Genomic DNA, 55682 nt, shown 5'->3' with positions numbered 1-55682 from the left:
TAGTCCTTCTGCATTTACGCCTCCGTTTTCGGTATCTACCCACAGGCGTATCAGCTATCCCTGACAGGCCTCGTCATCAGAATTTGGGACAGTGAAGCTGTCGATTCACGGTCTGACAGGAGTTATACGTGCCGCACATCACACTTCCATCCGCTGACAATCAAGAGGTTCGCCTCCACTATCAGGACTATGGCCAAGGCAAACCGGTTGTGCTTATTCATGGCTGGCCGCTGAGTGGCCGTAGTTGGGAAGCGCAGATCCTGCCGCTGGTTGAGGCTGGATTCCGCGTCATTACGTATGACCGCAGAGGATTCGGAGAGTCCTCGCAGCCCTGGTCTGGCTATGACTACGACACTTTTGCCAAAGATCTTGAGGCTTTGCTCGACGCCCTGACGCTCCAAGATGTCACCTTGGTCGGCTTTTCTATGGGGGGTGGAGAAGTGGCCCGCTACCTGGGTTTATATGGCAGCAAGCGTATCGCCAAGGCCGTGTTCGCGGCGGCTGTCACCCCGTACCTGCTCAAGACAGACGACCACCCAGAAGGCCCGGTGACAGAAGAGGCCATTGCGGAGAAGGACGCAGCCATCCGCGCTGACCGCCTGGCTTTCTTGGAAAAATTTACCCATGATTTTTTCACCCCCAAAGGCGGAAAGCTGGCCGTCAGCGAAGCCCAACGTGCTTATGCGTATGCCATCGCTACGTTGGCATCACCTAAAGCCACGCTCGATTGCAGGCATGCATTCTCGCGCACTGATTTTCGGGGAGACCTGAGAAAGATCACCATCCCCACCTTGGTGTTGCACGGTGACAGTGATGCCATCGTACCGTTTGAAGTGAGCGGCCATCATACGCACCAACTGGTGAAAGGATGCGAGTTGCACCTCATCCAGGGAGGCCCGCATGGTTGCAATGTATCGCATGCAGCTGAGTTCAATCAGGCCCTGATCAGCTTTATGAAGCGAGGCTAATTAACGTCAATCGCTGGGATTGGCGGAGGTCAGAGGCGGATGGCGAGTTAATCTAAGGCCGTTAAATGGCTGCCAAAGAGGGATTGGCAAATGCCAGTCTCCAGCCAAAACCGTGATCTATTTGCCCGAACTGGCAGTGGCTTGGATGGGTTGAAGGCGCGGGCGTAAACCGTAGCTCGCGAATTGAAAAAATAGCACGCTCCGCCGAATAAAACTTTAAAAATCAAGCCCTTGCGTGCATCGCGCGAGGGCTTTTCTTGCGTTCCGTTCCGCAATTTTCGGGCGTGCTCCGCAATGCGTATGCAGTGAATAACTGGAGATGGGGCGCGTAAAAAAAAGCCACCGGCTGGGGTGGCTTGAATGCCCGCAGGGTTACGGGCGGGAGGGAGCTGTGCAAAGGGCTGGTAGGTCAACCAGCCCCATGACTTGAGATGATCCTATGCAAGCGATTGGCCGGGAGTTTGTCTCTGGTGTGAAGCGCAATGTAACTCTTTGAAACTCTGTGGATAGGTCTCACCTAGCCCGCAGCTGGCCTGTAGCCAGGCTGGGTGCCGTGTGCATGGTGGAAAAGCGATCTGTTTGGGCGCTTGGGCGCGGTCGCCGTGCAACGGATATTGGCCGTTATTCAAAAGCGACACCAGGCGGTGGATGGGCGTACCCTCCATGCCATAGCAGGCAGGGATCTGTCATGCCGGGGTTGCGGAGCCTTATTGCTGCGGCAGCATTCGAGGCTGCGGTTGGGATAGTGACATGCAGGCACCACCCTTTGGAGGCGAATGAGGCGCGAACGCAAAGATCGTCGCAAGGTCTCCCATGGCCCTTAGCCCGGCCCAGCCTTGGCTACTTGAGATCGTGCCGCCTCAGTGCATTCTGGGTGCGTCTGAAAAAAGGCAGGGCTCTGGGTGCCTGGTCCAGATCGGCCTGCGCAATGTTCGGCTGCTGGGCAGGCGCATAGCGCTCGCCTGGAAACAGGCTTTCCTCTATTTTTCTGAAGGTTCTGGGGCCCACGCTGGGCATTTGCAAAAGCTTTTCCGGGTAGCTCTGGGCTACCTGTTCAATGGTGGTAATGCCATTTCTTGCAAGCACTCGCCACAAATGAGGCGGTAGCAAGCCTTGCAAGGTCGTAGCCGCATGGAGCGATGGGTGTGCAGTGCTGGTATTCATCTCTAGCCATCCAACAATGTAGAACTGAAACGCCGCAGCCCGGGTGCGTTGGGAAGTGAAGGGCTGCGGAGTTTGAAGCATAGAGTGAGCGCGTAACAATTGGTATCACTGAAAATAGTGATTCTGTCAATGTCAACGCAAAAAGAAGGGGTGTGCCGAGGTCTGCACTGGAGGATATCTAGCGTCGTATCGCTCGCTACGACTCCGTGCCGGGTCCTGGGGTGCCGGCCAAGCAGGATTGCCAACTATAGGGCCTCGGCCCACCAATGGCCAAGCACCTCTGCCACACGTGCGGCACAGGCCAGAGCGCTTCCTAAGCAGGCCTGTGGTTCGCCTGCAGTTGACCATCCATGCTGCCAGACCTGGAGAGCTGATCGGTCAGGGCCAGCAGTGATGGGATTCTGTGCGCGCCCGCCATGCGCGAGACCCGGGCACTGGCTAATTGAGGGCTGACGCCTACGGCTGTCACAAACAGGGGGCGCTGCGATTGCCCGCGGCGCACCTGAACCACGTCCGGGCAAGACGCCACACCATGAAACGCGGTCTTTGCAACGCCGATGACTGGCGCAGCGCCATCCAGTGCCTCGTAGAGGTGGGCGCCCAGCCCCGCACGCTTTTCGTCGCCCAGCCACACATAGCCGTCGATGACGATGGCTTGGGGCAGTGCGGGTAGCGTTTGCAGAACACTCAGCAGACAAGGCAGCTCACGCTTGTAAAACGCCCCGGGTTCATAGTCTTGTATGGCTTCGATATGGGCCAGGTAGTGGTGCAGGGCGGCTGGTGATGACCAATCGCTCGCAGTGACGCAAGCGGCTTGCGCCTTTTGGCCCTGGTAGTGGACATCCAGAATCGCAATCATGGTGCGGATTCCCTGGCTGAGCCGCCACTTCTGCTGATGGCTTGCATGACTCGAGTCTTCGTGGGGGCTGCAGTGAGGAGCGAGCCCATCGCTTATTCCAATTCCAGATCCAGGCGCTGCTTAGCCGTGCTGAGCTTGCTTTCCAAGGCGGAGAGGCGCAGCGCGTACGCGTATTTTGTTTCTTCCGCTTGGGGATCGATGCCGTCCAGAAAGGTCATGAATGCCACCTGGTAGTCTTTCACGGCCTTCTTGGCGTCGCTCCCCTTGGCTTTGCCGAGCACTTTTTGGTAGACGTTCTTGGATGCCTGCAAGACTGCAGTTCGGCAGTCCAGGAAATCGCTGTAAGCCTGTTGTGGTGTTGTCTCACCCTGGTTCGCCTGGAGGCGACCTATCGTATATTCTTCCTTGCAGATCATGGCTTTGATCTTCAAGGTCTTCCAGGCAAAGGCTTTTTGTGAGGCGGGACTGGCGTGGGACAGACCTGCATATGTGAATAATACACATGAGAGTGACAAAGTAAGCCGGGACAACATGGTGGACACCTGGTGTTCTGAAGACGCAGGCAGTTTACGGCCATCCGGGCTGAGCGCTGCAGCGGAAATTCTCTTTGTCTTGGTGCGCAACTGGTGCGAAAGGCATCCGCAAGCTGCCCGCGGGCAAGAGACGGCCACGATGGACGTATATCAAGGACGATCACCGCTGCAGCTCGCCACCAAGTCCCAAAAAAAGGCCACCCGAAGGTGGCCCGAGGCGCTGAAAAAAGCCGTTCCTGATCGCTCAGGCATGTTCATGCAAATATAGAGAGGGAGGGAGGATGGTGCATGAATCCGGCAAAATCGTTAGATATATTCTATAGATTGATATAAAACGATTTTGCAAGGGTATTCCCTTGGTTCGCAAAAAAAGAGCCTGCGTTCAGCCGGCTCTCAAGCGATGACTAGCTCATACTTCGTTCTAGCACCTCCCTATATTCATAAAATCATAAGCTAGACCAATTGCAGGACGGTCTTGGTACCATCAACAACTGTCAGGGCATGCGTGTCAGCATGTGAGCTTGCGATGCAACATCATCGGGCTCACACCCCTTGGACGGAATTGCCCGGCCGGCCTGGCCATCCCAATGCCATCTCGCCCAGTGGGCCCACTGGATCGACTCGGCCCACTTGGCCCACCTGAACCACTTCACCCACTTGGCAAATCCATGCCAATGGTGGTCCTTCATGGGGCCTAGCAAGCCTGAAGGCTGGCACCGATCCCTCGGCAGCTCGTGCCTGCACCAAACGCTGCACTCGGCAAAAAATTTCAACCCAGCAACAAGCTTCCCGCATCCAGAGCAGGAGGTCGCAAAAGATCGTCATTGACCCCCATGGCCAGGCTTGCGCGCTCAATGGCCTGCCAGAGGTTCGAAGGCATCTGCAGAATTTCTTCGGGGGAATTGGACTGGTCAATCCAGGCGCTGATCTCGCCATGTTGGGCATGGGTGAGCAGCTCCAGGCTCAGCATTTCGTCGATGGTTTTCATAAAGCTCAAGCGGTGTGCACGGGCGAGATGACCGCAGTCATGCGCCATCGGCAATCAAAAGGAAATCGGGGCGGAGAGGGGACGGGCAAGTCTGCTGCGTGCGTCAAGGAGCGGCTGGTACTTGAAGCGCGTATCCATGTGCGTGCGTGTCCGGGCTGCAGTTGCGTTGCGCTTGGGTGGCCATGGAATCCTCCTGATGCTATGCCCCACTGTAACCGGTTCCGGAGCGCACGCAGGCGCATTGGTTGCCATGCAACACAATCCGAGGTTGCGTTGCGGCCGGGAGGGTGTAGGCAGCTGTCATACAGGTCATGCCGCAGGGCGGGGGAGTAGCCGCTGGGCGCGGGGACAAGGCATTTCGCCCGACAATAGCGGCTCTCGAAAGACAAGGAAAAGCTGTGGTCCCTTCCCAAGAATATGCTGCGTTGATGGCCAGTTACCAAAAGCTGGTGGCCGAGGTCAACCAGAAAACGGCCCTGGTGCGCATCGCATCGCTCAAAGGGCCTCAGGCCATGCGTGCTGCGATGGCGACTGCTGCAAAGGCTGAACGCCGGCGCGATGTGCTGGCCGCCAAGCTGGCGGCGCTCGGGGTGGTGGTGGGTGACTGACGCCAAACTGGAGCGTGCAGCCAAAAATCTGCCTGTATGGGCAATGAAGGCGGTGCTGCGGCAAAGCACATAGGTGCTTGCCTTAGCGCAGCGATGCTGCGGGGCGGCATGAGCCCGGCGCCGCCAACCGGTATAAGCGGCCAGCGCGCAATGCCCGCAGCGCTTAGGCTGGCGTGCAAAACGCCCGGTTGGGGTAGAGAATATCCGTAAGCACATGGTGGCCACGGGTCTGCAGCAGGTAGGTGCCTGGCCCGCCGTCAGCAATGGCCTGCTCCAGCAGTTCCAGGAATTGCTGGCGATGGTGGACGTCATCGGGCAGCCAGGCAGAGGCAGCCACGGCGTTGTCCGCGCCGCTGCCTTTGGAATTGATCAACCTAATCTCTTTCATGTTGAACAATTCTCCATACGTGATTGACATTGTGCAAGCAGTTTTTGCTTGAGTTAGCAATGGTTAAAGAATCACCCAATAAAAACATTCACATACCGTTAGGTTCGGGCAGCAACATAAGCCCATGTGCATCAAGCGTTTTTACCGTTTTTTGGGTGGTTGATCACGCGCTCTACGCGACCATGAGGGTGGCGACTTTTGATTGCGGATGTAACAAAAAAACCTGTGAACTGGATCCGCGTTGCCGATCTTGGCGGGATGCAGATGGGTTTGGGCTGGTCAGAATGCGCGCGCGGCAGGATTTTTCGCGCACAATGCTGCCTCTCGCAATGGCGTGCTTGTACTCTGGGCTTGGTGATAGCCGTTGGGCGGTTGGCCAGGGGAGGGTTGAGCACGCTGCAGATGCCGGGGAGGGCGCGGGTCCTTCTTATAGGTGCACTAAATGCATTTAAATGTAGAAGGACTCAACCAGCGCTTGCGGTGGCTTTAGCGGTATTTGCACACATTTGGTGCAAAGATGCCGATGGATGCCTCGCATAGGTGCAAAGGTCACTGTCTGCTAGCACATACGTGACATATTTGGCAATCCTTGGCATCCCTCTTGTGAGAGTTGGTTAGACCTATATGCTGTCTCCGCATCGCACTTGATAGTTGCTCTATTGGCAATGATTGCGATCCATAGCTTGATTAAAAAAAGGATTCCGATATGAAGGTACCGTTTCGCCTCAACTCGATGGTGGTTGCATTTGGTTTGGCCGGCAGCATGCTCGCTGGCGCCGCCCAGGCTCAAAATATCAAGATTGGTGTGGTCATTCCTGCGACGGGTCCGCTGACCCAGTACGGCGACATGGTCAAGGAGGGTGTGGATACGGCGCTCGAGCAGATCAATGCAGCCGGTGGTGTCAATGGCAACAAGCTCGAAGCGGTGATCGTTGACGATGCCTGCGAGCCCAAGCAAGGCCCAGTGGCCGCCAACCGCGTGGTCAACGCCAAGATCCATTACGTGGTCGGCCCCGTGTGCTCGGGCGCTGCCATTGCTGCGGCACCCATCTACAACAACGAAGGTGTGGTGGTGGTGACTCCGTCGGCCACGTCGCCAGCGCTCACCGAAGGCAAGAACTTCAGCTCGATCTTCCGCACCATTGGCCGTGACGACCAGCAAGGTCCTTTCGCTGCCAAGTTCATTGCCCAGAACGTCAAGCCCAAGAAGGTTGCCGTGCTGCACGACAAGCAATCCTACGGCCAGGGCATTGCCACGGCCGTGCGTGACACGCTCAAGGCCGACGGCGTGAACGTCGCGCTGTTCGAAGGTATCAACGCCGGTGACAGCGACTACTCTGCCGTGATCACCAAGCTGAAAAGCGCCGGTGTGGACTTTGTCTACTACGGCGGCTACCACCCAGAGATGGGCCTGCTGCTGCGCCAATCGGCTGAGCAAGGCCTGAAGGTCCGCATCATGGGCCCAGAAGGCGTGGGCAACCCTGAAATCAACGCCATCGCCGGCCCGGCTGTTGAAGGCATGCTGGTGACCTTGCCTGCGGACTTCGCTTCCAACCCCAAGAACGCCGCCATCGTCAAGGCATTCAAGGACAAGAAGCGCGATCCTTCCGGCTCGTTCCAGATGGGCTCGTACACCGCTGTGCAAGTCATTGCTGACTCGATCAAGGCCGTGGGCAATGATGGCGCCAAGGTGGCCAAGCACCTGCATACCGCAACTTTTGAAACCCCACTGGGCAAGCTCGCCTGGGATGCCAAGGGTGACCTGAAGTCCTACGACTTCCAGGTGTTCAGCTGGCACAAGGACGGCAGCAAGTCGCCTGCAACCAAGTAAGTGTTTGGCAAAAGCATGGCTCTAAAACATAGAGCCATGCTTTTTTATTTTGGCGGCCACAAGCGCCAATGGAATTGGGTTGGTACGGTATGAACGATTTTTTGCCCCAATTCATACAACAGTTGTTCAATGGTCTGTCACTGGGCGCGATCTACGCGCTGGTGGCCATTGGCTACACGATGGTGTATGGAATTATCGGAATGATTAATTTCGCCCATGGCGAGATTTATATGATTGCGGCCTATATCGGCCTGGTGACCTTGTCGGCCATCGGCACGCAAAGCGGGCTGCCGGTCTTTGTGGTGATCGGTGCCATGCTGCTCGTAGCGGTGGTGCTCACCGGTGTCTATGGCTATGTGGTCGAGCAGGTGGCTTATAAGCCCTTGCGCAGCAGCCCCCGTCTGGTGGCCCTGATCTCGGCCATTGGTATGTCAATCTTTTTGCAAAACTGGGTGGCCCTGGGCCAGGGCGCACGTGATATGGCGGTGCCTTCGCTGTTGCCTGGTGCCTTCAACTTTCACATGGGTGATTTCGAGGTCTTTGTGCCCTACACCCGCATCTTGATCATCGTAGTTGCCGTGGTGCTGATGGCCGCGCTGACCTTCTACATCCGCCACTCGCGCATGGGCCGCGCCTCGCGCGCCTGCTCGCAAGATATGCAGATGGCCAATCTGTTGGGCATTGACACCAACAAGGTGGTGTCGTTCACCTTCATTCTGGGCGCGGTGCTGGCTGCGGTGGGCGGCGTGCTGATTGCGCTGGCGATCGGCAAGCTCAACCCGTATATCGGTTTTGTTGCGGGCATCAAGGCCTTCACAGCGGCGGTGCTGGGCGGCATCGGCAGCATTCCGGGTGCGATGCTGGGCGGCGTGCTGCTGGGCGTGGCCGAGACCATGGCTGCCGCCTATATCTCGTCCGAGTACAAGGACATCGTCGCCTTCGGTCTGCTGGTGCTGATCCTGCTCTTTCGCCCCACGGGCCTGTTGGGCAAGCCTGAAGTGGAGAAAGTCTGATGGTGAAAGCGAACATCAAGAACGCCATCATCTCGGCCGTGCTGGCCGCTTTGGTGGTGGTCCCCATCTTTGGCCTGCACCTGGAGCGCAAGGGCGGCCAGAACTACATTGAGCCGCACTGGAACCTGGTGATCTGGGGCTTTGTCATCGTGCTGGTGCTGCAGCTGGTCAAGCCGATGCTGGGCAAGCATATGGCCCGGGTGCAGGCGCCGCGACTGCCCGAGGTCAGCGCCCGCATGCGCATGACGCTCATGTGGCTGGTGATTGTGGCGGCCATTGCCTGGCCGTTTTTCAGCGGCCGCAACGCGGTCGATATTGCCACCTTGGCCTTGATCTATGTGATGCTGGGCCTGGGCCTGAACATCGTGGTCGGCTTTGCCGGTCTGCTCGATCTGGGCTTTGTCGGCTTTTATGCGGTGGGCGCCTATACCTATGCCTTGCTGTTCCACTGGGCCGGCTGGTCGTTCTGGGAAGCGCTGCCGCTGTCCGGCGCAGCCGCTGCCCTGTTCGGCTTCTTGCTGGGATTTCCGGTGCTGCGCCTGCGCGGCGATTACCTGGCGATCGTGACCCTGGGCTTTGGCGAAATCATCCGCCTGCTGCTGGTCAACCTGGTGGACTTCACCGGCGGGCCGGACGGCATCTCGAGCATTCCCAAGCCCACCTTCCTGGGCTTTGAGCTGACCCGTTCGGCCTCGCAAGAGGGTGCGCAGACCCTGCAGCAGTTCCTGGGCATCGAGTTCAACACCATGCACATGGTGGTGTTCCTCTACCTGTTGGCGCTGGGCCTGGCCTTGGTCACCTTGTGGATCAGCAACCGTTTGATCCGCATGCCCATTGGCCGCGCCTGGGAAGCGCTGCGTGAAGACGAAGTCGCCTGCCGCTCACTGGGCATGAACCCCACGAAGATCAAGCTCTCGGCCTTCACGTTGGGCGCCATGTTTGCCGGTTTTGGCGGCGCATTCTTTGCCGCGCGCCAGGGCATTGTCAGCCCCGAGTCGTTCAGCTTTATCGAGTCGGCCCTGATCCTGGCCATCGTGGTGCTGGGCGGCATGGGCTCGCAAATCGGCGTTGTCGTGGCCGCGATCCTGATCACGGTGCTGCCTGAGCTGGCACGCGAGTTCTCGGAATACCGCATGCTGATTTTCGGCCTGGTGATGATCTTGATGATGGTCTGGCGTCCGCAGGGCTTGTTCCCGATGAAGCGCCACCATGAAGAGTTGAAGCAATGACCGTAAACACGGAAAACGCAAACAGGGAGAAGTGTTTATGAGTCGAAGCATACTGAAGGTCGAAGGCCTGTGCATGCGCTTTGGCGGCTTGCTCGCGGTCGACCAGGTCGCGCTCGATGTCAAGCCGCAGGAGGTGTTCGCCATCATTGGCCCCAATGGTGCGGGCAAGACCACCGTGTTCAACTGCATCAGCGGTTTCTACAAGCCCACGGCCGGTACCGTGTCGCTGGGCGGGCAGTCGATTGCCGGCCTTGCCAGCCATGAGGTGGCCAACCACGGCGTGGTGCGTACCTTCCAGAACGTGCGCCTGTTCAAGGGCATGACCGTGCTGGAGAACCTGCTGGTGGCCCAGCATCAGCAGATCAAGCGCAACCTGCTCTCGGGCCTGTTCAAGACTAAGGCCTACCGCGCGGCCGAAGAGCACGCCAAGGAGCAAGCGGCCCACTGGCTGGATGTGATGGGCCTGCGCGCCTTCACCAACCGCGAGGCGGGCAACCTGGCCTATGGCCACCAGCGCCGGCTGGAGATTGCGCGCTGCATGATCACCAAGCCCAAGCTGCTGATGCTCGACGAGCCTGCAGCGGGCCTGAACCCGCAAGAGAAGGTGGAGCTGCAGCACCTCATCGACCGCTTGCGCCGCGAGTACGGCGTGACGGTGCTGCTGATCGAGCATGACATGAGCCTGGTGATGGGGGTGTCCGAGCGCATCCTGGTGATGGAGTATGGCAAGCCGATTGCATTGGGTGTGCCGGAGGTCATTCGCAATGACGAACGCGTGATCAAGGCATACCTGGGAGAGTCCTGATGCAGCCGATGTTGGAAATCAAGAATATCAGCACGCATTACGGTGCGATTTGTGCAGTCAACGATGTGAGCCTGCATGTCAATGAGGGGGAGATCGTCTCGCTGATCGGCAGCAATGGCGCTGGCAAGACCACGTTGCTGATGAGCGTCTGCGGCAATCCCTGCGCCACCACGGGCTCGATCAAGTTCGAGGGTGAAGAGCTGGTGGGGCAGTCCTCGCACCTGATCATGCGCAAGGGCATTGCGATCTCGCCCGAAGGCCGGCGCGTCTTCAAGGACCTCACGGTCATGGAGAACCTGCAGATGGGCGCGTTCTTCTTGAACAAGCAGGAGATTGCGCACGGCATTGACTATGTCTACGGGCTCTTTCCCCGCCTCAAGGAGCGTGCCGAGCAGCGCGCCGGCACCATGTCGGGCGGCGAGCAGCAGATGCTGGCCATTGGACGGGCGCTGATGAGCAAGCCGCGCCTGCTGCTGCTCGATGAACCCACCTTGGGCCTGGCGCCGCTGATCATTGCGCAGATCTTCGAGATCATCAAGGCCGTGCGTGAGCAGGGCGTGACCGTGTTCCTGGTCGAGCAAAACGCCAACCAGGCGCTGCAGATCGCCGACCGGGGCTATGTGCTGGAGACCGGCAAGGTCACGCTGGAAGACAGCGGGGTCAACCTGCTGCGCAACCAGGACATCCGCAAGGCCTACCTGGGCGGCTGATCGGCGCAGCGGCAGACGCTGCCACTACCCAAAGCAAAACCGCTCCTGGCTGCATGGTCAGGAGCGGTTTTTTAATGCCTGGGCGCTGCGTTAGCGCTGGTAGTAGGCCTGGATGATGCGGCAGGCCTCATGCACATCGTCGGTGATGTGGAAGAGCTTGACGTTCTCGGGCGAGATGGTTCCGTACTCGATCATCACATCGAAGTTCAGCATGCGCGACCAGTAGTCCACGCCAAACAGCACAATGGGCACACCCTTGGCCTTGTGGGTCTGCACCAGGGTGAGCACTTCGAACAGCTCATCCATCGTGCCAAAGCCGCCGGGAAACACCACCAGGGCCCGCGCGCGCATCATCAGGTGCATCTTGCGCAGCGCAAAGTAGTGGAACTTGAAGCACAGCGCCGGCGTGATGTAGCGGTTGCCCGACTGCTCATGGGGCAAGGTGATGTTCATGCCGACATTGGGTGCGTGCTCCTCGGAGGCGCCCCGGTTGGCCGCTTCCATGATGCCGGGGCCGCCGCCAGTGCAGATGTAGAGGCGGTCTTCGAGCTTCTGGGTTTCGCTGAACTTGGCCACCAGGCGTGCAAAGCGGCGTGCGGCGTCGTAGTAGCGGCTGGTGGCCATGGCGCGCTGCGCCACGGCAATCGCTTGCGCATCGCCCTGGGCCTGGGCGGCCGCCAGCAGCAGCTCAGCCTCTTCAGGCGCCACAAAGCGCGCGCTGCCAAACACCACGACGGTGTTGTTGATGCCTTGGGCGGTCAGCTCCAGGTCGGGCTTGAGCATCTCGAGTTGAAAGCGGATCGAGCGGGTCTCGCGGCGGCTCAGAAACTCGGGGTCTGCAAAAGCCAGGCGGTAAGAGTCGCGCTTGGCCGCCTGCTCTGCAGGTATGTCGGCACCGAACAGGTTCCAGTCATGCGCCATGACTTGTTCGTCGAGTTGGGTGTTGGCGTCCATGGTCTTCTCCAGCTTTCACAATGCCAGTGCCCGGCAGGCACCAGCGTTCACAAAAAACACAAACAGCGCAAGCGGGGCCTGCGCTGCTACTGAATATAGAGCGATTTGGGCATGCACTCGCGGCAATGCCTTAAAAAATACGCCTTAAGGATTCTTAGCGCCCACCCCACAGCGCCTGGCCGGTCGCCAGGCCCAGGGCCGTCAACGCCAGCGAGCCCAGCAGGTGCAGGCTGCATTGCAACAGCGCCAGGCCGTAGCGCTGGGCCTGCAGCATCGATACCGTCTCGGCAGAGAAGCTGGAAAAGGTGGTGAGGGCGCCCAGAAAACCGGTGATCAGCACCAGGCGCCAGACCGGGTCGATGCCCGGTGCGTTTTGGAACAGCGCCACCAGCAGGCCAATGGCGTAGCCGCCCCCCAGGTTGGCCGCCAAGGTGCCCCAGGGCAGCAAGGCATGGGGCTGGTTGAGCCAGCGGCCCAGTTGCCAGCGTGCCAGCGCGCCCAGGCAGGCGCCAATCGATATGCCAAGAACATTCCACATGGCAGGCAGCTTAGCAGGGCGCAGCTGCACTGCGTGAAAAATCGGTGCCACGCCAGTGATGCTTCCCAGCTCAGCGCGTTTGCACAATGTCCTGCCAGGCGGCATAGGCGGCCAGCACCGCAGCGCGTTGCACAGTATGCGCAAAGACCAGCGCATCGCCCACCACCGTCTGGTCCGGGAACTCGGTGATCAGGCTCACGGGGGTCAGGCCGTTGTTGTCGACCTGCATCGTGCAGGGTGTGCCATGCCGCAGCTCAAACGGCTGGCGGCCGGAATGGCTTTGGTACAGCGCCAATTGGCGGCGGTTGTACTCCGGCAAGCCCGCCACCTGCAGCAGGGCCTGCGCCACCCGCTCGGCCAGCGCTTCGGCCTGCGGCTGCCACTCTTCCTGGTAGCGCAGAATCAGGAAAAAGCCCTTCGGAATGGTCCAGAGGTCAAAGCCCTGGGGCACATAGCCGGACAAGGGGCGCGTCCATTCATGGGCGGGATAGCCATGCAGGCTCAGGTGCAGCTGCGCGCCGCTGGCGGCAATCGCATCACGGCGCAGTGCGCCTTCGTACCAGGGGGCATGGTCGCGGTAGGCCAGGTCATCGCCCAGCGCGGTATAGCGTGCTGCATGGTGCATCTGCTCGGGGGCGTAACGGCAGTACCACTGGTGCAGGTCATAGCCGTCGGGGTTCTCGACGGGGATGTAGGCAAAGTGGCTGTCCGCCTGCTGCGCCAGTGCCAGCGCGCCGCGCAAGGCGCCTGTCACACCTGATATCTCATTGGCATGCTGGCCGCCACTCAGCACCACCGGATGCTCGCTGCCCTTTTTGTAGGTGGCGGCTATGCGGCGGCCCTGCACGCTCTGGCCCTGGCAGGCGCTGCCATAGGCATCAAACAGCGGCTGGACCAGCGCATCCATCTGGGCCAGGCTCGGCGCGCGCTGCAGCTGCGCTGCGGCCGCATCGGCCTGGGCAAAGCTGTGGGGGCTATAGGTAGCGGTTGGCAGGCCTTCTTCCACCTCGGGCAGGGGCTCGCTCAGCGCGAGTGCGCGGATCTGCAAGCCGACCGTTGTCAGCTCCAGCGGATGGGACTGTGCGGCGATCTGGATGTCCGGCACGATCTGGCCCGGTTGCAGGCGGCGGTCACCGGCTGCGCGCCCGGACAGCTTTTGAAAATGTTCCAGCAGCGAGAAATACAGGTCCTCGTGCATGGCTTCGGGCGTGCTCATGGTCTCGCCGGTGCCGGCAATCGCTTGTTCAAATCCGGGCAGTTGCATGGCGATATGCAGACGGCCAAAGAAGGGCTCGGTCTTGGGCCAGGCATGGTGCTCAATGGCCTGCATGGCCTGGCTATAGGCTGCCTCGTAGTCCGTGAGCAGGGCGGCATCGTGCACGGTGCGGCCTTGGGCGTCATGCGCCTGCTGCCAGCCGCAGGGGGTGATGCCGCTGCTGCCGTGCGCTGATTGGAAAGCCCGGTTGGGCGCGAACACCTGCAGGCTTTGTGTGCGCCCATCCTGGTAGCGCAGCGCCAGGGTGTAGTTGCTGTTGTGCTGGCCGGCGGCCATCTGCAGATCGACACCGTGTGGCAGCATGGCGGCCAGCGGGTAGGCCTCCAGCATAAAACGGTTGGGCGCCGCATCCGCATGCAGCGGATAGTGCAGCTGCAGGCTTTGCAGCCCGGTGGTGTCTAGGTCTTCCAGCACCGCATGTACCATCGGCTTGTAGGCACTGCGAATGCGGGCGCGGATGCCGTGCTTGGCCAGTTGCTGCTCAGCCGCCCGGCGTGCATCAACGCCTTCAAAACACCAGAGCTGCCATGCCAGCTCGGGCTGCGGATGGGCCAAGCGCTCAGCCATCCATTGGCTGAGCGTGCGGTTGAGGGTGTGGGAGAGCAGAAGCGTCATGGCAGGGCCTGGGGTGTGGATGCTGGTGATCCACCAGCATAGAACAAGCGCGCTGTTCCTGCTGTCCCCGGGCGCTTATTCCCGCCTGAACCTCGTCCCTGGCGGTGCCTTGGCCGCCTACCGCCATCACGGTTTCAGGCGTCGTTGCCTTCCGGGTTGGCCGACACGATGCGGCTCAGGCTAGGCGGCACATCCTTGCCCATGCGCCGGTCGCGGAACAGCGCCGCACGCATCAAAAAGATATTGGTGATGGGTACGGCCACGGACAGCAGCACAGCGATCAGCAAGGTGTGAAAGCTGGGTTTGTGCGACTGCAGGCTGAAGAAGAGGACCGAGCTCCAGACAATCAGCCAGCAGCCGGCGCAGGCGATGATGGACGGCGTGTGGACGCGTTCGTAGTAGCTGGGCAGGCGAAACAGGCTGAGCGCGCCGATCAAGGTGATCAAGCAGCCCGCGAGCACCAGCACCGACACCACAATCTGCACCCAGATGGGCAGGTCGATTTCCGTCATTCGATCACCTCCCCGCGCAGGAGGAACTTGGCCATGGCCGTCGAGCTGACAAAGCCAAACAGCGCGATGAGCAGGGCGGCCTCAAAGTAATTGACCGACGCATAGTGGATGCCCAGCACCAGCATCGCGAGCATGCCGATCAGGTACATGCAGTCCAGGGCCAGCACACGGTCCTGGGCCTGCGGGCCCTTGAGCAGCCGGATCATCGCAAACAGCATGGCCAGCAGCAGGATGAACAGGGCCGCCGGCATCGTCCAGGCAAGAATGTTGTTCATTCGAAAATCTCCATGAGGGGCCGTTCATAGAAGGCCTTGATGTGGTCGATAACGCCCTGTGGGTCATCCGCCTCCAGCACGTGCAACAGCAGGATGGAACGGTCACGCGATATCTCGGCCCAGGCGGTGCCCGGCGTGATGCAGACGATCATTGCCAGCACCGCCAGACCATTGGGATCGCGCAGTTGCAGGGGCACGTGCACAAAGCCAGCCGGCTTTTTGCGGGTGCCGGGCATCAGCAGCAGGCGCAGCACGGCGCGATTGGATTGCAGCGAATCGGCGGCGACACGAAAGCCCAGGCGGATGATGGTCCAGGGCTTTTTGATGCTGACCGAGCGGGGACGCAGGCCTTGGGTCAGCACAGGAATCAGCAAGCCGAACAGCACGCCCAGGATGATCTGGCCCGGGCTGATGCTGCGGTTGAGCAGCAGCCACACCAGGCACAGCAGCACGGACAGCAGGGGCGCAGGGAAAAGGCGCTTCATGGCTCGGTACCTCCGGCGATGGCTGCATCGGGCGCAGCGGTAAAGCCAGTTTCAGGCAGCACGGTCGGGATCTCGGGCGTGACCACGGGCTTGGCCGTGGGGGAGGGCTTGGGGTTGGTCTCCAGCACAGCGCGGATGTAGTTGCCAGGCGAATGGAGGTTGTCGGCCGCGCGCTGGGTAAAGCGCATCACGCTGGCGCCATGGGTCACCATCAGAATGCAGCAGCCCAGCAAGATGGCGAGCGGCAGGCCTTCAATCACCTTGAGCTCGGGCGTGCTGCGGCTGATGCTGGACCAGAACTCGCGAATGCCGATGCGCACCAGGGCCGTCAAGGCCATCAGGCCCGTGGCGATCAAAATGGCCATGAACAGCCAGCCCAGCCAGCCGATCTGCGTGCCCGCCGACGAGCCCAGGCCCAGCGGATTGAGCAGCGCCGAGAGCATCGCGAATTTGCCGATAAAGCCCGACAGCGGGGGAAGGCCGGAAATCACCAGGGTGCAGACCATGAACGACAGGCCCAGGAAGGCCATCGCCGCCGGAATGGCCCGGCCAATCAGCACTTCCTCGTCCTCGTCGAGGTTGAGGCCCTCGCGTGGCAGCAGCTCTGCGGTCAAAAACGGCGCCTCCTCATCCTCAAAGCGCACACTGGCGCCATCGGTGGTGCGCCATCGCTCGATCAGGTCAGTGACCAGGAACAGGGCCGCTACGGCCAAGGTGGAGCTGGGCATGTAGTAGAGCAAGGCGCTGGTCATCAGGTTCTGGCCAAAGCCGGCAGCGGCGAGCAAGGTGCCTGCTGATAATATGGCTGCATAGCCCGCCACATAGCCCAGGCGCTGCGTACCCAGGATCGAGATCGCCGCGTACAGCATCGTGGCCAGCCCGCCCAAGATCAGCCAAGCGCTGCCAAAATGAGCCGAAGGCCCGGCCTCGCTGCTGAACATCAAGGTCCACAGCCGCACAATCGTATAGATGCCCACCTTGGTCATCAGCGCAAAAATGGCGCCCACCGGCGCGGTGGCCGAGCCATAGGCGGGCACCAGCCAGAAGTTCAGCGGCCAGACTGCCGCCTTGATCAGAAAGGCCGTGGCCAAGATACCGGCTGCGGTGTGCAGCAAGCCCCGGTCAGCGCTGCTGACGCTGGGGATGATGCGCGCCAGATCGGCCATGTTCAAGGTGCCGGTGATGCCGTAGAGCATCGACACGCCGATCAAAAAGAGCGAGGACGCTGCCAGGTTGATGGCGATGTAGTGCAGGCCATGCTGCACCCGGGATTTGCCCGAGCCGTGCAGCAGCAAACCGTAGGAGGCGGCCAGCATGATCTCGAAGAACACGAAGAGGTTGAACAGATCACCGGTCAGGAAGGCACCGGCCAGGCCCATCATCTGGAACTGGAACAGCGGGTGAAAATGCACACCCACCCGGTGCCAGCGCGCGCCGGAATACACCACGGCACACAGCGCGACCACGCTGGTGGTCAGCAGCATCAGGGCCGAGAGCCGGTCGAGCACCAGCACAATGCCAAATGGCGCGGCCCAGTTGCCCGACAGGTAAACGCTCATCGAGGTGGCCATGCCATCCTGGTTGCTCCACTTGACCAGGGCCATGGCGATGACCAGGCCGATCAGGCAGGAGCTGATGTTCATCAGCAGTTTGGTGCGTTGGTACTTCTCGCCCAGCGTCAGCATCAGCGCTGCCGTCAGCATGGGCAGCAAAATCGGTGCCAGCAGCAGGTGCGGCATCAGGCGCTCAGTCAGCGTCATCAGCGACATCAAGGCGCCTCCTGCACATCGTTGGAGAGGGATCCGTCCACGTGGTCAGTGCCCGTCATGCCGCGCGAGGCGAGCAGCACCACCAAAAAGAGGGCGGTCATCGCAAAGCCGATGACGATGGCCGTCAGCACCAGGGCCTGCGGCATGGGGTCGGCGTAATGCATCAGGTCGGTGGGCACACCGGGCTGCAGTATCGGCTCGCGGTCGATCGCCAGGCCCACGCGGCCCATGCTGAAGATAAACAAATTGACCGCATACGACAGCAAGAGCAGACCCATGATGATCTGAAACGTCCGTGGGCGCAGCAACAGCCAGACGCCGGAGCCGGTCAATACGCCAATGGCAATGGCCAGTACGATTTCCATTTGGTATTGTCCTTAGGGTTGAGAAGCGGAGTCGCTGCGCTCGCCTTGCTGGCGCTCGTGGAAGCGGAATCCCCGGACGGATTGGTGGGCAATGCTGGTGAGCATCAGCATGGTCGAGCCCACGACCAGCGAGAACACCCCAATATCGAAGAACAGCGCGCTGGCGATATGGATCTCGCCCACCACGGGCAAGGTCAGATGCGCAGTGTGGCTGGTCAGGAACGGGTAGCCAAAGTACCAGCTGCCCACACCGGTGCCCAGCGCAAACAGCAGGCCGGCGGCAATCCAGCGGCGCGGGTAGATCGGCAGATGCGACTCCACCCAGTGCGTGCCGGAGATGATGTACTGCAGCAGCAGGCCGATGGCCAGGGTCAGGCCGGCCACAAAGCCGCCACCGGGCTCGTTGTGACCACGCATGAACAGGTACATCGCCACAATCGCGGCAAACGGCAGCAAGAGGCGCACCAGCACGGCGGGCACCATCAGGTAGCCCACGGCGGTATCGGTGGCACTGCGCGGGTTGAGCAGGTCGGTCTGCAAGTCAGCCGGCAAGAAGCGCTGCTGCTCGGGCACATCCATGGCCTCTGGTGCGGGGCGGAAGCGCCGCAGCAGGGCATAGACGGTGAGCGCCACAATGCCCAGCACGACGATCTCGCCAAAGGTATCAAAGCCACGGAAGTCGACCAGCATGACGTTGACCACGTTGGTGCCGCCGCCCTCGGGCAGGGCGCGCTCCAGGAAGAAGGTAGAAGTGCTCTCCGGGAAAGGCCGGCTCATCATCGCAAACGACAGCCAGGCCATGCCGCCGCCGGCGAGCAGCGCAATGGCCAGGTCACGCCAGCGGCGCAACGTGACCAGTGCACCATGCTGGGAGACTTTCTTGAGCTTCTTGTCGCGCTTGGGCAGCCAGCGCAGGCCCAGCAGCAGCAGCACCGTGGTGACCACTTCGACGACCAGCTGGGTCAAGGCCAGATCGGGTGCGGAGAACCACAGGAAGGTAATGCAGGTGGCCAGGCCCGCGCCGCCCAAGGTGACCAGGGCCGCCAGGCGGTGGTACTTGACCAGGAAGGCCGCTGCCAGCGAGCAGCTGATACCGATGAGCCAGAGAATGCCAAAGGCGGGCGACAGCGGCTGCAGGCCCCGGTTGCCCAGCTGGAGGCCGTGGATCAGCAGCGGCAAGGTGGCGGTCAACAAGGCCGCCAGCACCAGCCACAGTGCCTGCCACTGCCAGCGGCGCGTGCCCAGCCAGCGGCGCATATGGCGCGCGCCATTGGTGATGATCGCCATCACCGCCTGGAACACCCATTGGCCATTGACGCGGCCAACCAGCGGCGCATCATCGAGGTATTGCTTGGCACGCAAGAGGCGCAGCAGCAAATACAGCAAGATGCCCGCCAGCATCGCGATGATGCTCATCACCAGCGGTGCATTGATGCCGTGCCACAGCGCCAGACTGAACTCTGGCAAGTTGCCGCCCACCACGGGCGAGGCGGCAGCATCCAGGTAGCTGCCCACCGCCCAGGCCGGGAAGATCCCCACCAGCAGGCAGATCAGTACCAGCAGCTCGACCGGCACGCGCATCCAGTGCGGTGGCTCATGGGGCTCGTGCGGCAGGTCGGTGGCCGGTGGGCCAAAAAACACATCGACCGTGAAGCGCAGCGAATAGGCGACGCTGAAAATGCCCGCCAAGGTAGCGGCCACCGGCAAGGCGGTGGTCAGGAACGGTGTGGTGTTGATGTACACCGTCTCGGCAAAAAACATTTCCTTGGACAAAAAGCCGTTGAGCAGCGGCACGCCGGCCATCGCTGCACTGGCCACCATCGCCAAGGTGCCGGTGATCGGCATCATCTTTTGCAGGCCGGAGAGGCGGCGGATATCGCGTGTGCCTGACTCGTGGTCGACAATGCCGGCGGCCATGAACAGCGAGGCCTTGAAGGTCGCGTGGTTCATGATGTGGAAGACGGCAGCAACGGCGGCCAGCGGGCTGTTGAGGCCCAGCAGCAAGGTGATCAGGCCCAGGTGCGACAGGGTGGAATACGCCAGCAGCGCCTTCATGTCATGCTGGAACATGGCGATATAGCCGCCCAGCAGCAAGGTGATGGCGCCGGCGCCACCAACGAGCCAGAACCATTCCTCGGTGCCGCTCAGCGCAGGCCAGAGGCGGGCGAGCAAAAAGACACCGGCCTTGACCATGGTGGCCGAGTGCAGATAGGCCGAGACCGGGGTGGGCGCCGCCATTGCGCGCGGCAGCCAGAAATGGAAGGGGAACTGCGCGCTCTTGGTGAGCGCGCCGAGCAAGATCAGCACCAGGGTGACGCGGTAGAGCTCATGGTTGCGGATCTGGTCACCGGCGGCCAGCACATTGTCGAGCTCATAGCTGCCCACGATGTGGCCCAGCAGCAGCACACCGCCCAAGAGGCACAGGCCCCCGGTGCCGGTCACGGTAAGCGCCATGCGCGCGCCCATGCGTGCGTCCTTGCGGTGGTGCCAGTAGCCGATCAGCAAAAAGGAGAAGAGGCTGGTCAGTTCCCAGAAGAACACCAGCTGGATCAGGTTGCCCGAGAGCACCACGCCCATCATCGAGCCCATGAAGGCCAGGAAGAACGAGAAAAAGCGTGGCACCGGATCGGCTTGCGACATGTAGTAGCGCGCATACAGCACCACCAAGCTGCCGATGCCCAGCACCAGGATGGAGAACAACCAGGCAAATCCATCCATGCGGAAGTGCAGATCCAGCCCGAGCTGGCCCAGCCAGGCCACATTGTGGTGCACCACGCCGTTGTTCTGCGTTTCCGGGAAAAGCATGGCAACTTGAACCACGCAGAACACCGCAATGGCCCCTGCCAGCGTGGACTCGGTGTTACGCGCGTTGGCAGGCAGCAGCGCTGCAATTGCGCTGCCGATGAAGGGGAGGAGGATCAGGTAGGAAAGTGCCATTTCTTTGTAAATTCTACAAGCTGGCCCGATCCCAGCTGCTACTAAAACCCGAGCAAGTTCAGGATATTGGTCATGGCTTATCGATAGTCAATACCCTATGTTAGTGACTGCAAATGCGCGAGCAAAGGTGGTTTCTTGATGCCTGTTTTGAACATGCGCCCATGCATGCTTTGCATGAATAGCCGGCCACTTGCCCATAGGGCAACACTGCAGCGTTGCGGCAGGGTCAGGGGGCTGGGACAGGGGGAGGAGATGGTTGCGCCGCAGGTCCGCTGAGTCCAGGAGTTGTAGTGCGCGGGGCGGGGGCGCGCGCGGTACCGCTGCTGGCGCATGGCAGCAGGGCTGTGCGGGCGAGGCTGGGGTGCGTAGGGTCCGGTGCCGTGGCATATCAGGGCTCCTGCGCCCAGAGCAGGGCGTTTGCGCATCCTAGCAGAAGCGACTGGGAAGTCCTACCGTTCCTGGGAGAGCGAGGTTCTTATTGCTCTTCCACCCGGCGCGGCGGGTAGCTGTCCCAGGACTGGCAGCCGGGGCATTGCCAGAAATGCTGGCGCGCCTCAAAGCCGCAGGCGGCGCAGCGGTAGCGGGTCAGCGGTTTTGCGGCATTGTCCAGCGCGCGCTGAATGGCGGGGTGGTGCTCTTCGTGGCTGAGCGATTCCTGGGCGAGCCAGCGGCCGGCCGCAACCAGTGAGGGCTCGTGGCGCAGGTGCTCGATGTACCAGTCGCGCCCGACCGGTCCCTCGGCTTGCTCCACGCCGGCAAATTCGTCCAGATGCACCAGGCTTTGCATCACATCCAGCGATGGCGCGCTGTGGTAGTTGGCCTCCAGCAGCGCACGTACCTGGGGCTTGCGCTCGTCGGCCTTGACCAGCTCCAGCATCAGCGGCGCGACCAGGGGCACCGAGGAGGGCGACACCGCGGCCAGCTCCATCAGCGATCCCAGTGCCAGCGCGGGATGGCCGCTCTTGTGCTGCAGATGGGCCAGCTCGATCCGGGGGCGCGGTGCATGCGGTGCCTCGGACTGGGCTTGCTGCAGCAAGTCCTGCGCGGCGTCGAGCTGGCCATGGGCGAGTTGGCCCAGCGCCTGCTCACACAGGTAGTGGGCAATGCGCACGCTGTAGTCGCCCTGGTTATGGCTGTGCATCAGGCTCGCAATCTGCACGGCTTGCGGCCAGTCGTGGGCGCGCTCGTAGATCGCCAGGCGCGAGAGACGGGCCTCGTTCTCGTAAGGGGTGTTCTCCAGCCGGGCCAGCGCATCTTCGGCGCGGTCCAGCAGCCCGGCCTTCATGAAATCCAGGGCCAGCGCATGCTGGGCGCGTTCGCGCTCCGGCTTGCTGATGTCGGCGCGCGAGAGCAGGTGCTCATGCACGCGTACCGCACGGCTGTATTCGCCCCGGCGGCGGAACAGATTGCCCAGCGCAAAGTGCAGCTCGGCGGTATCGGGGTCGTTCTGCACGGCCTCGATAAAGGCATCGATGGCCTTGTCCTGCTGCTCGTTCAGGAGAAAGTTCAGCCCCTTGAAGTAGGCCTTGGGGGCGCTGCGGTTCTCGCGGCGAATCTGGCGCAAGTCAAAGCGCGAGGCCAGCCAGCCCAGCACAAACGCAGCGGGGAAACCCAGCAGGATCCAGGAGATGTCAAATTCCATGAGGTGGCAGCGGGGTGGTCTCGTCCGCAGGGGCGTTGGTGGAGGGGGTGGGTTCGCCCGCAATGGCTTGCGCCGCCGCTGCACGCTGCGCGGCTTTGCGGTGCTTCCACCAGCGCGGCACCATGCCGATGATGCCGAGAATCACGCCCGCGCTGAAGGCGAGCAGCACCACCAGAACGAGCGGGGCCTGCCATTGGGTGCCAAAGAACAGGTGCACCACCACATCCCGCTGGTTATTGAGCGCAAATGCAAACAGGGTGAAGAAGATGACAGCTTTGAGCAGCCACAGCAGGTATTTCATGGCAGTGACAGGAATGGCTTGGGCGCCATTCTACGTGGATTCCCACGCCTGGCCTGGAAAAGCAAATGCCAGCACGAGGCTGGCATTGGTCGAAAGAAGGTGACGAGCCTGACCCCGGCACTGGATCCACAGTTAGGGCTGCTTGGTTCCCCACCTGACCCGGTTGGCCGCTTCCCCATGCGAGGAGGCCCGTCAGCTGTCGATTGTACCTAAAGAATGGGGCCCCCTTGGCCAAGCTGGCCAAAAAGTCCTTGTTCGCCTGTGCGGCCAGGGCGCAGCGGCCAAAAGTATTGCAAGCTGCGCGCAGCCAGTGCCGCCCATGGCCGTGACTGACCGTAGAATGCGATGCTATGTCTTATCTTGTTCTCGCTCGCAAATACCGTCCGCGAAATTTCTCTGAAATGGTAGGCCAGGAGCATGTGGTGCAGGCGCTGTCCAATGCGCTGGTGCAGCAGCGCTTGCACCATGCCTACCTGTTCACGGGAACCCGGGGTGTGGGCAAGACGACGGTCTCGCGCATTCTGGCCAAGTCGCTCAACTGCACGGGCGCGGACGGCCATGGCGGCATCACCGCTGCGCCTTGCGGCGTGTGCCCAGCCTGTACCGAGATCGACAGCGGACGTTTCCCCGATTACACCGAGCTCGATGCCGCCTCCAACCGTGGTGTCGATGAAGTGCAGGGCCTCCTGGAGCAGGCGGTGTACAAGCCGGTGCAGGGGCGCTTCAAGGTCTTTATGATCGACGAAGTGCACATGCTCACCAATACCGCCTTCAACGCCATGTTGAAGACCCTGGAAGAGCCGCCCGAGTACCTGAAGTTTGTGCTGGCGACGACCGACCCGCAAAAAGTGCCGGTCACGGTGCTGTCGCGCTGCCTGCAGTTCAACCTGCGCCCGATGGCGCCAGAGACGATCCAGGAGCACCTGGGCCGCGTGCTGGTGCAAGAGCAGATTGCGGCCGAGCCGCAGGCCTTGCGGCTGTTGTCGCGCTCAGCCCGGGGTTCCATGCGCGATGCGCTGTCGCTGACCGACCAGGCCATTGCCTTTGGTGGCGGCCAGCTGCAAGAGGCCAGCGTGCGCCAGATGCTGGGCGCCGTCGATTCCAGCCATGTGTTTCGCCTGATTGAGGCACTGGCGCGCGGCGATGGCGCCGAGGTGGTCGATACCGTCAACCAGCTGCGCCACCAGGGCTTGTCTGCTGCGTCTACCCTGGAAGACATGGCCGTGCAGCTGCAGCGCATGGCCGTGTTCCAGGCCGTGCCGGGCAAGGCCCAGGCCGCCGCCGCTGAGGACGACGCCGAGCAGCAGGAGCTGCTGCGCCTGGCCCAGTTCATGCCGGCGGACGAAACCCAGCTGCTGTACAGCATTGCGCTGCATGGCCGGGGCGAGCTGGGCCTGGCACCGGATGAATATGCGGCCTTGACGATGGCGCTGCTGCGACTGCTGGCCTTCAAGCCTGCGGGCACGGCTGAAAAAAAAACTCTGAATAGTGCTGGGGCTGCGGCCGCAGTGGCTGCTGCGCCCAAGCAGGCTGCTGCCCCCCTTGCCGCGCCTGCCGTGGCTGTTGCACCGCGCGTGGTGCCGCCGCTTGCTGCGTCTCCAGCGCCGCAGGTCGCCACTGCGGTGGATGCGTCCGTAGCCCTTGCAGCGCCTGTTGTTGCTGCTCCGCCATCCGCAGCCATTTCTGCGCCCGTTTCTACACCTGTTTCAGTGCCCGCGCCCGCGCCCGTGCCCACACCGGCACCTGTGGCGGCTCCAGTGGCCCAGCCAGCACCTCCGGCTTCGGAGCCTATCGTCGCCACGCCCACGGTCGAGGCCGTCAAGCTGCCTGTGCGCAGCGCAGAAGATTTGATTCCCGCACGCGCCACTGCCACTGTGGCGCCTGTCCCAGTCGACCCGCCGACCCCCGCCCAGACCGAGAAGGAGCTGGTGGAAGAGGAGCAGCCGCAGTCCCATGACGACGATGCCCCGTCCGAGCCGGACAGCGATGCCGAGGACGAGACCGCAGCGCCGTACTTTGATGAGGTACCGATGGAGGCGTATGCGGATGACGAGCCAGCAGCGCTGGCCGATCTGCCCGATGCGGCGCCTGCTGCGCAGCCGCCCGCTGCAGCGGCACCTGACCGTGCCAGCCTGATTGCCTTGCCGGTGCAAACGCCGCAAGCCAGTGAGCTGGACCGGCCAGCGGCCAACTTTGGCGAGAACCTGGGCCGGGTGCCGCCCGAATTCGAGGACACCGAAGAGGGGCGTTTCTGGAACGACACCGTGACAGCCCTGGTGCAGGCCGAAGCCATTACGGCGGTGGCGCGCCAGTTGGCGCTGCGCTCGCAGCTCATCAAGCGCGAGGCCGACGAGTGGTGGCTGCGGGTGGACCTCGAGTCGCTGGCCCAATCCGGCACGATCGAGCGCCTGCGCACCGCACTGGTGGCCGCCGGTCTGGTGGGCAAGATCCAGGTGTCGGTGGGCGCCGTGAGCGACTGCCCGGCGCGGCGCAAGGCCCATGCCGTGCAGGCCCGCCAGCGCGCGGCCGAGGAAACCGTGCGCCAGGATCCCTATGTCCAGTCTTTGATACAGCAATTTGGCGCGAAAATAGTGCCCGGCAGCATTCAGCCTCTATGATGCGGCGTTCGCTGGCAGATGGGCCCTCCCGTCTGCTGCAGGTTTTTATACAAAAGGATTTTCCATGTTCAACAAAGGACAACTCGCAGGTTTGATGAAGCAAGCCCAGGCCATGCAGGACAACCTCAAGAAGGCCCAGGACGACCTGGCCAACATCGAGGTCGAAGGTGAGTCTGGTGCCGGTCTCGTCAAGGTGCTGATGACCTGCAAGCACGACGTCAAGCGCGTGACCATTGACCCCAGCCTGCTGTCCGAAGACAAGGACATGCTCGAAGACCTGGTGGCTGCCGCCTTCAACGCCGCGGTGCGCAAGGCCGAAGAGACCAGCAACGAGAAAATGGGCAAGATCACCGCTGGCATGCCAGGCCTGCCCGGCGGCATGAAGTTCCCGTTCTAAGCGCGCGCCTCGTTTTGCCGCACGCTTTTGCCGCCCCTGTGCCTTTGGCTGCCACGCGCAACCCAAGGCTTGTCTGCGCTGTGCACTGCTTGGTGAGGCATCGCCATGTCTGATACCGGCACGCTGGAGGCCCTGGTGCAGGCACTGCGCCGACTGCCGGGCGTGGGGGTGAAGTCGGCATCGCGCATGGCGTTTCACCTGCTGCAAAACGACCGGGAGGGGGCCGAGCTGCTCGCGCGCGCCTTGCACGAGGCCAGCAGCCGGGTGCAGCACTGCGAGCGCTGCCATACCTTTACCGAAAACACGATCTGCGACACCTGCCTGGATGAGGGGCGCGATGCCGCTCGCCTGTGCGTGGTGGAAACCCCCGCTGACCAGGCAGCCCTTGAGCGCACCGGTGCCTACAAAGGCTATTACTACGTGCTGATGGGGCGCCTGTCACCGCTCGATGGCATTGGACCGCGCGATATCGGTGTGCAGCAATTGCTGCAACGGGCGAGCGACGGCGTGGTGCAGGAGGTGATCCTGGCCACCAATTTCACCGCCGAAGGGGAGGCCACTGCCCATGTGATCAGCGAGGCTTTGCAGCGCAGGGGTATTGGCTTGACGCGCCTGGCGCGTGGGGTACCCATTGGCAGCGAGCTCGAATATGTGGACCTGGGCACGATTGCCCACGCATTGGCGGATCGCCGCTAAAGCCTTGGTCATTGGGAGGGGTGGCAGCGCCTTTTCCCAGCAATTCAGCGGTTTGCACCGTCTTTGGCGCAGGGCCTCTCGCAGCTTGGGAAAACCGGTTTTCCTGCGCCGCCATTTGGGCTAAATCCGGCTGAGGCGCCCGGCGCGCTGCTTGCGACCGATTACAATTCAATGCTGATCTTTATGGTTATTTATGCATTGCGTGCATAAATCAAGCCCGGTGCGGTCTGTGTTTTCCTGGATTTGCCCGTTTTTCAGTCTTGCACGCCTGTCTGTCTGCACCGCTCCAAAGATCATTCTCCGTTCTCCTTATTGCATCTAGCCGTGTTGCTGCCGGCTGTGCCTCGTGTTTTTTAGGATTTTTGCGTGCAATCTACTGCTGTATCCAAGCGAAATATTCTGGCCGCTGTCATTGGCAACGCGCTCGAATGGTATGACTTCCTGGTCTTTGCCTTCATGACGCCCATTGTGGCCAAGCTGTTCTTCCCCTCCAACCCCAACGATCCGAGCGATGACCTCAACCGCATCCTGATGACCACGGCGGTGTTTGGCGTGGGCTTCTTTATGCGTCCGGTGGGCGGCATCTTGCTGGGCCTGTACGGCGACCGCAAGGGCCGCAAGGCGGCGATGGTGATGGTCACCGGGATCATGGCCGTGGCCATTGCACTGATCACCTTTGCGCCGACCTACCAGGGTGTGGGTATCTGGGCGCCTATCTTCATCGTGCTGGCACGCTTGCTGCAAGGTTTTGCCGCAGGGGGCGAATTCGGCACGTCGACGGCCTTGCTGATCGAGCTGGCGCCCAAGGGCAAACGGGGCTTTTATGGCTCCTGGCAGATGACGGGCCAGATGGCGGCACTGCTGATTGGCGCGGCCGTGGGCACCTTGATCACCGACTTCTTCACCCAGGAGCAGCTGATGTCCTGGGCCTGGCGCATTCCCTTCGCGGTGGGCCTGTTGATTGTGCCGGTGGCCATCTATATCCGCCGCCATGTCGAAGAGCCAGAAACCTTTGTAAAGATGCAGGCCGCGCAAAAGGCGGGCACGGTCAAGCAAGTGGGCGTGCTGGAGATGCTGCGCATCCATGCGCGTGAAACCCTGGTGGGCATGGGCCTGGTGGTAACGGCCACGGTGTCCATCTACATCACCTTCACCTACCTGGTGACCTATTCGACCGTCACCTTGAAGCTGCCGCTGCACGATACCTTCATGGTGCAGATGGCCGGTGCGGCGCTGATGGTTGTGCTGATGCCCTTCATGGGCGCCTGGTCCGACCGGGTGGGCCGCCGTCCCTTGATGATTGGTTCGCTGCTGGGCTATCTGGTGGTGCTGTACCCGCTGTACGCCTGGCTGACCGATGGCCCGAGCATTGCCAAGCTGATGACCGTGCAGGTCGTTGTGTGCCTCTTTGTGTCGGTGTTCTTTGGCGTCTTCAGCACGGTGATGGCTGAGCTCTTCCCTGCGAATGTGCGCTCTGTGGGCATGTCCATGGCCTACAACATCGCCGTGATGGTGTTTGGCGGCTTTGCCCAGTTCATCGTGACCTGGCTGATCAAGACCACGGGCTCGACGATGTCGCCGGCCTTCTATGTGATGTTTGGCGTGACTTTGGGACTGATTGCGGCGTTCTTTATCCGTGAGCGCGCGCATGACGACGACCTGGATGGCGAGATGGTGTGATCACCCCGGCCAGCAGGCATGACGCTGCTGGTCAGCGAGCTGACAAAAAAGCCCGGTGCTGATGCAGCACCGGGCTTTTTCTGTGGGGTGTATAGGGCTTAGGCAAGCACGGGCAGCAACGCCTGCCACTCCTGGGCCAGCAGGCGCGCTGATGAGGCCAGCGCGCCGGGCAGCAGCTGGCTGGCGGTGTGCTCGACGCCCATGCCCAGGATGTGGCCAAGCAGCAAGGCGCCGGCCACCAGCTGCAGGTTGCCGGCGGGCACCTGCGGCCACTGCGCCTGGGCCTTGGCTGCCAATTCTGCGCTCAGGCGCGGGTAGAGCTTTTCGCAGTGCTGGATCTGGGGCAGCTGCGGAATCTTGGCCGCCACGGCCTGCAGCAGGGTCTCCCAGGCCTTGAGGTCTTCGGCCGGGTAGGCCTGGACCAGCTCGGGCAAGGACAGGTAAGGCGCGCGCGCCTCCAGGTTTTGCGACTGTGCCATGCGCAGCAGATTGAACAGCAGGACGGGGCGGTGCTGCAGCAACTCGACCAGGGTCGCGGTATCGGCCTTGTTGTTCAGCGCCTGAGCCAGTGCCGCGACATCGGCGGTACTGGGCAGCACGACCCGGGCGGGTATGGGTTCTGGGCGGCTGACCGCATAGCCTTGCAGCAGATGGGCCTTGTTCTCCTGCGCCAGTTGCAGCTGCGCAGTGGACTCGATCTTGTCGGCGATCAAGGTGGCGCCAGAGATGCGGCGCGCCCACTGCAGCATCAGTACCGCGCGCTCGGCCGAAAGCACCGAGAAATCGATCTTCAGGTAGTTGACCAGGTCGTGCCAGGGCGCGTAGGCCGAATCGAGCACCGAGTGGTTGAACGCGAGCGCAAAACCTTTGGCACGCAAGGCCTCCAGCGCGGGGCGGCGTGCCAGCGCTTCAGACGATGCGGCATGGCCCAGTGACGGGATCTCCAGCACCACCTGGCTTGCAGGCAGCAGATTCAGATGGCTGCCGCGCAGGCTCTCGAACGTGGTGTTCAGAAACAGCAGGCCATCGCCCAATAAGGGGGCGGGCTCGATGTGCGAGAGCACGGCATGCGTCAGCGCCAGGTCTGATTCCAGCGTATGGGACGACGCGGTGCGGGAGCGGTTGAATATCTCGTGGCCGGTGACGGCGCCGCTGGTATCTTTGATCGGCTGCCAGGCAATAGGGGGTGCGGGTGATGTGAACACCATGGCAGCTGCCATGGAGGGGGGTGTTGAAGGAGGCGCGCTCGTGTGTTGCATGTACGGCTGAACCATTGCATGCATCAGTGGTGCCTCACCAGCAACTGGTGTAAGCAATGTCTGCATTTCGTTATCTCGGGATCGACGTGCATTGTCCTTCATATCGGGCATTTCACGCGTCTATGGAGAGAGTGAACCTGCTGGTTTTGTAGCAAACTGCACACGCTTTTGGCGTATAAAAAGCGTCTGTTTGTTACAGTTGCCCCTGCAGCCAGTCCAACTCGCTCTGGCTGAACCCGGCCTGGCGGCGGGCAGGCAGGTTGATTGGCGGGCGGGGGCGGGGTGCCTCGTAGTGGCTGACAAGCCAGCTGTAGTGCTGCTCTGGGTCCAGATCGCGCTGCGCACAAAGAAACCGGTACCAGTGGTTGCCGATCGCCACATGTCCCACCTCTTCGCGCAGGATGATGTCCAGGATGGCGACCGCCTCCAGTGCGTCTGGCGCAGCTGTTTGTTGCAATTTTGCCTGGATCTGGGGAGTTGCATCCAAACCACGGGCCTCCAGGGTGCGGGGTACCAAGGCCATGCGCGCCACGATGTCATCGGCCGTTTTCTCGCACATGGTCCACAGACCCTGGTGCGCGGGGTAGTCGCCATAGTCATGGCCCCATTTGCGCAAGTGGGCACGCAGCAGCCGGAAATGCTTGGCTTCCTCGCCCGCCACCTGCAGCCAGTCCTGGTAAAAGGCCTCGGGCATGCCTTCATAGCGCCAGATGGCATCGAGCGCCAGGTTGATGGCGTTGAACTCGATGTGGGCGATGGCGTGCAGCAAGATGGCGCGCCCCTCAGCCGTTGCCGGGGAGCGCCGGCCCATGGCGGTATGGACCTTGAGCTCGGGTCTGGCCGGGTGGCCGGGCAGGCTGATGCCCTCGGGCACTTGCAGCTGCGCCCCAGGTGCTATTGAAATAGTGGCTCTTTGCGCATACATGGCAAGGGTGAGCGCGGATTTTTCCTCGGCATCGGCCACACACAGGGCTTGCAAGGCACATTGACGTAATTCCATCCCTACAATTATGAGGCTGGCGCCCCATGGAGGCGTGCAAGGCAGGCATGGCCCGCGCTCCTGCGAGCACTCACAGGGGATTGACCTGTAACCATAACCCGATGGAGACATGATGGCGAAGTATGAACTCGATGGTGTGCAACCGCAGGTTGCCGCCTCGGCATGGATTGCAGACAGCGCGCAGGTGGTCGGCCGCGTGGAGATGGCCGCAGACAGCAGTGTGTGGTTTGGTGCCATTCTGCGCGGGGACAATGACCCGATCCGCATTGGCGAGGGCAGCAATATTCAGGACGGCAGCGTGCTGCACACCGACAAGGGCAAGCCCTTGGACATCGGCAAGCACGTCACCATCGGCCATAACGTCATCTTGCATGGCTGCACGATTGGCGATGCGTCGCTGATCGGCATGGGCGCCATTGTGCTCAACGGCGCCAAAATCGGCCGCCATTGCCTCGTGGGTGCTGGCGCGGTGGTGACCGAGAACAAGGAGTTTCCTGAAGGCAGCTTGATTGTGGGCAGCCCCGCCAAGGTGGTGCGCCAGTTGAGCCAGGAGCAGATCGAGGGGCTGCGGCGCAGCGCTGAGGGCTATATGGCCAATGCGCGGCGTTTCAAATCGGGTCTGCGAAAATTGCCAGATTGAGGCGCTGCGGCCCCGGGTGCGAAGCCCGGGCGCAGCAGGCCTGCATGTATTGAATTGGAAGAATTACAGTGTCTGAACTGCATAAATTTTTGTTTGATGGGCTGCCCGTGCGGGGAGCCATTGTTCGACTGACCGATGCCTGGCAAGAGATCTTGCAGCGCCGCGCCGTCAATACCAGTACCGGCCCGTACCCGCTGCCCGTGCAGGAGATGCTCGGCGAGATGACCGCCGCTGGCGTGCTGATGCAGTCCAACATCAAATTCAATGGCGCGCTGGTGTTCCAGATCTCGGGTGATGGCCCGGTGAAGCTGGCCGTCACCGAGGTGCTGACCAACCTGAGCGTGCGCTCCACCGTCACGATGGTGGGCGACTTGCCCGCCGATGCGACCTTGACCGACCTGGTCAATGTGCATGGCAAGGGCCGCTGCGCGATCACCTTGGACCCCAAAGACAGGCAACCTGGTCAGCAGCCCTACCAGGGCGTGGTGCCGCTGGTCGATGTGGATGGCCAGCCGCTCCAGAGCATGGCTGCCATCTTGCAGCAGTACATGCGCCAGTCCGAGCAGCTCGACACCGTGCTGGTGCTGGCAGCCAACGACAAGGTGGCCGCTGGCCTGATCGTGCAGCGCATGCCGATCAAGGGCGAGGCCAATCTGGCCGCAGGCGCGCAGAACACCGAAGAGGTCGACCAGATCGGCCTCAATGAAGAGTACAACCGCATTGCCCACTTGGCTGCCAGCCTGACCCGCGATGAGCTGCTGAGCCTCGATGTCGAGACCATCCTGCACCGCCTGTTCTGGGAAGAAAAGCTGCTGCGCTTTGTGCCTGAAGACGGCGAAGGCGGCCCGCACTTTGCCTGCACCTGCAGCCGCGAGCGTGTGGGCAATATGCTGCGCAGCCTTGGCCAGGAAGAGTCCGACAGCATTCTGGAAGAGCAGGGCATGATCGAGGTGGGCTGCGAATTCTGTGGCCAGCAGTACCGCTTTGACGCTGTCGATGTGGCGCATCTGTTTACCGAGCGCGGCAATGACCCGCCGGCCTCCAACCTGGTGCAGTGATGCCGGGCGCCCCGCTGGTCGCGCTTAGCTGGTTTGCGGTGTGATCAGGCCCTGGAACAGGCGCAGCTCGCAATCGGGGTCGCTGCATTTTTCGCAGTTCCAGCGCGCACGCGCGCCTGGGTTGGCCTGGCCCAGTGCCATGCGCAAGGCCTGCAGGCCCGGCGCCTGCGGGAACCAGTTGCACAGCGCTGCAAGTGCTTCCTGCTCCAGCCGGTGGCCCTGGCTGAATAACAATTGAAACGCCTGCCCCTGGCCCACCAGGTGCAGGCGTGCCTGCATCAGCAGAGTCTGCGCTGGATCGGACTGGCCTGAGCTGGCCGGCAGTGGTGGCGCAATCAGCAGTACGGCGTCGTGCCTGTCTAGCAAAATGGCTGGCGCATCCTGCGCTGGCAGACCTGCCAATTGGGTAAAGCTGCATGCCTTGAGCACCAAGGCGGGCGTGGATGCGGTAGCGCTCTGTGCCAGGTAGTGCTCCAGCTGCTGTGCAAGCCGCTTGGCATCTTCACAGGCAGCAGAGGCCAGATAGACCGCCGGTGGCGAGCGCTGGGTACTGGGCGTCATGGCTGGGTTGGGCGTCGCAGGCATGGCCGCGATGATACGGCCAAAGCCAGCGCGCAGCGACAAAAAAGCGCCTGCAAAGAGGCGCTTGTCGGGGCTGGGGGCGGCGCTGCTTTATTTGCGCGTGTACTGCACAAATACTTCATTGGGCTTGACCATGCCCAGCTCATTGCGGGCCTTGCCTTCGACCATGTCCATGCCCTGCTTGAGGTCGTTGACCTCGGTCTCCAGGCGCACGTTCTCACGCGTGGCCGCTTCGTTCTCTGTTTTCTGCGTGGCGATTTGCTGCTTCATGTCCTTGACATAGGGCACGCTGCCGCGCCCACTCCAGAGCTGGGCATGGATGCTGACCAAAATGGCCAGCAGCACAAAGGGAACAATGCGAGAGATCATGGCAAACAGGGCTCGAAAGGGCTGGCGGGGCAGGGCCTGAGGCCATGCCCCGCAGCAGGCTTAGCGCAGATTGTAGAAGGCGGCGCGGCCGGGGTACACGGCCACTTCGCCCAGGTCTTCTTCAATGCGCAGCAACTGGTTGTACTTGGCCATGCGGTCCGAGCGGCTGAGCGACCCGGTCTTGATCTGGCCCGCGTTCAAGCCCACGGCGATATCGGCGATGGTGCTGTCTTCGGTCTCGCCCGAGCGGTGCGAGATCACGGCGGTGTAGCCGGCGCGCTTGGCCATCTCGATAGCGGCAAAGGTTTCGCTCAAGGTACCGATCTGGTTGATCTTGATCAGGATCGAGTTGGCGATGCCCTTGTCGATGCCTTCCTTGAGGATCTTGGTGTTGGTCACGAACAGGTCGTCACCCACCAGTTGCACCTTCTTGCCCAGGCGCTCGGTCAGCACCTTCCAGCCATCCCAGTCGCCTTCGTGCATGCCGTCTTCGATGGAGATGATGGGGTACTTGTCGCACCAGGCGGCCAGCATGTCGGTCCATTGCTCGGCCGTCAGGCTGATGCCGCCTTCGCCTTCGAGCACGTACTTGCCGTCCTTGTAGAACTCGGAGGCAGCGCAGTCCAGCGCCAGAGCGATCTGCTCGCCAGCGGTGTAGCCGGCCTGGTCGATGGCTTCGAGGATCAGCTGGATGGCGGCTTCATGGTTCTCGACCGATGGCGCAAAACCACCTTCGTCACCCACGGCGGTGGGCATGCCACGGCTGTCGATGATCTTCTTCAGCGCGTGGAACACTTCAGCACCCCAGCGCAGCGCTTCGCGAAAGCTCGGCGCGCCCACGGGCACGATCATGAACTCTTGCAGGTCCAGCGAGTTGTTGGCGTGCGCGCCACCGTTGATCACGTTCATCATCGGCACGGGCAGCTGCACACCACCCATGCCGCCAAAGTAGCGGTACAGCGGCAGACCGGCTTCTTCGGCAGCAGCGCGGGCCACGGCCATCGACACGGCCAGCATGGCATTGGCGCCCAGGCGGCTCTTGTTGTCGGTGTTGTCAAGATCGATCAGGGTCTTGTCCAGGAAGGCCTGTTCGGCGGCGTCCAGGCCCAGGATGGCTTCGGAGATTTCGGTATTGATGTGCTCGACGGCCTTGAGCACGCCCTTGCCCAGGTAGCGGCTCTTGTCGCCGTCGCGCAGCTCGATGGCTTCACGCGAACCGGTGGAGGCGCCCGATGGGACGGCCGCGCGGCCCATCACACCCGATTCCAGCAGTACATCACATTCCACGGTGGGGTTGCCACGCGAATCCAGAATTTCGCGGCCAACAATATCAACAATTGCACTCACTTTAGAGCCTTTCAGAGATTGAGAAAAGGGTTGGTGCGCTGCAAACGGGTGGACTGCAACTGCACGGAATCAAGGGGAGGGGATGCGGGATGGACGTTCAAACGCCTTCGACCAGCACCATGCGCATGATGGCGGCGCCGGCACGCGCTTCGCGCGCCTTGCTGTATTCGGGCGAATCATAGAAACGGCGGGCTTGCTCGCTGTCCTTGAACTTCAGGATCACGGTGCGGCCGGGGTTCCAGTCGCCCTCGATCACCTCGACCTTGCCGCCGCGCACGCAGACCTCGGCGCCATAGGTTTGCATGGCGATGGTGCTGTACTTGCGGTACTCCTCGTACTGCTCGGGGTTGGTGACGGTGACCGATGCAATGATGTATGCGCTTGGCATTTAAGCTCCAAAATTGTTTTCCAGAAAACCGTTCTTCTTGGTGATGCTGTCCAGCGCCACCATGGTTTCGAGCAAGGCCTTCATGTGCTTGAGCGGCACGGCGTTGGGGCCGTCGCTCAGGGCGTTGCAGGGGTCGGGATGGGTTTCCATGAACACGCCAGCGACGCCCACGGCAATCGCTGCACGGGCCAGCACGGGCACCATTTCGCGCATGCCGCCACTCGACGTGCCATTGCCGCCGGGCAACTGCACGCTGTGCGTGGCGTCGAACACCACGGGCGCGTTGGTTTCGCGCATGATGGCCAGCGAGCGCATGTCGCTCACCAGGTTGTTGTAGCCAAAGCTGGCGCCGCGTTCGCAGGCCATGAAGCTGTCTTCGGGCAGGCCCACTTCCTTGGCGGCAGCGCGGGCCTTGTCGATGACATTCTTCATGTCATGGGGCGCCAGAAACTGGCCCTTCTTGATATTGACCGGCTTGCCCGATTGGGCGACCGCACGGATGAAGTCAGTCTGGCGGCACAGGAAGGCCGGGGTCTGCAGCACATCGACGATGCTGGCCACATAGGGCACTTCGGCTTCGGTGTGCACATCGGTGAGGATGGGCACATTCAGCTCTTTTTTCACCTTGGCCAGAATCTCCAGGCCCTTTTCCATGCCGGGGCCGCGAAAGCTCGTGCCCGAGCTGCGGTTGGCCTTGTCAAAGCTGCTCTTGAAGATAAAGGGGATGCCCAGGCTGGACGTCATTTCCTTGAGCTGTCCGGCCACATCCATCTGCAGCTGCTCGGACTCGACCACGCAGGGGCCGGCGATCAGGAAAAACGGTTTATCAAGCCCGATATCAAATCCGCACAATTGCATGGACGGTGTTCCTTAAGGATGGGGTGAGAGCAAAGACGCCATGAAAAACGCAGCGTTGGTGGATGCTTTGTTTGTCATGGCTTCTGTGTGTGCCGCAGCGTGGCCGCAATTTTACTTGGCTGCCTGCTTCTTGCGATCGACTGCCGCCTTGATGAAGGCATTGAACAGCGGATGGCCGGCCCAGGGGGTGGACTTGAACTCGGGGTGGAACTGCACACCGATGAACCAGGGGTGCACCGCCTTGGGCAGCTCGACAATCTCGGTCAGATGCTCACGCTGGGTCAGCGCCGAGATCACCAGGCCGGCGCTGCGCAGCTGGTCCAGGTACTGGGTGTTGGCCTCGTAGCGGTGGCGGTGGCGCTCGGTCACCACATCGCCATAGATGCTGTGGGCCAGTGAGTCCTTTTGCACATCGGACGATTGCGCGCCCAGGCGCATCGTGCCGCCCAGGTCCGAGTTCTCGTCGCGGGTCTTGATGGTGCCGTCGGCATCCTTCCACTCGGTGATCAGCGCGATCACGGGGTGGGGCGTCTGGCGGTCAAACTCGGTGGAGTTGGCGTTGTCCAGGCCCGCCACATGGCGGGCGTATTCGATGGTGGCCACCTGCATGCCCAGGCAGATGCCCAGGTAGGGCACCTTGCCTTCACGGGCAAACTTGGCCGTGGAGATCTTGCCTTCGACACCGCGCGAGCCAAAGCCGCCGGGCACCAAAATGCCGTCATAGCTCTTGAGCAGCTCGGCTGCATCGCTGTCATGGATGGTTTCCGAATCCACGTGCGTGATCTTGACGCGCACATGGTTTTGCATGCCGGCGTGCTTGAGCGCTTCGTTGACGGACTTGTAGGCATCCGACAGCTCGACATACTTGCCGACCATCGCGATGGCCACTTCACCCTTGGGGTGCTCGGTCTCATAGACCAGGTCATCCCAGCGCTTGAGGTTGGCCGGCGGCGTGTTCAGGCGCAGCTTGTCGCAGATGAGGCCATCGAGGCCCTGCTCGTGCAGCATGCGGGGCACCTTGTAGATGGTGTCCACATCCCACATGCTGATGACGCCCCAGGACTGGACGTTGGTGAACAAGGAGATCTTGTCACGCTCTTCCTCAGGCACCGCATGCTGGGCGCGGCACAGCAGCGCATCGGGCTGAATACCGATTTCGCGCAGCTTTTGCACCGTGTGCTGGGTAGGCTTGGTCTTGAGCTCGCCGGCCGCTGCAATGTAGGGCAGGTAGGTCAGGTGCACAAAGGCCGAGTTGTTGGGGCCGAGCTTGAGCGACAGCTGGCGCACCGCTTCCAGGAAGGGCAGCGACTCGATATCGCCGACCGTGCCGCCGATCTCGCAGATGGCGACATCGACAGCGTGGTCGGTGCCGATGCCGGCGCCGCGCTTGACGTATTCCTGGATCTCGTTGGTGATGTGCGGGATGACCTGCACGGTCTTGCCCAGGTAATCACCACGGCGCTCCTTTTCTAGAACGCTTTGGTAGATGCGGCCGGTCGTGAAGTTGTTCGTCTGGCGCATGCGCGTTTCGATGAAACGCTCATAGTGGCCCAGGTCCAAGTCGGTCTCGGCGCCATCGTCCGTCACAAACACTTCGCCGTGCTGGAAGGGAGACATGGTGCCTGGATCCACGTTGATGTAGGGATCCAACTTGATCAGGGTGACTTTGAGTCCGCGCGATTCCAAAATCGCTGCAAGGGAGGCTGAGGCGATTCCCTTGCCCAGGGAAGACACCACACCGCCAGTAACGAAGACAAATTTGGTCATGTCTTTTAGGGAGGTGGGAAATTCTGATTATAAAGGCGTATGCCAGCCTGTGCGGGCAGCTGCAGTAAATGGGCTTCCAAGGTCACGGGTTTGCACCCGATGCATCGCTGCCAAGATAGCCGCCCTGCTACTGCTCTCTTGTCTGCTGCAGTGCAGCGGCAGCGCTGCGCCTCTGCTACATTGGCGGGCATGAACCAGCTCCATGGAAAACATATTGTCCTCGGCATGTCGGGCGGCGTTGCCGCCTTCAAGTCTGCCGAGCTGTGCCGCCGGTTGATCAAGGCGGGCGCGACCGTGCAGGTGGTCATGACCGAGTCGGCCACCCAGTTCATGACGCCGGTGACGATGCAGGCGCTCTCCAACCGCCCGGTCTATACCTCGCAGTGGGATGCGCGCGAGCACAACAACATGCCGCACATCAACCTCAGCCGCGAGGCCGATGCCATTGTGGTGGCCCCTTGCAGCGCCGACTTTATCGCCCGCCTGGTGCAAGGCCGCGCCGATGAGCTGCTGAGCCTGTTGTGCCTAGCGCGGCCGATCGATACCGTGCCCTTGATCCTGGCCCCGGCGATGAACCGCGAGATGTGGGCCCACCCTGCGACACAGCGCAACCTGCGCCAGGTGCAGGCAGATGGTGCGGTGGTACTGGGCGTGGGCAATGGCGACCAGGCCTGCGGCGAGACCGGTGACGGCCGCATGCTGGAGGCCGCCGAGATCGAGGAAGAGCTGCAGTATTTTTTCAGCGCCAAGGCGCTGGCAGGCAAAAAGCTGCTGATCACCGCCGGCCCCACGTTTGAGGCGATTGACCCGGTGCGGGGCATCACCAACCTCTCGAGCGGCAAGATGGGCTTTGCGATTGCCCGCGCCTCCCAGGCCGCTGGCGCCGAGGTCATGCTGGTAGCCGGCCCCGTGCATGTGCCCACGCCGCGCGGTGTGCGCCGCATCGATGTGCAATCGGCGCAAGACATGCTCCAAGCGGTGCTGGCCCACATTGACGGCGCCGATGTATTTGTCGCCACCGCTGCGGTGGCCGACTGGCGCCCAGCCCAGGCGGCCGACCAGAAGATCAAAAAAGACGGCAGTGGCGAGGTGCCGCAGCTGGCCTTTGTCGAGAACCCGGACATTCTGGCCACCGTTGCCCAGCTGCCGCGCGCCCAAAGCGGCGATCTGTACTGCGTGGGCTTTGCTGCAGAAAGCGAAAACCTGCTGGCTAATGCCCAGGCCAAGCGCCTGCGCAAGCAGATCCCGCTCTTGGTCGGCAATATTGGCCCGGCTACCTTTGGCAAGGATGACAACGCCTTGCTGCTGGTGGATGCGCAAGGCCACAAGGAGCTGCCCCATGCCAGCAAGGCGGTACTGGGCGAGCAACTGGTGGCCGAAATCGCCAAGCGCATCGCGCGTTAGTCGGACCAAGAGCTTCGCACATTGCAGCCGCCAAGATGGGCGGCTGTTTGCTTTGCATCAGTTCAACAAGGCCAGGATCTCGTCGTGCAGTTGGCGCGGCAGGCGGATGCCTTGCTGCGCACTCAAAGCCCGCGCGGCATAGCGCCGCTCGGATGGCAGGCGTGCGCCCTGGCCCTGGATGGCGGCAAACAGAGCCTCGGCGCGCGCCTGGTGGCCGGGCCAGTCTTCGCCGGCAAAGCGCTTTGGGTCAAAAGCCAGCACCAGGTGGCCATGGCAGGGCATGCCGCCGGCACCAGCGTCCAGCGCCATCGATTCCTGGCTGCCCAGGTCGCCAATCAGCATGCCCGCCATCAACTCGACCATGGTGGCCAGGGCCGAGCCCTTGTGGCCGCCAAAAGTGCGCATCGCCCCTTGGGCAACGGCTGCCGGGTCGGTGGACGGTTGGCCCTGTGCGTCAATGCCCACGCCTTCGGGCAGCGGGGTGCCGGCGCGGCGGTGCAGGTCCAGATCGCCGCGCGCAATGGCGCTGGTGGCAAAGTCAAACACATAGGGGTAGGGGCCGGGCCGGGGCCAGCCAAAGGCGATCGGGTTGGTGCCAAACACCCCTTTGCTGCCGCCTGCCGGCGCCACCCAGGCATGGCTGGGTGTCATCACCAGCGCGGCCAGGCCCTCGTCGGTGAGCATCTCCACCTCGGGCCACAGCGCCGTAAAGTGAAAGCAGTGGTTGATCACCAAGGCGCCCATGCCCAGCTTGCGGGTGGCTGCCACCAAGGGCGGCAGGCCCACTTCCAGCGCCCAGGGCGAGAAGCCGCGCTGGGCATCGACCCGGGTGATCGCGCCTTGCGTAGGCTGCAGCAGAGGAGGGACCTGCAGGTCCACCAGGCCGGTGCGGATGGTCTGGGCCGCGCTCAGGATGCGGTAGGCGCCATGGCTTTGGCAGGCATCGCGCTGGCCGGCCACGACAATGCGGGCAATGGCCTGGGCATGGGGGGCGCTCAGGCCCAGGTGCTGCAGCACCTGCAGCGCCAAGCGGCGCAGGTCGCTCTCGCTGATCAGCAGGATGTCTTCTTGTGATTGATCCATGCCTCGCCTTTCTTATGACTTGCTGCGGGGAATGCGCCCCATCAGATAGAACTCCTCATTGGGCTGCATACCGGCAAAGCTGGCCATGCGGTTGCTCAGGCCAAAAAAGGCGGTGATCGCAGCGATGTCCCAGATGTCTTCGTCATCAAAGCCATGGGCATGCAGGGCGCTGAAGTCGGCCTCGTCAATCTCCTGCGAGCGGGTGCAGACCTTCATCGCGAAATCCAGCATCGCGCGCTGGCGCGCCGAGATGTTGGCCTTGCGGTAGTTCACGGCCAACTGGTCGGCCAGCATCGGGGCCTTGTCGTAGATGCGTACCAGCGCGCCATGCGCGACCACGCAGTACAGGCATTCATTGTGGGCGCTGGTGACGGTGACGATCATCTCGCGCTCGGCCTTGCTCAGGCTGCTTTCCTCGCGCTCCATCAGCGCATCGTGGTAGGCAAAGAAGGCGCGCCATTCCGCCGGGCGGCGTGCAAAGGCCAAAAATACATTGGGGATGAAGCCGGCCTTTTCCTGCACCTGGGCAATGCGGGCCTGGATGTCTTGGGGCAGGCTCTTGAGGTCAGGCAGGGGGTAGCGCGCAGTTGCAGCCATGGTCTTGTCTCCACAGGGTTGTTCTGCGGACCATCATAGAGGCAAGCCCTGCGCCGGGCCTGCCTGTTGGTGACTACTGCAGGGGAGGGTCAGTTTGCGCTAAAAGGGCGGCCGCGCAGCTTGGTACCAGCGGCAATGCCTTTTTGCTTGAACCAGCCCTGGTTCATCTCCAGCACATAGCGCACCGGCTTGCTCGAGCAGTGCGAGTCCTCGGTCATCGGCTGCATATCGGCCAGGTTGACGATGGTGCCGTCATCGCTGACAAAGGCGGCGGTCAGCGGCAACAGGGTGTTCTTCATCCAGAAGCACTGAGTGCCGGGGCGGTCAAACACAAAAAGCATGCCTTCGTTGGCCGGCATCTCCTTGCGGAACATCAGGCCGATTTCCTTCTCGCGCGCCGTTTGCGCCACCTGCGCATGGATGCGGTGCATGCCGGCCGTCAGCTCGGTGCGGGCCAGCTGCATCTGGGGCTCTCCGGTGGGTGCGGCCTGCTGCGCCGCAGCCGGCAAGGCCGCGGCCAATGCGCAGGCCATGGCCGATGCGGCAAGGCAGCGCTGAGCGAGGCGGGAAGAACGGATGGCCAAGGGGGTGGGGAACATGGTGGTCAAGACTCTCACAAAGCAGGGTGCACGAGATGTGCCGTGGCGGCGCAGCGCGCCATAGCCGGTTTTATACACCATGCCAGCCTTGCTGCACGCCCGCTGCGCCATGCCCGGTGCCGGCTTCAGATGTCACAGTTTGTGCAGCCGGGCCCGGCCGGTATTTGTCGATAGAATCGTTGGCGGTAACACATGCGCCTGGTGCCTGGTGTGGGGCTGGGCGAAGAATCAGATTGGGAGATTTGTGACGATGCGTGCTCAACATATCCAGCAGCCCGAGGGCGGACAGGCCATCACGGCCAATGCAGACCACAGCCTGTGCGTGCCCGACCAGCCCATCATCCCCTTTATCGAAGGCGATGGCGTGGGCCGCGACATCACGCCGGTGATGCGCAAGGTGGTGGATGCAGCGGTGGCCCAGGCCTATGGCGAGGCCCGCCGCATCGCCTGGATGGAAGTGTTTGCCGGTGACAAGGCAGTTGGCCTGTATGGCGAGGGCCAAAGCCTGCCCCAGGAAACCATGGATGCCATCGGCCAGTACCTGGTTGCCATCAAGGGGCCGTTGAATACGCCGGTGGGCGGCGGCATCCGCTCGCTGAACGTCACCCTGCGCCAAACGCTGGACCTGTATGTCTGCCTGCGGCCGGTGCGCTACTTTGAAGGCGTGCCCTCGCCGGTGCGCGAGCCGCACAAGACGCATATGGTGATCTTCCGCGAGAACTCCGAAGACATCTATGCCGGTATCGAGTTTGCGGCCGGCTCCGATATAGCCGTCAAGCTGATCGCCTTTTTGCAGCAGGAGATCGGCTCGCAGAAGATCCGTTTTCCGCAAAGCTCGGGCATCGGCATCAAGCCTGTATCGCGCGAAGGCACCGAGCGCCTGGTGCGCCAGGCCATCCAGTATGCGATCGACCATGACAAGCCCAGCGTGACCTTGGTGCACAAGGGCAACATCATGAAGTTCACCGAAGGCGCGTTCCGCGACTGGGGCTATGCGCTGGCCAAGAAGGAGTTCGGCGCCGAGGTCATCGATGGGGGGCCCTGGATGCGCCTCAAAAGCCCCAAGGATGGCTCCGAGATCATCATCAAGGATGTGATTGCCGATGCCTTCCTGCAGCAGGTGCTGCTGCGCCCGGCCGATTACTCGGTGATCGCCACCCTCAATTTGAATGGCGACTACATCTCGGACGCGGTCGCCGCCCAGGTGGGCGGCATCGGCATTGCGCCGGGTGCCAATCTGTCAGACAAAGTGGCGGTATTCGAGGCCACGCATGGCACAGCGCCCAAGTATGCGGGCAAGGACTATGTCAATCCAGGATCGCTGATCCTGTCGGCCGAGATGATGCTGCGCCACATCGGCTGGAGCGAAGCGGCGGACCTGATCATTGCCGCGATGGAGGCCACCATTGCCTCCAAGCGCGTGACCTATGACTTTGCGCGGCTGATGGATGGCGCCACGCAGGTCAGCACCTCGCGCTTTGGCGACGAGATGATCAGCAATATGCAAGCTGCCTGACCTTCCACCGGCGGGGGTGCGCACCAAGCCGCACACCGCCCCTTACCTTGTTGCCCATGGCCATGGACACACCGCACATCATCGACACTGCGCGCCAGGTGCTGGAGATCGCGGCGACGATCGCGTTTGCGCTGTCCGGGGTGATCAAGGCGGCGCACAAGAGGCTCGATGTCGTCGGCGTCTGCGTGGTGGCGTTTGTGGCCGCGTTTGGCGGCGGCACCTTGCGCGATCTGCTGCTGGACCAGCGGCCCTTCTTCTGGGTGCGGCAGGAGACCTTTGTCTGGGTGATCCTGGGCATCAGCCTGCTGGCCATCGTGTTTTTGCGGCAGCGCCATTTTGCGCTGACCGAGCGCGCCATGCTCTGGCCCGATATGCTGGGTTTGGGCCTGTTTGCCGCGGTGGGCGTGGACATGGCTGCCGAGCAAGGGCTGCCCGCGCTCATTTGCGTGATGATGGGCGTAATCACCGGGGTGTTTGGCGGGGTGTTGCGCGATGTGATGTGCGGCGAGATCCCGCAGGCTTTCCGTGACCACCAGCCCTATGCAGTCTGCGCTTTTGTCGGTGGCTGGGTGGATCTGCTGCTGCGCAGCTCGCCCGTGCCCGAGATGGCACCAATGCTCGGCTGTGTGTTCGTCACCGCCGGGCTGCGGGCGATTGCGCTGTGGCGGCATTGGCGGCTGCCGAGCTGGCGGGTGGAATAAACAAGGTTGTAGCTAGAGGAGTTGTGCAGGCATGGGAAAAAAATTTGCATGGTCACTGCTGGCGCTGCTGGCCTTGGTGGGCGCCGCTGCCATCTGGTACCTGGCGGGCAAGACCTATGAGATCCGCATCAGCCAGGCGCAGCTCGAGCAAAAGCTCGCCGAGCGCCTACCGCTGACCCAGCGCTACCCGTTGGTGTCGGTCACCATGGCGCAGCCGCGGGTGCATTTGAGTGAGGACAGCGAGCGCGTCGACTTTGGGCTGAACATGACGGTCACGACCAACACCAGCGGCAGTCAGCTGCTGGGCGCGCAGATCGATGTGTCTTCCTCACTGCGCTATGACGCCGAGCGCGGCGCGATCTTTCTGGACCAGCCGGTGATGGACAAGATGGTGGTGCAGGGCCTCGATGACCGGCGCACGGCGATGGCGCAGGTCGCTTTGGAGGCCGCGATGACCTCGTACTTGGCCCAGCAACCGATCTACACGCTCAATGCATCGGACGCGCGCCAGCGCGTTGCGCGCATGGCGGTGCGCGACATCAAGGTGGACAAGGGTGTGCTCGTCGTCATTTTGGGCCTGTGATGCTGCGCTTTTTTCTTTATTCTCAAAACACCATAAATTAACAAGAATATATTCGTTTGAGTTTTAAGTACAAAAGTCCACAATTTGCTACATCACTTCATACGAACGGGTAGCAGAACATGAAACTGGGTGGATTGAAATCTTTGGTGGTTGCCGCAGCGGTGGTGGCCAGTGGTTCGGTGCTGGCACAAAACCAGCTGCTCAATGTCTCGTATGACGTCGCACGCGAGTTCTACAAGGACTACAACACAGCCTTTATCGCCCATTACAAGAAGACCAAGGGCGTTGACATCAAGGTCGACCAGTCCCATGGCGGCTCCAGCGCCCAGGCGCGTGCCGTGTCTGAAGGCCTGGCCGCCGATGTGGTGACCTTCAACACCACGACCGATGTGGAGTTCCTCGCCGACAAGGGTGTGGTCGCCAAGGACTGGGCCAAGAAGTTTCCCAACGACGCATCACCCACCACCTCGACCATGCTGTTTTTGGTGCGCAACGGCAACCCCAAGGGCATCAAGGACTGGGATGACTTGATCAAGCCCGGTGTGCAGGTGGTGGTCGTGAACCCCAAGCTGGGTGGCAATGGCCGCTACGCCTATCTGGCTGCCTGGGGCCAAGCCCGTGAAAAGGGTGGCTCGGACGCCGATGCGCAGGCCTACATCAGCAAGCTCTACAAGAACGTGCCGGTGCTGGCCAAGGGCGGTCGCGATGCGACCGCCGCCTTCTTGCAGCGCAATGTGGGCGATGTGCTGATCACCTTTGAATCGGAAGTGGTCTCCATCGACCGTGAATTTGGCAAAGGCAAGGTGGACCCCGTCTACCCATCGGTGAGCATCACCGCTGAAAACCCGGTCGCCGTGGTCGAGCGCACAGTCGAGAAAAAGGGCACGGCCGAGCTGGCCAAGGCCTACCTCGATTTCCTCTACTCGGATGAAGGCCAGGAAATCGCTGCCAACCATGCGATCCGTCCCCGCAGCGAAGCGGTGCTGAAAAAGCACGCCGACGTGTTCAAGCCGATCAAGCAGTTCACCGTGGCCAAGTACTTCGGCAGCCTGGGCGAGGCGCAAAAGACCCATTTTAGCGACGGCGGCTATTTCGACAAGCTGTTTACCGACCCCAAGAAGTGATGAGCCAGCAGCAGCGCCCGCCAGCCGGGCGCTGACTGCGTATTTTCTGTAGATTTTTGCCGATCGGAATCCATGTCAGCTGCCATCACTGCCCCGGCCAACGCCGTGCCCAGTGCCAAACGCCGGAGTGCCAAACGGGTACTGCCAGGCTTTGGGCTCACCCTGGGCTACACCATTTTCTACCTCAGCATCATTGTGCTGATCCCGCTGGCGACCTTGCTGTTCAAGACCTTTGAGCTGACCTGGGACCAGTTCTGGACCACGATTTCCGCACCCATTGCCGTGGCCGCCTACAAGGTCACCTTCGGTGCCTCACTGATCGCCGCACTGGTGAACCTGGTGTTTGGCATGCTGATCGCCTGGGTGCTGGTGCGTTACAAGTTCCCAGGCAAGAAGATCGTCGATGCGCTGGTCGATCTGCCTTTTGCGCTGCCCACGGCCGTGGCCGGCATTTCGCTGACCGCCTTGCTGGCCGACAACGGCTGGATTGGCCAGTACTTTGCGCCGCTGGGCATCCAGCTGGTGTTCAACCGCGTGGGTATCGTGTTTGCGCTGATCTTTATCGGCCTGCCGTTTGTGGTGCGCACGGTGCAGCCGGTGCTCGAAGATTTTGAAAAAGAGCTGGAAGAGGCTGCCGGCAGCCTGGGCGCATCGCGCTGGCAAACCTTTTACAAGGTGATCCTGCCCGCGATCGGGCCGGCGCTGCTGACCGGCTTTGCGATGGCCTTTGCCCGCGCGGTGGGCGAGTATGGCTCGGTCATCTTCGTGTCCAACAACATCCCGATGGAGTCGCAGATCACGCCTTTCGTCATCATGGCCAAGCTGGAGCTGCATGACTATGCCGGTGCCACCGCCATTGCGATGGTGATGCTGGTGATCTCCTTCGTGCTGCTGCTTCTCATCAACGGCCTGCAAAGCTGGCAGCGCAAGCGTGCGGGGATTTAAGCCATGCCAACCATGTATCTCGTATTGATTGCCATCGTGGTGGTGGTGCTGGGCACGGTGCTGGCGCGCTACCAGTATGTGGCCCGCCATGCGCCCGAAGTGCAGAGCACCGTGACCGAGCCGCGCTGGGTGCGCTGGACCCTGACCGGTATTGCGCTGACCTTCATGGTGCTGTTTTTGCTGCTGCCGCTGGTGGCCGTGTTTGTCGAGGCGCTGCGCAAGGGCTGGGACACCTATGTGGCAGCGCTTACCGAGCCCGATGCCTGGTCGGCCATCAAGCTGACCTTGATCACGGCGCTGATTGCCGTGCCGCTGAACCTGGTGTTTGGTGTGGCTGCCGCCTGGGCGATTGCCAAGTTCGAATTCAAGGGCAAGGCCTTGCTGACATCGCTGGTGGACCTGCCGTTTTCGGTGTCGCCGGTGGTGGCGGGCCTGACCTATGTGCTGCTGTTCGGTGCCAATGGCTGGTTTGGCAGCTGGCTGGAGGCCCATAACCTGAAGGTGATCTTTGCCGTGCCGGGCATTGTGCTGGCTACCGTGTTCGTGACCTTTCCCTTCATCGCCCGTGAGCTGATTCCGCTGATGCAGGCCCAGGGCAATGATGAGGAGCAGGCCGCCATTGTGCTCGGAGCATCGGGCTGGCAGACGTTCTGGCGCGTAACCCTGCCCAATATCAAATGGGGCTTGCTCTATGGCGTCATCCTGTGCAACGCACGAGCCATGGGCGAGTTTGGCGCGGTCTCAGTCGTCTCGGGCAGCATTCGCGGCCAGACCAACACCATTCCGCTGCATGTCGAGATTTTGTATGCCGACTTTCAGTCTTCTGCAGCCTTTGCGGTGGCGTCGCTGCTGGCCTTGCTGGCGCTGGTGACCCTGGTGCTCAAATCGATCGCCGAGTGGCGTGCCGAGAAAGAGCACAAAGAGGCAGCCAGCCTGCCGCCCGAGCGGCCGCGCGATGACAGCGCAGTCACGGCATAAACACGGTATTTTCGAGGTCGGATATGAGCATTGAAATCCAAAACATCTCCAAGTCGTTTGGCAGCTTTAAAGCGCTCCATAACGTCAACCTGGACATCAAATCCGGTGAACTCATCGCGCTGCTGGGCCCCTCGGGCTGCGGCAAGACCACCTTGCTGCGCATCATCGCGGGCCTGGAGTCTGCGGACCAGGGCACCATCCAGTTCAGCGGAGAAGACACCACCGATGTGCATGTGCGCAACCGCAACGTAGGCTTTGTTTTCCAGCACTACGCGCTGTTTCGCCACATGACGGTGTTCGAGAACGTGGCCTTTGGCCTGCGCATCAAGCCCCGCAAGGAGCGCCCCAGTGAAGCCCAGATCCGCGAGAAGGTGATGAGCCTGCTCAAGCTGGTGCAGCTCGACTGGATCGCAGACCGCTACCCCTCGCAGCTGTCGGGCGGCCAGCGCCAGCGTATTGCGCTGGCCCGCGCGCTGGCGGTAGAGCCCAAGGTGCTGCTGCTCGACGAGCCCTTTGGCGCGCTCGATGCCAAGGTGCGCAAGGAGCTGCGCCGCTGGCTGCGCCGCCTGCACGACGAGCTGCATGTGACCAGCATCTTCGTGACCCATGACCAGGAAGAAGCGCTGGAAGTGGCCGACCGCGTGGTCGTGATCAACAAGGGCCAGATCGAGCAGGCCGGCACGCCCCAGGAAGTCTGGGACAGCCCGGCCAGCCCCTTCGTCTACGGCTTTCTGGGTGATGTCAACCTGTTCCATGGCCGCGCCACCGGCGGGCATACGGTGGTGGAGGGGGGCGTGCAGATCGATTCGCCTGAATTTGCCTCGGCCAACAATGCCCAGGCGCTGGCCTATGTGCGGCCCCATGAGCTGGATGTGGAGCGCTACTCGCCCGGCCAGGAAAAAGACGCCGATGGCCGCCAGCGCGGCATCGTCGCCCAGCTCGACCGCGCGATTGTGGTCGGCCCCATCGCCCGTCTGGAACTTATTGCCATTGGCGGGCACCAAGCCCAGGGTGCCGAGGCTTCGAACAGCGATAAGCTCATTGAGGCGCAGATTTCTGCGCAGCAGTTCAAAGCCATGGGCCTCAAGGAAGGCGAGACGCTGGTGGTGACACCGCGCCAAGCCCGAGTTTTTCTCGATCAAGCAGCCAATATCTAATGCCCTGGCGCTCGCGCCTGCGCCTGATGCTGTGAGACCCGGTTCTGCCCATGAGGTGGGGCCGGTTTTCTGGTTTCAGGCCCCTGCAGGTCTGTACGCGTAAGATGGCGGGGTTGGCAGCATAAGGACATGACTTGAACTGGATCTGGAACGCACCGCGCCGCACCTTGGCGCTGATTTTTGTGGCCGGCGCGGCCATGATGGCCTTTGGCATGTATTTGCAGCACGTGGTGGGGCTGGAGCCCTGCCCGATGTGCATTGTGCAGCGCTACTGCCTGATTGCAGTCGGTGTGCTGGCACTGCTGGGCAGCCTGCGGCCCTCGTCGGCCGGTTGGTGGAAGAGCTTTGGCGGCCTGGCGCTGCTGTTCTCGGCCTTTGGTGCCTTTACCGCAGCGCGCCAAAGCTGGCTGCAATGGAATCCACCGGAGTTCGCTACCTGCGGGCGCGACTTCTACGGCATGATCGAGAACTACCCGATCAGCCGCTCGCTGCCGATGATTTTCCGTGGCTCGGGCGATTGCACGGCCATCGACTGGACCTTTCTGGGTCTGTCGATTGCCAACTGGTCCTTCATCGCTTTCGCTGGCTTCACCATTGTGCTGCTGCTGGCCTTGTTCAAAGCCAAGCGCTAAGCCCTTCAGTGCTGCATGCCAACGCCCCTTTTGAGGGGCGTTTTTGATGCCCGACCTGCGCTGGCAGATGCCCGCCCACGCTTTATCGCCAATGCGACTGGTGTGCGTAATAGCGAGCTTGTGCAGAAACACTGCCGCACTAACATGCTCATCTGACAGGCATCGAGACAGGCCCGTTGGCCCGGCTCATTACAACGAACAAGCAACAAGGAGATCGCATGATCAGCTATGACGTCACCGGCTTTGGTGAACCCCTGGTGCGCAGCGAGCGCCCAACCCCCGTACCGACCGGAGACCAGGTGCTGGTGCGCATTGAGGCCGCGGGTGTGTGCCACTCGGACCTGCACATCTGGCATGGCGAGTACGACCTGGGCAATGGCAAAAAGCTGTCGATGGCCGACCGCGGCATGAAGCTGCCCTTGACCCTGGGCCATGAGATCGCCGGCGAGGTGGTGGCGATGGGCCCGGACGCCAAGGGTGTCGAGATCGGCAAGCGCTATGTGGTTTTCCCCTGGCATGGCTGCGGCGAATGCAAGGTCTGCAAGCGCGGTGACGAAAACCTTTGCCTGGCTGGCAAATCGATGGGTGTGTACCAAAATGGCGGCTACGCCGACCATGTGCTGGTCAACCATGCCTACTACCTGGTGGACATCGGCGACATGCCCGCCGAGCGCGCCGCACCCTATGCCTGCTCGGGTCTCACCACCTACAGCGCGATCAAGAAGATCTCCCCCCAGGTGTTCAAGGACGAGAAGGTTGTGTTGTTTGGCGCAGGCGGCCTGGGCCTGATGGCCATCTTGCTGATGAAGGCCATGGGTGGCGCTGGCGTCGTGGTGGTCGAGCCTGATGCCAGCAAGCATGCAGCGGCATTGAATGCGGGCGCCGATGTCGTCATCGATCCCAAGTCGGCGGACTTCATCGCGCAGGTCAAGGAGGCTGCCGGTGGCGCCGTCTGGGCCATCATTGACTGCGTGGGCTCGAGCCAGACCGTGCAGCAGGGCATTGACATGCTGACCAAGGGCGGCCACCTGGTACAGATTGGCCTGTTTGGCGGCCATGTGGACCTGCCCACGCCCACACATGCGATCCGCGCCATTACCTACCAAGGCACCTATGTGGGCAACCTGGGCGATCTGCGCGAGCTGATCGCACTGGTGCGCGACAAAAAGCTGAGCCCGGTGCCGACCACCTGCATGCATTTCAGCAAAGCGTTCTCGGCGCTGGTGGCGCTGGAGCAGGGCAAGGCCGTGGGGCGCCTGATGCTGACCCCCAACGAAGAAGCGGTGGCCTGAATCTCCCGCCGCTGAACCAGACCGCCACTGACCATGCAGTGGCCATGCAAAAAGTCCGCGAATGCGGACTTTTTTCGTGGGGCGGCAGCGCTTAGTCCTGCGTCTCCAAGGTCGGCACGGAGCCGGACTTCACGACGATCTGGAAAGGGCCGACGCTGACCTGGTCACCCGCATACAAAACCTGGCGCTTGACGCGGCGGCCGTTGACAAAGATGCCATTGGTGCTGTCATGGTCCTCGACCATCAACAGGCCGATGTAGTAGCTGAAGGCCCCATGGTCGCGGCTGATGCTCGGGTCGCTCAGGAACAGACCGCTGCTCGGACCTCGGCCAATGGCCGTGCAACCGCGCTCCAGCTGGATGGCGCGGGGGGGAGATTGCAGATCAGAACGAACAAGGATTTCCGGCAACATGGTGAGCTCCTGGAGGAACTGGCTATTGAAAGGTCTGGGCGGATTATGCATCTATTATTCGCTCAAAATTGATACACATTGCCAATCATTGTCATAGCAGCGCTCAATGCGCAAAAACTATGAAAAAAACCAAATAAAAACAAATAATCTAAAAAAGGGTGCGCGATTGTAGGGGTTAGTACCCATCCTGGGTGCCGGCTTTGTGTCAATCCCTACCGTTTTACTCAAAGGCTTTGAGCGCGGTTTTCAGATGGTCCGCAGCTCAGCACTGAGGATGCACCAACAAATTTCACGCGCATCCAAGCACAAACAGGGCCGGGCATCACTACCTCCCTCCAGCGCAAAGGCGATCGTTGAACCATCCATGGTGGGCCGCTGTAAGCCTATCCCCACTACCGGACAGGTACTGCACCTAGCGTTTTGCCTGTTGTTGCGCGCTATCGTTGAGCCATCCCAACGTTGCTTTGCAACACCACTGAAGGAAAAAGCATGAACAAGAATCAAGTCGCAGGTGCCGTCAAAGATGCGGCTGGCAAGGTCCAGCAGAAGGTCGGTGAAGCAGTGAACAGCCCTGAGCAGCAGGCCAAGGGCATTGCCAAGCAGGTGGAAGGCAAGACACAGAAGGCAGCAGGCAATGTGCAAGAAGCCGCCAAAGACGCTGCGAAGAAATAAGGAGTTGACGATGAAATCCAAATCGATATTGATGCTGGGCGCTTTTGCGATCACGATGGCTGCGGGCTCCGCCTTTGCGCAGACACAAGTGCCCGTTGCAGGTGGCGTAAAGCTGGGTGTCGAGCAGACGGAAATCCAGGCCGTTGCCACGGGTTGGAGCCTCAAGAAGTCTGTTCTCGGCAAGAGCGTTTACAACGAAGAAGGCAAGTCCGTGGGCAAGATCGACGACGTGATCGTTGCGCCCGACAAGGCCGTCTCTTATGCCATCATCGGTGCTGGCGGTTTTCTGGGCGTTGGCAAGCATGATGTCGCGATCCCTGTGGGCCAGTTCCGCGTGCAAAATGACAAGATCACATTGCCGGGTGCGACCAAGGATGCGCTCAAGGCATTGCCTAAGTTTGAGTACGCCAAGAAATAATTGCTGCGTCGATGATCAGACTTGAAAAGCCCCGAAAGGGGCTTTGTTGCGTTGGATAGCGTTTGTCATTTTGCACTTGGATCCGCTTGCTGGACCGCCACTGCCTCTACCCATCCATCTTTGGCTTGGCCAGGCCTGTCGCGAGGTTGGGCCGGGTGATTCAGTGCATAATGACGCCCAGTCATAAAAAACAAAACGACCCATGTGGAGCGCTCCGCATATCTTGGGTCTCAGGTTGCGCCCATACCGGCAAAATACCTCCATCAACCAAACATCTGCCCGTAGCTCAGTTGGATAGAGCAACAGCCTTCTAAGCTGTGGGTCACAGGTTCGATCCCTGTCGGGCAGGCCAAACTCCTATGCAGCAGGCTAGCTGCTGCTGCCGCACGCAATCGCATTCCCCATACTGATCACACGCCGTGTGTAGCATCGTATGACTGTTCAACTACCCAAAAGCAATGCCCGCAGTTCAAAAGTACTGCGGGCATTTTCTAATCAGAGCCAGCCATGCATCGATCAATGCATGGCTACGAAGGGCAGGGTAGCGCTTACTCGGTCTCTTCGTAAACCAGCGAGGGATTGTTCATCGACCGGGCCACATCGTTGAGGCTGGAGATGATGTGGTTGGCAAAAAAGCTGCTTTGCGTGTCGGGCTCCAGCGCCGCAATCGCCACATTGGCCAGCGACTGGTTCAGCGGAACGTAGTAGCTGCCTTCGGGCACGTCGATGGCGACACGCTCCAGGCCGACCTTGACGCGCTCCACGCTCTGCTGCCCAGGGCCCAAGACATCGCTCTTGGCGCTGCTGCTGCGTTCTTGCTCCTGGTAGGTGTCGGCCAGGAGGTTGCCGGGCTCGGCCACGCGCAGCACCTGCAGGCCCAGCGCGCGCAGTTTGTCGACAGCGTCGGTGGCATGGCCCGCCAGCCAGTAGCCGCAAGGGCGTGCACGCTTGGGGCCGGGGTTGAGCTTGACCGAAGAGTGCCAGTCCACTTCCTGCTGCATCTCCTCACCCGTTTGCGGGTCGAGGAAGACCACGCGGCGCTTTTCCGTGGTTTGTTGCGACTCCAGCGTGAACTCGCCCCGGCAGGCCTGGGAGGCGATGTCGCGGTTCGCGTAGTTGCGCACCTGCTCGAGCTCCTTGGTGCGCTGGGCGGTGGTCTGCAGTGCCGAGGCGAGCGCCACATACTGGCTGTGTACGCGGCGCTGGATATGCGCGCGGCCAATGCCGACACCCCGGGTCTCGACCAGCATCGTGGCGGCGTTCTTGAGCGCGTTCACATTGCGGCCCGTATCGGGGCGCACGCCGCCCATGGACAGCGACAGGTCCTGCGGGTCGCGGGTGGTGGTGTAGTACCAGTTGGTGCTCTGTCCCTGCTCGGTCAGCGCCTTTTGCATGGGCAGCAAATACCATTCGGTCGACGCCTTGGCGATGAACTCATGCACATTGGCGGTGGTCGGCGTTTGCAGCAGCGCGTCATAGCGCTGCACGCCCTTGAACTTCTCCAGATAGCGGCCAGCCACGGTGAACTCATGGGCATCAAATACCGCAATGGGGCGGTAGATGCGGCTGAGCTTGGCCAGCGCCTGGGCTTCGGGCGTCTGCAGCAGCAGGTGGTCGCGGTTCATGTCCAGGCCATTGGCGGTGCTGCGCCGGCCCGCGGCTGCGCCATCGGGGTTGGCGCGGGGCACGAGCAGCACGTTGATTTTGTCGAGCAATGAGGCCAGCGGGCCTTGCTTGAGGTCCTGGGCCAGGGCCAGCAGCGCTTCGCTGCCGGCGGGCTCATCGCCATGCTGCTGGCCGATCAGCAGCACGGTAGGGCGCTGGCTTTGGTCCAGGTCATGCAAGCTGGTGCTGGCAGCGCGGGTCAGCAACAGCGCCAAAATGGGCTGGCCTTCCTGCGAGGTACCGGCGGTGACCAGCTCGGCCTTGGTGCCGGACTGGCCTGGCGTGGCCAGTTGGCGCAGCCACTGGCCCAGCTCGGCATTGCTGGTGTAGGTGGTGCGGCCCGCGCTCAGTCCTGGCGTGGCGTAGCTGCGCTCGGGATCGGGAAATCGGGCAGCGACTTCGTCGCTCTCCTTCCATCCGCCAAGAGGGCTGCCTTGCAGCGGAACCGTCTCGACCGGCGTGGCGACCACGCCTGGGCTGCCGATGCCAGGGATCTGTACGGGGCTGGGGCCGCTGGCAGGTTTGGTGGTGACTGTCCCGGGCGCTGGCTGGCCGCCCGCGATCGGCGTGCTGTTCCAGGCAGGCAGTGGCGTGCTCGAGCATGCGGACAGCGCAAGCGCTGCGGCGATGACAGTCAGGCTGGTCCAGCCTGGCACTGCGCGCTGGGTGGATGGGGATACTGCGTCGGGTTTCATCATCGTTGTTGTGCGTGACGAATCACGCCCCTCCTGAAAAATACGTTGCCATTATGCAAAGCCGCGTGCAGCTTTTACGAAGGATGGGTGCGAAACAATAAGTTTCCGTGCGTATCTGAAACACACGCTGTCGGCGGCGGTTTGCGCCGCTGCGGTGCCGCCTGGCGGGCGGGTTCATCGCAGGCCCGGAGGAAGCGCCTCAGCGTCGCAGGGCGCTAGGCGCCATCATGCGACTGCTCGAATGTACCAGCCGCATCCAGGTCGGGCGACCAATCCCCGGAACCAGCCCCGGGTGTCAGGGCCCGCATGCGCAGCAGCGCACGCACGAAACCGTGGTCCGAGCGGCTGCGGTCGCGCCCTTCATGCAGGTGGTCGTTGAAGTAATCGACGCGGCGCACAGCGCCCACGGCATGGCGGCTGCGCGGGTCGAATTCCTCGCTGACCAGAATCTGGTCGAGCACTGCGGGTGCGCCTTGGTGGATGTGGGAATAGGCTACATCTTTTTTCAGCGCTGCATCACCCAGCAGATCGAAGGCATTGAACAGCGCGCGGTCGCGGGCCTTGCGGTCGTAAGCGACCTCGGAGCTGGCGGAGATCATCTGCGTGGTGACGCTGTCGGGCGTGTCGTTGAAATCGCCCAGCACTACCAAGGGCATGCGCGTGTGGCGCAGCAGGTCGATCACCAGGCAGCGCAGCGCTGTGGCTTCCACGCCGCGCATGACCAGCGAGCGCAAGGAGGCAAGTGCGGCGATCTTGGGGTTGTCGCGGTCTTCGAGCGGATTGCCATTGGCATCGAGTAGAAACTTGGGGCGCTTGGATTTGAGGTGGCAGGTGAGCACCGTGAGGATCTGGCCGCGTTTCATCTGCAAGGTGGCGACAAGTGGCGGGCGCTCAAAGCGGGTGTGGACGCCCAGGCCCGGAATGGGCTGGCCCAGCCCGGCAGGAAAATCGATGAACGAGCGCGTGGCCAGCACCTTCAGCCGCGTAGCCAGCCCCACGCGGGGGGTGCCGCTGGCACCAGCCCGGCCTTCGGTGTTTTCTGCGCCGGGCACCACCGCATAGTGGTAGTGCAGGCCGCTGGCGGCCAGTGCTTCGGTGAAGGCGGCTTCGTCCCATACTTCCTGCACGGCCAGAATGTCTGCATTCAGGGTCTGAAAGCGGCCGCCCAGCCATTGCGTCTTGCGCTCGTACTGCGCCCGCGTGTAGGGCGCCTGGTTGGCGTAGAACTCCCGCTCGGGCAGCGCCAGGTTGAGCACATTGCAGGTGGCGACCGTCAAGGTGTCGGGAGGCAAGGCAGGCGCTGCAGGGTTGGCAGCGGAAGAGGGCATAGAAAAAGGCCGCATGAAACTCGCTTTCGAATGCGGCCTAACCCTAGCGGAATTGGGCGTCCAAATCAACTGCCATCGGCGATGGCGGTAGAAATGCGACGGCCCAGAACGCTGTTTATCGCGATCTATCGCGAGAAGGAGTGGTTGCGGCCGCCCCGGCCTGCACCACCACCGCCGCCGCCGCCATTGCGGTTGCCACCGCCAAAGCCGCCGCGGCGGCCGCGCTCGGCCATGCTGTCCACGCTGGTGCGCATCGGATCGGGCTGGGCCGCGCCGCTGCGGCGATGGTCACGGCCATCGACCGTGCCGCCAAACTGCGTGCCCAGGTGGGCATCAGCGCGTGGCTGGCGTTCGCTGTCCTGGCGCGGGCCGCGACTTGCACCGGGGCCCGCCTGGCGTGGACCTTGCGACGCGCGCTGTGGGCCACGCGCCTCACCCGAGGGGTGGCGTGGGCCTT

The 55682-nt window shown here is 61.9% G+C and carries 56 protein-coding genes, 1 tRNA gene, 1 other RNA gene and 1 pseudogene; 27 read left to right on the top strand and 32 right to left on the bottom strand.

Annotated features, from left to right (window positions below; all coding sequences use genetic code 11):
• Window positions 1-128 precede the first annotated feature (128 nt).
• The gene (locus tag DCO45_RS19465; RefSeq protein WP_116927364.1) at window positions 129-968 is read left to right on the top strand and encodes an alpha/beta hydrolase; all 840 of its coding nucleotides are present in this window, start codon (window positions 129-131) and stop codon (window positions 966-968) included.
• An 840-nt stretch (window positions 969-1808) separates the two neighbouring features.
• On the opposite strand, the gene DCO45_RS19460 is transcribed toward DCO45_RS19465, so the two are convergent.
• The 3 genes from DCO45_RS19460 to DCO45_RS22785 all read right to left on the bottom strand — a co-directional run bounded on the left by DCO45_RS19460 (window position 1809) and on the right by DCO45_RS22785 (window position 3422).
• A complete protein-coding gene (locus DCO45_RS19460; protein WP_133248211.1) occupies window positions 1809-2132 on the bottom strand; it encodes a helix-hairpin-helix domain-containing protein in 324 nt (107 codons plus the stop codon).
• A 313-nt stretch (window positions 2133-2445) separates the two neighbouring features.
• On the bottom strand, window positions 2446-2991 hold the full coding sequence (locus DCO45_RS19455; protein WP_116927362.1) for an endonuclease V: 546 nt from the start codon (window positions 2989-2991) through the stop codon (window positions 2446-2448).
• Between the two features lie 92 nt (window positions 2992-3083).
• Window positions 3084-3422 carry a hypothetical protein gene (locus DCO45_RS22785; protein WP_133248210.1) on the bottom strand — a complete coding sequence of 113 codons (339 nt, stop codon included), beginning with the start codon at window positions 3420-3422 and terminating at the stop codon, window positions 3084-3086.
• Here DCO45_RS22785 and DCO45_RS19445 point away from each other — a divergent pair.
• Window positions 3406-3792 carry a hypothetical protein gene (locus DCO45_RS19445; protein WP_133248209.1) on the top strand — a complete coding sequence of 129 codons (387 nt, stop codon included), beginning with the start codon at window positions 3406-3408 and terminating at the stop codon, window positions 3790-3792. The two genes, DCO45_RS22785 and DCO45_RS19445, sit on opposite strands and share 17 nt — an antisense overlap.
• A gap of 501 nt (window positions 3793-4293) precedes the next feature.
• Here DCO45_RS19445 and DCO45_RS19435 read toward each other — a convergent pair.
• Entirely contained in the window at window positions 4294-4512 is a 219-nt protein-coding gene (locus tag DCO45_RS19435; protein WP_116927358.1) for a hypothetical protein, read from the bottom strand.
• A 428-nt stretch (window positions 4513-4940) separates the two neighbouring features.
• Between DCO45_RS19435 and DCO45_RS19430 the strand changes: the two genes are divergently transcribed.
• Window positions 4941-5120: a hypothetical protein gene (locus DCO45_RS19430; RefSeq protein ID WP_116927357.1), complete on the top strand. Its 180-nt coding sequence runs from the start codon at window positions 4941-4943 to the stop codon at window positions 5118-5120.
• A 163-nt stretch (window positions 5121-5283) separates the two neighbouring features.
• Here DCO45_RS19430 and DCO45_RS19425 read toward each other — a convergent pair whose 3' ends face one another.
• Window positions 5284-5493: a hypothetical protein gene (locus tag DCO45_RS19425; RefSeq protein WP_133248208.1), complete on the bottom strand. Its 210-nt coding sequence runs from the start codon at window positions 5491-5493 to the stop codon at window positions 5284-5286.
• A 721-nt stretch (window positions 5494-6214) separates the two neighbouring features.
• On the opposite strand from DCO45_RS19425, the gene DCO45_RS19420 reads away from it, so the two are divergent.
• From DCO45_RS19420 to DCO45_RS19400, 5 genes are all read left to right on the top strand, one after another.
• A complete protein-coding gene (locus tag DCO45_RS19420) occupies window positions 6215-7339 on the top strand; it encodes a branched-chain amino acid ABC transporter substrate-binding protein (RefSeq protein WP_116927355.1) in 1125 nt (374 codons plus the stop codon).
• An 89-nt stretch (window positions 7340-7428) separates the two neighbouring features.
• Window positions 7429-8352: a high-affinity branched-chain amino acid ABC transporter permease LivH gene (gene livH / locus DCO45_RS19415; protein ID WP_116927424.1), complete on the top strand. Its 924-nt coding sequence runs from the start codon at window positions 7429-7431 to the stop codon at window positions 8350-8352.
• Window positions 8352-9581 carry a high-affinity branched-chain amino acid ABC transporter permease LivM gene (locus tag DCO45_RS19410; RefSeq protein WP_116927354.1) on the top strand — a complete coding sequence of 410 codons (1230 nt, stop codon included), beginning with the start codon at window positions 8352-8354 and terminating at the stop codon, window positions 9579-9581. Before livH ends, DCO45_RS19410 begins: the two co-directional genes overlap by 1 nt.
• 37 nt (window positions 9582-9618) lie before the next feature.
• Window positions 9619-10386 (top strand): high-affinity branched-chain amino acid ABC transporter ATP-binding protein LivG, encoded by a 768-nt coding sequence (gene livG, locus DCO45_RS19405; protein WP_116927353.1) that lies wholly within the window; start codon window positions 9619-9621, stop codon window positions 10384-10386.
• An 8-nt stretch (window positions 10387-10394) separates the two neighbouring features.
• Window positions 10395-11096: an ABC transporter ATP-binding protein gene (locus DCO45_RS19400; protein ID WP_116927423.1), complete on the top strand. Its 702-nt coding sequence runs from the start codon at window positions 10395-10397 to the stop codon at window positions 11094-11096.
• Between the two features lie 90 nt (window positions 11097-11186).
• Here the strand turns inward: DCO45_RS19400 and DCO45_RS19395 are convergent, their stop codons facing one another.
• From DCO45_RS19395 to ffs, 12 genes are all read right to left on the bottom strand, one after another.
• Window positions 11187-12050, bottom strand: a complete 864-nt coding sequence (locus tag DCO45_RS19395; RefSeq protein WP_116927352.1) for a TIGR00730 family Rossman fold protein — start codon at window positions 12048-12050, stop codon at window positions 11187-11189.
• Between the two features lie 154 nt (window positions 12051-12204).
• Window positions 12205-12588, bottom strand: coding sequence for a fluoride efflux transporter CrcB (crcB, locus tag DCO45_RS19390; protein WP_116927422.1), 384 nt, complete (start codon window positions 12586-12588; stop codon window positions 12205-12207).
• A gap of 70 nt (window positions 12589-12658) precedes the next feature.
• A complete protein-coding gene (locus DCO45_RS19385; protein WP_116927351.1) occupies window positions 12659-14479 on the bottom strand; it encodes a peptidase M14 in 1821 nt (606 codons plus the stop codon).
• Between the two features lie 134 nt (window positions 14480-14613).
• Complete coding sequence (gene mnhG / locus DCO45_RS19380) at window positions 14614-14991, bottom strand: monovalent cation/H(+) antiporter subunit G (protein WP_116927350.1); 378 nt, start codon at window positions 14989-14991, stop codon at window positions 14614-14616.
• Complete coding sequence (locus DCO45_RS19375; protein ID WP_021028262.1) at window positions 14988-15266, bottom strand: K+/H+ antiporter subunit F; 279 nt, start codon at window positions 15264-15266, stop codon at window positions 14988-14990. Before DCO45_RS19375 ends, mnhG begins: the two co-directional genes overlap by 4 nt.
• Complete coding sequence (locus DCO45_RS19370; RefSeq protein ID WP_116927349.1) at window positions 15263-15751, bottom strand: Na+/H+ antiporter subunit E; 489 nt, start codon at window positions 15749-15751, stop codon at window positions 15263-15265. The genes DCO45_RS19375 and DCO45_RS19370 overlap by 4 nt, the downstream gene beginning before the upstream one ends.
• A complete protein-coding gene (locus DCO45_RS19365) occupies window positions 15748-17520 on the bottom strand; it encodes a monovalent cation/H+ antiporter subunit D (RefSeq protein ID WP_116927348.1) in 1773 nt (590 codons plus the stop codon). The genes DCO45_RS19370 and DCO45_RS19365 overlap by 4 nt, the downstream gene beginning before the upstream one ends.
• Window positions 17520-17885: a Na+/H+ antiporter subunit C gene (locus tag DCO45_RS19360; protein ID WP_021028259.1), complete on the bottom strand. Its 366-nt coding sequence runs from the start codon at window positions 17883-17885 to the stop codon at window positions 17520-17522. The genes DCO45_RS19365 and DCO45_RS19360 overlap by 1 nt, the downstream gene beginning before the upstream one ends.
• A gap of 12 nt (window positions 17886-17897) precedes the next feature.
• Window positions 17898-20822 carry a monovalent cation/H+ antiporter subunit A gene (locus DCO45_RS19355; protein ID WP_116927347.1) on the bottom strand — a complete coding sequence of 975 codons (2925 nt, stop codon included), beginning with the start codon at window positions 20820-20822 and terminating at the stop codon, window positions 17898-17900.
• A gap of 475 nt (window positions 20823-21297) precedes the next feature.
• Window positions 21298-22464: a lipopolysaccharide assembly protein LapB gene (gene lapB, locus DCO45_RS19350; RefSeq protein WP_116927346.1), complete on the bottom strand. Its 1167-nt coding sequence runs from the start codon at window positions 22462-22464 to the stop codon at window positions 21298-21300.
• Window positions 22454-22765, bottom strand: coding sequence for a LapA family protein (locus tag DCO45_RS19345; protein WP_116927345.1), 312 nt, complete (start codon window positions 22763-22765; stop codon window positions 22454-22456). Before DCO45_RS19345 ends, lapB begins: the two co-directional genes overlap by 11 nt.
• 98 nt (window positions 22766-22863) lie before the next feature.
• An RNA gene (ffs, locus tag DCO45_RS19340) (signal recognition particle sRNA small type) lies at window positions 22864-22959 on the bottom strand.
• A 156-nt stretch (window positions 22960-23115) separates the two neighbouring features.
• Here ffs and dnaX point away from each other — a divergent pair.
• From dnaX to DCO45_RS19320, 4 genes are all read left to right on the top strand, one after another.
• A complete protein-coding gene (gene dnaX, locus DCO45_RS19335) occupies window positions 23116-25383 on the top strand; it encodes a DNA polymerase III subunit gamma/tau (protein ID WP_116927344.1) in 2268 nt (755 codons plus the stop codon).
• A 64-nt stretch (window positions 25384-25447) separates the two neighbouring features.
• Entirely contained in the window at window positions 25448-25780 is a 333-nt protein-coding gene (locus DCO45_RS19330) for a YbaB/EbfC family nucleoid-associated protein (protein WP_021028254.1), read from the top strand.
• A gap of 105 nt (window positions 25781-25885) precedes the next feature.
• Window positions 25886-26476 carry a recombination mediator RecR gene (recR, locus tag DCO45_RS19325; protein WP_116927343.1) on the top strand — a complete coding sequence of 197 codons (591 nt, stop codon included), beginning with the start codon at window positions 25886-25888 and terminating at the stop codon, window positions 26474-26476.
• 366 nt (window positions 26477-26842) lie between these two features.
• Window positions 26843-28156 (top strand): MFS transporter, encoded by a 1314-nt coding sequence (locus DCO45_RS19320; RefSeq protein WP_116927342.1) that lies wholly within the window; start codon window positions 26843-26845, stop codon window positions 28154-28156.
• Window positions 28157-28254: 98 nt separating this feature from the next.
• Here the strand turns inward: DCO45_RS19320 and DCO45_RS19315 are convergent, their stop codons facing one another.
• Both DCO45_RS19315 and DCO45_RS19310 read right to left on the bottom strand, forming a co-directional pair.
• The gene (locus tag DCO45_RS19315; protein ID WP_165841236.1) at window positions 28255-29376 is read right to left on the bottom strand and encodes an EAL domain-containing protein; all 1122 of its coding nucleotides are present in this window, start codon (window positions 29374-29376) and stop codon (window positions 28255-28257) included.
• A gap of 232 nt (window positions 29377-29608) precedes the next feature.
• The gene (locus tag DCO45_RS19310; RefSeq protein WP_116927340.1) at window positions 29609-30415 is read right to left on the bottom strand and encodes a ferritin-like domain-containing protein; all 807 of its coding nucleotides are present in this window, start codon (window positions 30413-30415) and stop codon (window positions 29609-29611) included.
• 112 nt (window positions 30416-30527) lie between these two features.
• On the opposite strand from DCO45_RS19310, the gene DCO45_RS19305 reads away from it, so the two are divergent.
• Together DCO45_RS19305 and DCO45_RS19300 are read left to right on the top strand one after the other, a co-directional pair.
• Complete coding sequence (locus DCO45_RS19305; protein ID WP_116927421.1) at window positions 30528-31055, top strand: gamma carbonic anhydrase family protein; 528 nt, start codon at window positions 30528-30530, stop codon at window positions 31053-31055.
• A gap of 68 nt (window positions 31056-31123) precedes the next feature.
• Window positions 31124-32113, top strand: a complete 990-nt coding sequence (locus DCO45_RS19300; RefSeq protein ID WP_116927339.1) for an Hsp33 family molecular chaperone HslO — start codon at window positions 31124-31126, stop codon at window positions 32111-32113.
• 24 nt (window positions 32114-32137) lie between these two features.
• Here the strand turns inward: DCO45_RS19300 and DCO45_RS19295 are convergent, their stop codons facing one another.
• The 6 genes from DCO45_RS19295 to DCO45_RS19270 form a co-directional block, all read right to left on the bottom strand.
• Window positions 32138-32674, bottom strand: a complete 537-nt coding sequence (locus DCO45_RS19295; protein WP_133248207.1) for a hypothetical protein — start codon at window positions 32672-32674, stop codon at window positions 32138-32140.
• 111 nt (window positions 32675-32785) lie between these two features.
• Entirely contained in the window at window positions 32786-33064 is a 279-nt protein-coding gene (locus DCO45_RS19290; RefSeq protein ID WP_021028246.1) for a septum formation initiator family protein, read from the bottom strand.
• Between the two features lie 60 nt (window positions 33065-33124).
• On the bottom strand, window positions 33125-34411 hold the full coding sequence (eno, locus tag DCO45_RS19285) for a phosphopyruvate hydratase (protein WP_021028245.1): 1287 nt from the start codon (window positions 34409-34411) through the stop codon (window positions 33125-33127).
• Between the two features lie 97 nt (window positions 34412-34508).
• Complete coding sequence (locus tag DCO45_RS19280) at window positions 34509-34799, bottom strand: DUF1330 domain-containing protein (protein ID WP_021028244.1); 291 nt, start codon at window positions 34797-34799, stop codon at window positions 34509-34511.
• Window positions 34800-35657, bottom strand: coding sequence for a 3-deoxy-8-phosphooctulonate synthase (gene kdsA / locus DCO45_RS19275; RefSeq protein ID WP_021028243.1), 858 nt, complete (start codon window positions 35655-35657; stop codon window positions 34800-34802).
• A 111-nt stretch (window positions 35658-35768) separates the two neighbouring features.
• A complete protein-coding gene (locus tag DCO45_RS19270; protein ID WP_116927337.1) occupies window positions 35769-37424 on the bottom strand; it encodes a CTP synthase in 1656 nt (551 codons plus the stop codon).
• Between the two features lie 189 nt (window positions 37425-37613).
• On the opposite strand from DCO45_RS19270, the gene coaBC reads away from it, so the two are divergent.
• On the top strand, window positions 37614-38828 hold the full coding sequence (coaBC, locus tag DCO45_RS19265; protein ID WP_116927336.1) for a bifunctional phosphopantothenoylcysteine decarboxylase/phosphopantothenate--cysteine ligase CoaBC: 1215 nt from the start codon (window positions 37614-37616) through the stop codon (window positions 38826-38828).
• A 57-nt stretch (window positions 38829-38885) separates the two neighbouring features.
• Here coaBC and DCO45_RS19260 read toward each other — a convergent pair whose 3' ends face one another.
• The 3 genes from DCO45_RS19260 to DCO45_RS19250 form a co-directional block, all read right to left on the bottom strand.
• Window positions 38886-39911 carry an Ldh family oxidoreductase gene (locus DCO45_RS19260; RefSeq protein WP_116927335.1) on the bottom strand — a complete coding sequence of 342 codons (1026 nt, stop codon included), beginning with the start codon at window positions 39909-39911 and terminating at the stop codon, window positions 38886-38888.
• A 12-nt stretch (window positions 39912-39923) separates the two neighbouring features.
• Window positions 39924-40508 carry a peroxidase-related enzyme gene (locus tag DCO45_RS19255; protein WP_116927334.1) on the bottom strand — a complete coding sequence of 195 codons (585 nt, stop codon included), beginning with the start codon at window positions 40506-40508 and terminating at the stop codon, window positions 39924-39926.
• Between the two features lie 89 nt (window positions 40509-40597).
• Entirely contained in the window at window positions 40598-41041 is a 444-nt protein-coding gene (locus DCO45_RS19250) for a DUF192 domain-containing protein (protein ID WP_116927333.1), read from the bottom strand.
• 316 nt (window positions 41042-41357) lie between these two features.
• Between DCO45_RS19250 and icd the strand changes: the two genes are divergently transcribed.
• The 9 genes from icd (at window position 41358) to DCO45_RS19205 (ending at window position 50035) form a co-directional block, all read left to right on the top strand.
• Window positions 41358-42623 (top strand): NADP-dependent isocitrate dehydrogenase, encoded by a 1266-nt coding sequence (gene icd / locus DCO45_RS19245; protein ID WP_116927332.1) that lies wholly within the window; start codon window positions 41358-41360, stop codon window positions 42621-42623.
• Between the two features lie 62 nt (window positions 42624-42685).
• Window positions 42686-43324 carry a trimeric intracellular cation channel family protein gene (locus tag DCO45_RS19240; RefSeq protein ID WP_116927420.1) on the top strand — a complete coding sequence of 213 codons (639 nt, stop codon included), beginning with the start codon at window positions 42686-42688 and terminating at the stop codon, window positions 43322-43324.
• 31 nt (window positions 43325-43355) lie between these two features.
• The gene (locus tag DCO45_RS19235) at window positions 43356-43907 is read left to right on the top strand and encodes a DUF1439 domain-containing protein (protein WP_116927331.1); all 552 of its coding nucleotides are present in this window, start codon (window positions 43356-43358) and stop codon (window positions 43905-43907) included.
• A 119-nt stretch (window positions 43908-44026) separates the two neighbouring features.
• Window positions 44027-45031, top strand: a complete 1005-nt coding sequence (locus DCO45_RS19230) for a sulfate ABC transporter substrate-binding protein (protein ID WP_116927330.1) — start codon at window positions 44027-44029, stop codon at window positions 45029-45031.
• A gap of 72 nt (window positions 45032-45103) precedes the next feature.
• On the top strand, window positions 45104-45976 hold the full coding sequence (cysT, locus tag DCO45_RS19225; RefSeq protein WP_021028234.1) for a sulfate ABC transporter permease subunit CysT: 873 nt from the start codon (window positions 45104-45106) through the stop codon (window positions 45974-45976).
• A 12-nt stretch (window positions 45977-45988) separates the two neighbouring features.
• Window positions 45989-46954: a sulfate ABC transporter permease subunit CysW gene (gene cysW / locus DCO45_RS19220; protein ID WP_165841235.1), complete on the top strand. Its 966-nt coding sequence runs from the start codon at window positions 45989-45991 to the stop codon at window positions 46952-46954.
• A gap of 23 nt (window positions 46955-46977) precedes the next feature.
• Window positions 46978-48111, top strand: a complete 1134-nt coding sequence (locus DCO45_RS19215) for a sulfate ABC transporter ATP-binding protein (RefSeq protein ID WP_116927328.1) — start codon at window positions 46978-46980, stop codon at window positions 48109-48111.
• A gap of 134 nt (window positions 48112-48245) precedes the next feature.
• Window positions 48246-48743, top strand: coding sequence for a disulfide bond formation protein B (locus tag DCO45_RS19210; protein ID WP_243419427.1), 498 nt, complete (start codon window positions 48246-48248; stop codon window positions 48741-48743).
• Window positions 48744-48961: 218 nt separating this feature from the next.
• Window positions 48962-50035: an alcohol dehydrogenase gene (locus DCO45_RS19205; protein ID WP_116927327.1), complete on the top strand. Its 1074-nt coding sequence runs from the start codon at window positions 48962-48964 to the stop codon at window positions 50033-50035.
• 91 nt (window positions 50036-50126) lie between these two features.
• On the opposite strand, the gene DCO45_RS19200 is transcribed toward DCO45_RS19205, so the two are convergent.
• The gene (locus tag DCO45_RS19200; RefSeq protein ID WP_165841234.1) at window positions 50127-50447 is read right to left on the bottom strand and encodes an FHA domain-containing protein; all 321 of its coding nucleotides are present in this window, start codon (window positions 50445-50447) and stop codon (window positions 50127-50129) included.
• 489 nt (window positions 50448-50936) lie between these two features.
• On the opposite strand from DCO45_RS19200, the gene DCO45_RS19195 reads away from it, so the two are divergent.
• The 3 genes from DCO45_RS19195 (at window position 50937) to DCO45_RS19185 (ending at window position 51889) form a co-directional block, all read left to right on the top strand.
• The gene (locus tag DCO45_RS19195) at window positions 50937-51119 is read left to right on the top strand and encodes a CsbD family protein (RefSeq protein ID WP_021028228.1); all 183 of its coding nucleotides are present in this window, start codon (window positions 50937-50939) and stop codon (window positions 51117-51119) included.
• 10 nt (window positions 51120-51129) lie between these two features.
• Window positions 51130-51537, top strand: coding sequence for a PRC-barrel domain-containing protein (locus DCO45_RS19190; RefSeq protein WP_116927325.1), 408 nt, complete (start codon window positions 51130-51132; stop codon window positions 51535-51537).
• 275 nt (window positions 51538-51812) lie between these two features.
• Window positions 51813-51889: transfer RNA gene (locus DCO45_RS19185), tRNA-Arg, on the top strand.
• A gap of 196 nt (window positions 51890-52085) precedes the next feature.
• Here DCO45_RS19185 and DCO45_RS19180 read toward each other — a convergent pair.
• The 3 genes and pseudogenes from DCO45_RS19180 to DCO45_RS23050 form a co-directional block, all read right to left on the bottom strand.
• Window positions 52086-53900: a M14 family metallopeptidase gene (locus DCO45_RS19180; protein ID WP_116927324.1), complete on the bottom strand. Its 1815-nt coding sequence runs from the start codon at window positions 53898-53900 to the stop codon at window positions 52086-52088.
• A 212-nt stretch (window positions 53901-54112) separates the two neighbouring features.
• Window positions 54113-55225: an endonuclease/exonuclease/phosphatase family protein gene (locus DCO45_RS19175; RefSeq protein ID WP_116927323.1), complete on the bottom strand. Its 1113-nt coding sequence runs from the start codon at window positions 55223-55225 to the stop codon at window positions 54113-54115.
• A gap of 125 nt (window positions 55226-55350) precedes the next feature.
• Window positions 55351-55682, bottom strand: a pseudogene (locus tag DCO45_RS23050) (RNA helicase); the annotation flags it as partial.

This window comes from Comamonas sp. JNW, assembly GCF_003105075.1.
Taxonomy (GTDB): Bacteria; Pseudomonadota; Gammaproteobacteria; order Burkholderiales; family Burkholderiaceae_C; genus Comamonas; species Comamonas squillarum.
This window is presented reverse-complemented; position numbering and strand designations above follow the sequence as displayed.

Coding starts and splice junctions, on each gene's coding strand:
- DCO45_RS19460 (WP_133248211.1), bottom strand. CDS start 2,132: ATGAATACCAGCACTGCACACCCATCGCTCCATGCGGCTACGACCTTG.
- DCO45_RS19455 (WP_116927362.1), bottom strand. CDS start 2,991: ATGATTGCGATTCTGGATGTCCACTACCAGGGCCAAAAGGCGCAAGCC.
- DCO45_RS19445 (WP_133248209.1), top strand. CDS start 3,406: ATGGCTTTGATCTTCAAGGTCTTCCAGGCAAAGGCTTTTTGTGAGGCG.
- DCO45_RS19435 (WP_116927358.1), bottom strand. CDS start 4,512: ATGAAAACCATCGACGAAATGCTGAGCCTGGAGCTGCTCACCCATGCC.
- DCO45_RS19430 (WP_116927357.1), top strand. CDS start 4,941: ATGGCCAGTTACCAAAAGCTGGTGGCCGAGGTCAACCAGAAAACGGCC.
- DCO45_RS19420 (WP_116927355.1), top strand. CDS start 6,215: ATGAAGGTACCGTTTCGCCTCAACTCGATGGTGGTTGCATTTGGTTTG.
- livH (WP_116927424.1), top strand. CDS start 7,429: ATGAACGATTTTTTGCCCCAATTCATACAACAGTTGTTCAATGGTCTG.
- DCO45_RS19410 (WP_116927354.1), top strand. CDS start 8,352: ATGGTGAAAGCGAACATCAAGAACGCCATCATCTCGGCCGTGCTGGCC.
- livG (WP_116927353.1), top strand. CDS start 9,619: ATGAGTCGAAGCATACTGAAGGTCGAAGGCCTGTGCATGCGCTTTGGC.
- DCO45_RS19400 (WP_116927423.1), top strand. CDS start 10,395: ATGTTGGAAATCAAGAATATCAGCACGCATTACGGTGCGATTTGTGCA.
- DCO45_RS19395 (WP_116927352.1), bottom strand. CDS start 12,050: ATGGACGCCAACACCCAACTCGACGAACAAGTCATGGCGCATGACTGG.
- crcB (WP_116927422.1), bottom strand. CDS start 12,588: ATGTGGAATGTTCTTGGCATATCGATTGGCGCCTGCCTGGGCGCGCTG.
- DCO45_RS19385 (WP_116927351.1), bottom strand. CDS start 14,479: ATGACGCTTCTGCTCTCCCACACCCTCAACCGCACGCTCAGCCAATGG.
- mnhG (WP_116927350.1), bottom strand. CDS start 14,991: ATGACGGAAATCGACCTGCCCATCTGGGTGCAGATTGTGGTGTCGGTG.
- DCO45_RS19375 (WP_021028262.1), bottom strand. CDS start 15,266: ATGAACAACATTCTTGCCTGGACGATGCCGGCGGCCCTGTTCATCCTG.
- DCO45_RS19370 (WP_116927349.1), bottom strand. CDS start 15,751: ATGAAGCGCCTTTTCCCTGCGCCCCTGCTGTCCGTGCTGCTGTGCCTG.
- DCO45_RS19365 (WP_116927348.1), bottom strand. CDS start 17,520: ATGTCGCTGATGACGCTGACTGAGCGCCTGATGCCGCACCTGCTGCTG.
- DCO45_RS19360 (WP_021028259.1), bottom strand. CDS start 17,885: ATGGAAATCGTACTGGCCATTGCCATTGGCGTATTGACCGGCTCCGGC.
- DCO45_RS19355 (WP_116927347.1), bottom strand. CDS start 20,822: ATGGCACTTTCCTACCTGATCCTCCTCCCCTTCATCGGCAGCGCAATT.
- lapB (WP_116927346.1), bottom strand. CDS start 22,464: ATGGAATTTGACATCTCCTGGATCCTGCTGGGTTTCCCCGCTGCGTTT.
- DCO45_RS19345 (WP_116927345.1), bottom strand. CDS start 22,765: ATGAAATACCTGCTGTGGCTGCTCAAAGCTGTCATCTTCTTCACCCTG.
- dnaX (WP_116927344.1), top strand. CDS start 23,116: ATGTCTTATCTTGTTCTCGCTCGCAAATACCGTCCGCGAAATTTCTCT.
- DCO45_RS19330 (WP_021028254.1), top strand. CDS start 25,448: ATGTTCAACAAAGGACAACTCGCAGGTTTGATGAAGCAAGCCCAGGCC.
- recR (WP_116927343.1), top strand. CDS start 25,886: ATGTCTGATACCGGCACGCTGGAGGCCCTGGTGCAGGCACTGCGCCGA.
- DCO45_RS19315 (WP_165841236.1), bottom strand. CDS start 29,376: ATGGCAGCTGCCATGGTGTTCACATCACCCGCACCCCCTATTGCCTGG.
- DCO45_RS19310 (WP_116927340.1), bottom strand. CDS start 30,415: ATGGAATTACGTCAATGTGCCTTGCAAGCCCTGTGTGTGGCCGATGCC.
- DCO45_RS19305 (WP_116927421.1), top strand. CDS start 30,528: ATGGCGAAGTATGAACTCGATGGTGTGCAACCGCAGGTTGCCGCCTCG.
- DCO45_RS19295 (WP_133248207.1), bottom strand. CDS start 32,674: ATGACGCCCAGTACCCAGCGCTCGCCACCGGCGGTCTATCTGGCCTCT.
- DCO45_RS19290 (WP_021028246.1), bottom strand. CDS start 33,064: ATGATCTCTCGCATTGTTCCCTTTGTGCTGCTGGCCATTTTGGTCAGC.
- DCO45_RS19280 (WP_021028244.1), bottom strand. CDS start 34,799: ATGCCAAGCGCATACATCATTGCATCGGTCACCGTCACCAACCCCGAG.
- kdsA (WP_021028243.1), bottom strand. CDS start 35,657: ATGCAATTGTGCGGATTTGATATCGGGCTTGATAAACCGTTTTTCCTG.
- DCO45_RS19270 (WP_116927337.1), bottom strand. CDS start 37,424: ATGACCAAATTTGTCTTCGTTACTGGCGGTGTGGTGTCTTCCCTGGGC.
- coaBC (WP_116927336.1), top strand. CDS start 37,614: ATGAACCAGCTCCATGGAAAACATATTGTCCTCGGCATGTCGGGCGGC.
- DCO45_RS19260 (WP_116927335.1), bottom strand. CDS start 39,911: ATGGATCAATCACAAGAAGACATCCTGCTGATCAGCGAGAGCGACCTG.
- DCO45_RS19255 (WP_116927334.1), bottom strand. CDS start 40,508: ATGGCTGCAACTGCGCGCTACCCCCTGCCTGACCTCAAGAGCCTGCCC.
- DCO45_RS19250 (WP_116927333.1), bottom strand. CDS start 41,041: ATGGCCTGCGCATTGGCCGCGGCCTTGCCGGCTGCGGCGCAGCAGGCC.
- icd (WP_116927332.1), top strand. CDS start 41,358: ATGCGTGCTCAACATATCCAGCAGCCCGAGGGCGGACAGGCCATCACG.
- DCO45_RS19240 (WP_116927420.1), top strand. CDS start 42,686: ATGGACACACCGCACATCATCGACACTGCGCGCCAGGTGCTGGAGATC.
- DCO45_RS19235 (WP_116927331.1), top strand. CDS start 43,356: ATGGGAAAAAAATTTGCATGGTCACTGCTGGCGCTGCTGGCCTTGGTG.
- DCO45_RS19230 (WP_116927330.1), top strand. CDS start 44,027: ATGAAACTGGGTGGATTGAAATCTTTGGTGGTTGCCGCAGCGGTGGTG.
- cysT (WP_021028234.1), top strand. CDS start 45,104: ATGTCAGCTGCCATCACTGCCCCGGCCAACGCCGTGCCCAGTGCCAAA.
- cysW (WP_165841235.1), top strand. CDS start 45,989: ATGTATCTCGTATTGATTGCCATCGTGGTGGTGGTGCTGGGCACGGTG.
- DCO45_RS19215 (WP_116927328.1), top strand. CDS start 46,978: ATGAGCATTGAAATCCAAAACATCTCCAAGTCGTTTGGCAGCTTTAAA.
- DCO45_RS19205 (WP_116927327.1), top strand. CDS start 48,962: ATGATCAGCTATGACGTCACCGGCTTTGGTGAACCCCTGGTGCGCAGC.
- DCO45_RS19200 (WP_165841234.1), bottom strand. CDS start 50,447: ATGTTGCCGGAAATCCTTGTTCGTTCTGATCTGCAATCTCCCCCCCGC.
- DCO45_RS19195 (WP_021028228.1), top strand. CDS start 50,937: ATGAACAAGAATCAAGTCGCAGGTGCCGTCAAAGATGCGGCTGGCAAG.
- DCO45_RS19190 (WP_116927325.1), top strand. CDS start 51,130: ATGAAATCCAAATCGATATTGATGCTGGGCGCTTTTGCGATCACGATG.
- DCO45_RS19180 (WP_116927324.1), bottom strand. CDS start 53,900: ATGATGAAACCCGACGCAGTATCCCCATCCACCCAGCGCGCAGTGCCA.
- DCO45_RS19175 (WP_116927323.1), bottom strand. CDS start 55,225: ATGCCCTCTTCCGCTGCCAACCCTGCAGCGCCTGCCTTGCCTCCCGAC.